Consider the following 57,671-nt stretch of genomic DNA (forward strand, 5'->3'; position numbering starts at 1 on the left):
GCCAGTGCTCCCGACTCCCAGCGTCGAATCTGCTCCGACCCCATGGTCGTGTCCCCTCCCTCGGCGCCGTTTCGTACGGGTGGTTCGGTCGCTCTCGGCGGCGGTGAGTGTGCTGTGGCGCGGTGTGCTGCGGTGCGGTGCGGTGGGATGTGGTGCGGTGGGATGTGGTGCGGTGGGATGTGGTGCGGTGCGGTGGGATGTGGTGCGGTGGGATGCGATGTGGTGCGGTGCGGTCTTTGCTGTTGCGGGTCGGTTGGCGCCGATTTGATCTGGGGTGCAGTCGCGTTCGTACGGCTGTCTTATGTCGCGTGCGATTGCCATGTGCGCGTTCCTTACCCAGCACATCACATTACGCACGGACTCCGTCACTGTTCGTTTCGAATTGAGCCAAAGCGGAAGCAGGGGATCCGCGTGGGGGTGGAACGTGCGGCGGAACGTGGGGCGGGCTGGGAGAAGCCCCGAACGGAGACGGTCGAACGAAGACGACCGAGGAGACGGCCGGTGGCGCCCCGGTCAGCCGAGCCGTACGGGCTTCTCCGGGCGTATCCCGACCTCGGCCAGCCACGCGTTGAGCGGGGCAGGGTCACCGTCCTCTATGAGACGGAGCACCCGGGGGGTCAGGTCGGCCGCGCGTTCGCCCCTGACCAGGAGGGACGGGCCGTCGAGCCAGTCGAGACCGGGCACGGCGCCGGCGGTGTCCATCGCGGCGCAGCAGACCATCGCCGTGACGTGGTCGGCGAGCAGTTCACGAGGGGTGCGCGGGGGCTGGAGGGGGAAGAGGGGGAGAGCGCCGTCGTCCCACAGGGCGTCCGGGGCCGGAGCGGGCGCCGTCGAGTGGGGCGGGGTGCCGGTCGCCTCCTCCCGGGCCAGCTCCGCGGTGATGCCGGCGGCGAGGGCGGCGCTGCGGGGGTCGCTCGGTGGGGGGTCCTCCGGGTCGTCGAAGTCTCCGAGGTCTCCAAGATCTCCGAGTGGTTCGAGATCTTCGAGGCTGTCGAGGTTCTCGGGGTGTTCGAGGTCCCTGAGGTGTGCGAGGTCCCTGCGGTGGTCAGGGTCCCTGAGGTTTTCGAGGTCCCTGAGGTCGTCCAGGTTCTCAGGGGTGCGGGGGTCTGCCGCGGTTCCGAGGTCGGCCGGAGCTGGAACCGGGGCGGGATCGGTGGCAGTTGTCGTGCCCGCGGGGCTGCTGTCGGACTCCGGGGTCCCGGCCGTGAGGGCGTCGTCGTGGTCCGGGCTCCCGGGCGGGTCCGTCAGGTGGTTCAGGACCCGGGCCAGGGTCGGTCCTTGGTCCGTGTCGCGGGTGGTGCGGCGTACACCGAGGGCGTCGAGGACGCGGTGGAGGCGGGCGGCGTCGGTGCGCCACTTGCGGTCCACGACCTCGTCCGGGTACTCCTGCCAGGCCACCGGTGACCAGTCGGGGCCGGATTCCGCCGGGCCGCCGTGGAAGAGGCGGGCCGCCAGGAGCGAGGTGGCCTCGTCCACCACCCCGGGCTCCTCCAGGAGGTCGCAGGCGGGGCGCTCACCGAGGCGGGAGGCGAAACCCTCGGCCAGGCGGTCCCGCCGGGACAGCTCGGTGAGGGCGGCCACGACGCCGGCGTCCAGACGGGACGGCCAGCGGCCCATCCGCCAGGCGGGCAGCGCGACCCGGGTGAGCAGGCGGTCCCAGCCGGCGTAGGCCAGCCCGACCTGTTCCTGGGCGACGATCCGCAGTCCGTAATCCACAGCCTGTGCACGCTCGGCCGCCGCCGCGGCGACCCCGCGCTCCATCTCGGCCGCGTGCTCGCGACAACTGCGCAGCAGCAGGCGGGCCAGTCGGCCGGCGGCCGCGTAGGCCGTGCGGATCACGGGGCGGCGGCCCGGCGCCGAGGCCACGGCGACCGCCGCGTCCAGGGCCCGCACGAAGCGCCGGGCGGCCGCTATGTCGGGGTGCGCGGAGGGTCCCGTACCGGCGACGACCGGGGCGAGGACCGCGCGCAGTTCGCCTACACGCATCCACCACAGGAAGGGGGAGCCGATGACGAGGACGGGACTGGCCGTCGTACGGCGGTGGCCGTGGCGTCCGACGGGGCCTGCCGTCTCCTCGCGGACGGGGGCCTCGGCCGCGGGGCCGTGGGCCGGATGGGTGCGGTCCTCCAGCCAGCTGTCGCAGTCCGGGGTGAGCGCTATGGCGGAGGGGGCGGGGACGTCGAGGCGGTCGGCGAGGTCGCGCACCAGCCGGTAGAGATCGGGGGCCGCCCGCTCGGCGATCTGGACCGTCGGGCTGATGGCGGGGCGGGAGCGGGCGAGGAGCAGCGCGAAGCCGCCGGCGCACAGCAGTACGAGGACCGCGACCGCGCTCACCGCCCAGCGGGCGCCGTCCCACCCCGCGCCGACGAGATGGCCGGAGGAGCCGCCCGCCAGCAGGACCACGGCCACGGCCGCGGGCAGCACGGCCACGGCCAGTGCCCGGCTGCGGATCCGCAGCACGGCCAGCGCGCGGTGCCGCGCGCTCTGTGTCCCTGTCTCCGCACCGATGCCTGTCACGTCCTGACCTCACCCCCTCCCGTCCTGGCATTGCCGGCTGTCCTGGTGTTGCTCACTCCACCCACTGTGGCACCCGCCACTGACATCGCAATGCCGGTGGGCCAAGTGCCGGAATGCTTGCGCCGCACCCTAGTTGGGGCCCCGGCCCCCGTCAGCCGGATAGGCCATCGGTCACTCGATGGAATGGCTCTGGGGAAAGGTGTATGACGCAGGGCAAGGATCAGGCCCCGGATCCGAGAGGAATCCGGGGCCTGCGGAGCGCCTGGTCAGGCTGCCGATGAGGGGATGGGGAAGGGGTCCGGGCTAGGCGTCCGCCGCCGCCTTCGCCGCGATGTCCGTGCGGTGCTGGGAGCCGTCCAGGTGGACGCGGGTGACGGCGCGGTACGCGCGTTCGCGGGCCTCGGTCAGATCCCCGCCCGTCGCGGTGACGGACAGCACCCGGCCGCCCGCGCTGACGACGGAGTCGCCGTCCCGCTTGGTGCCCGCGTGCAGGACGAAAGCGTGCGGGGCGTCCTGCTCGGCCACCGCGTCCAGCCCGGTGACCGGGTCGCCCGTCCGCGGGGTGCCCGGGTAGTTGTGCGAGGCGATGACGACGGTGACGGCCGCGTCGTCGCTCCAGCGCAGCGGTTCGAGGTTCGCGAGGTTGCCCGTGGCGGCGGCCATCAGGACACCGGCGAGGGGGGTCTTGAGGCGGGCGAGGACCACCTGGGTCTCCGGATCGCCGAACCGGGCGTTGAACTCGATGACCCGCACACCCCGGCCGGTGATCGCCAGTCCGGCGTAGAGAAGGCCGGAGAAGGGGGTGCCCCGACGGCGCATCTCGTCGACGGTCGGCTGGAGGACGCTCTGCAGGACGTCGTCCACGAGCTTCGGGTCGGCCCACGGCAGCGGGGAGTAGGCGCCCATGCCGCCGGTGTTCGGGCCCTCGTCGTTGTCGAGCGCGCGCTTGAAGTCCTGGGCCGGCTGGAGCGGGACGACCGTCTCGCCGTCCGTCACGGCGAACAGGGAGACCTCGGGGCCGTCCAGGTACTCCTCCACGACGACGCGGTCGCAGGCGAGGGCGTGCGCCTTCGCGGTGTCGAGGTCGGCGGTGACGACGACGCCCTTGCCGGCGGCGAGACCGTCGTCCTTGACGACGTAGGGCGGGCCGAAAGCGTCCAGTGCCGTGTCGACCTCCGCCTCCGTCGTGCAGACGTACGAGCGCGCGGTCGGGACGCCGGCCGCGGCCATGACGTCCTTGGCGAAGGCTTTGGAGCCCTCCAGCTGCGCGGCCTCGCCGGACGGGCCGAACACGGCGATGCCCGCTTCGCGCACCGCGTCCGCGACCCCCGCGACCAGCGGGGCCTCCGGGCCCACGATCACGAGGTCGACGCCGAGCCGGGCCGCGAGCGCGGACACGGCGGCGCCGTCCAGGGCGTCGACGGGGTGCAGTTCCGCCACCTCGGCGATGCCGGCGTTGCCGGGGGCGCAGTGCAGCGCGGTGACGGCGGGGTCGAGGGACAGGGAGCGGCACAGGGCGTGTTCGCGGGCGCCGGTACCGATGACGAGGACCTTCACGGGGTCAGCCTAACGGGAGCGGATGGGCGGGCTTGTGCGGGATGCCGAAGGAGGACGGGGTGAGGGGTTGTGCGTTTCTCCGAGAGCGGGCCCTCGGGGCGAGTTTGTCCGAGAGCGGACCTCGGAGCGAGAATCTCCAAGAGCGGACCTCGGAGCGAGATTCCCCGAGAGCGGACCTCGGAGCGAGACGGCGGAGGCACGCCGCGGAGGTTCCCGAACCGGGGTCGCGCCGCCGAGGTTCCCGAACCGGGGACCGTCACGGAAGCTCCCGAACCCGGGACGCGCCGCCGAGGCTCCCCGAACCGAGGACCGTCACGGAGCTCCCCGAACCGGGGACGCGCCTCAGTCGTTCGAGAACTCCTCCATCACCGTCGCCCCCAGCTCCCGCACGATCAGGTCCTGGCCGGAGAGGGCCGACTCGTCGAGGTCGGGGTCGTCGTCCTCGGGGATGTCGTCCTCGATGGAGACGGGGGGTGGCTCGGGGGCGGCGGGCCGCACCGGGGTCCGGGCGGCCGCCGTGGCCGACGTCACACCCGGCTCGGCGGGCGCTGCCGGGGCGGGCTGCGCCGACGCGGGGCGCTGGGCGGTGGCCGTACCGCCGCCGGTGCCACCCGGTGCGCCGGCACCGTAGCCCCCGCTCGCGGCGCCGCCACCGCCGTGACCCGTGGCACCGCCGCCGCCGAAGCCGCCGGCCGGACCACCGCCGCCGTACCCGCCTCCGCCACCGCTACCGGGCGGCGGGGGCGCCGCTCCGCCGCCCGAGGGGTCGACCAGGGCCTCGATCTTCCAGTGGACGTTGAACTGCTCGGCCAGCGCCTGCCGCAGCACGTCCTCGCTGCCGGTGCTCGCGAAGTTGTCGCGGGCACCGACGTTGACGAAGCCGAGCTGCAGGGTCGTGCCGTCGAAGCCGAGGATCTGGGCGTTCTGGCTGAGGAGGATCCAGGTGAAGCGGCGGCGGTTCTTCACCGCTTCGAGGATGTTCGGCCACAGGGTGCGGGGGTCGAGGCCGCCGCCCGGGGGCGGGGAGGCCGACGGGACCGCGGCGGGCGTGGCCGTGGAGGGGGGTTCGGGCGCCGGGGTCTGTGCGGCCGGGGCGGAGGCCGGGGGCGTCGAAGGGCGCCCGCCGCCACCGGGGGGTGCGGCGGTGGGCCAGCCGCCGGGTCGCCGGCCCGCGGGAGCGGAACCTGCCGGGGTCGCGGTGGGCCAGGCGCCGGGCGCGACAGCGGCCGGAGCGGGGGCCTGGGCCTCCGTCGGAGCGGGAGCCGCGGGCGGCGGCTGGACGGACTCCGCGCCGGGGGGCGTGGCGGGCTGTGCGTCGCCGCGCTGGTCGCCCGGCCCAGCCTGTCCCACGGGAACGGCGGGTACCGCCGCCTCCGGCGCACCACCGCCGCCCGAGCCGCGCACCGCGGCCCGGGCCGCCGCGACCCCGCCGCCGGGCGGTGGAGCCGAGGCCGCGCCGGTGTGGGCTCCACCGTGTGTGTCAGGTCCCGGTACGTACCCCATGGCGGGCGCTCCGGCTCCTGCCGAGAAGTGCGCGCCCCGCTCCAGGCGATCGAGGCGCGCCAGCGTGGACCGCTCGTCGCCGTAGGCGGCGGGCAGCAGCACGCGCGCGCAGATCAACTCCAGCTGGAGGCGCGGGGAGGCAGCGCCGCGCATCTCGGTGAGGCCCTCGTTGACGAGGTCGGCGGCACGGCTGAGCTCGGCGGGGCCGAAGGTGCCGGCCTGGGCCTGCATCCGCTCCAGCACGTCGGCGGGGGCGTCGATGAGCCCCTTCTCCAGAGCGTCCGGAACCGCCGCGATGATCACCAGGTCCCGCAGCCGCTCCAGCAGGTCCGCGACGAAGCGCCGCGGGTCGTTCCCGCCCTCGATCACGCGGTCCACGACCTCGAAGGCCGCGGCGCCGTCCCCGGTGGCGAACGCCTCGACGACGGAGTCGAGCAGCGACCCGTCCGTGTAGCCGAGCAGGGACGTGGCCATGGCGTACGTCACACCGTCCGCCCCGGCGCCCGCGAGCAGCTGGTCCATGACGGACATGGAGTCACGCACGGATCCGGCGCCGGCGCGCACGACGAGCGGCAGGACACCGTCCGCGACCGGGATGGCCTCCTGCTGGCACACCTCGCCGAGGTAGTCCCGCAGGGTCCCGGGCGGCACCAGCCGGAACGGGTAGTGATGCGTACGCGACCGGATCGTCCCGATGACCTTCTCGGGCTCCGTGGTCGCGAAGATGAACTTCAGATGCTCCGGAGGCTCCTCGACGACCTTGAGGAGCGCGTTGAAACCGGCCGGCGTGACCATGTGGGCCTCGTCGATGATGTAGATCTTGTAACGACTGCTCGCCGGTCCGAAGAAAGCCTTCTCCCGCAGCTCACGGGCGTCGTCCACACCACCGTGGGAAGCGGCGTCGATCTCGATGACGTCGATGGAACCGGGTCCGTTGCGCGCCAGGTCCTGGCACGACTGGCACTGCCCGCACGGGGTCGGCGTCGGGCCCTGCTCGCAGTTCAGGCAGCGGGCCAGGATCCGGGCGCTGGTGGTCTTGCCGCATCCCCGGGGGCCGCTGAACAGGTACGCGTGATTGACCCGGTTGTTCCGCAGCGCCTGCTGCAGCGGGTCGGTCACATGCTCCTGCCCGATGACCTCGGCGAACGACTCCGGGCGATAGCGGCGGTACAGCGCGAGAGACGACACGCATACGAGGTTATAGGCGCCCGCCGACAACGGGCTCCGCCCTGGAATCCCGGGGATCTCCGGCATCGCGCGGGCCCCGGACACGCAAGCGCCCCCCACGCACCCGCCAGAGCCGACCTACCCTTGCTGCCTTCCGGCCCTGGGGGAGTTCAGTCAGATAGCGCCGCGTGAGGGGCTTCGCACAGCCTACCTGATGCTGAGGTGCGGGAACGAGTTCGCGAGCACTCCTCTCGGTCATGTAATGTTCCTGACGGAGGATTCGCCTAGAGGCCTAGGGCGCACGCTTGGAAAGCGTGTTGGGGGCAACCCCTCACGAGTTCGAATCTCGTATCCTCCGCCAGTGCCTCACCGGGCACGATGTCGAAGGGCCCCACCGTTCGCGGTGGGGCCCTTCGACGTGCGTGGTCTCAGTTTTGGTCTCAGTTACGCAGGGCGGACAGCCGTGGACTTTCACGGACGGGCTTCGGCTCTATGCCGACGATCAGGGGCCCTGATCGTCGGCCCCGTCGAGACCAAGATCCTCCTGGGCGACCGACCTGAGGCTCGGCGACAACCTTCGAGCCTCACCGACCCGAGCCGGCCAACCGGCCAGCAGAGAGGTCAACCTCAGCCTCATTGACAGAGGGCCCAAATAGGATGCCCAGCGGAGACTCCGCGGCTTCCAGACCGCCCCCAGACACGAGCAAGGACACCCCCGACTGATGGCAGTGACCCAGCAGGAGATCGAGAACCGCTTGTGGGACGCCGCAGACGAGCTGCGCGTGGCGATGCCCGAGGCGCAGTACTCCTCGGTCGTCTTCCCGCTGATGTTCTGGAAGTACCTGTCGGACACCTGGGAACACCAGCACCAGGAGTTCCTGGCCGACAACGAGGACGTGGAGGACCTTTCTCCCGAGGAAGCCCGAGAGATCGAGTACCGCGACTACCAGTCGTTCGAGATCCCGCTCATCCACCCTGGCACCGTCAAGGAGCGTCGCGCCTCCTGGTCGTCCATCCTCGCCACCGTCACCCAGCCCGGCCTGGGTCAGCGGGTCCGCACCTCCCTGCAGGCCATCGAGACGGCCAACCCTGACAAGTTCTCCCGCCTGTTCGGCAACATGACGTGGGCCTCCGAAGAAGTGCTGTCGAGGGAGGTACTGGCAGCGGTGATGCAGGCGATGGACCGTACCCCGAAGATGCACGAGGGCAACATGTCCCACGACGTGCTCGGCGGCGCGTACGAGTACCTACTCAAACGCTTCTCCGACGGGTCGGGTACCCGCGCCGGCCAGTTCTTCACCCCCCGCGAGGTCGTCGAGCTGATCGTCGAAGTCCTGGAGCCCAAGAGCTTCGAGTCGGTGTATGACCCGACCTGCGGGTCAGGCGGCATGCTCATCGCCTCCGCGAACCTTCTGAAAGCCCGCGGTGGGCGTGGCTACACGCTCAGTCTGAACGGGCAGGAGGCCGTAGCGGAGACCGCGGGCGTGGCCCGCATGAACCTCTTCATGCACAACCTCACCCAGTTCAAGGTCGAGGTCGGAGACACCCTGAAGGATCCGCGCTTCACCAAGGCGGACGGCACGATCAAGCAGTTCGATGTGATCCTCGCCAACCCGCCGTACAGCCTGAAGTGGAAGCCCTGGGTTAAGGACCCGCGTGCCATCGGCGGGGTCGCCCCGCAGTCGACGGCAGACTGGGCGTTCGTCCAGCACATGATTGCCAGCATGGGCGCGGAGAGGGGACGCGCCGGCGTCGTCTTGCCCCACGGCGTCCTCTTCCGCGGCGGCCAGGAAGCAGCCATCCGCCAGCGTGTCCTGGACGACGATCTACTCGAAGCAGTCATCGGACTGCCTGCCAACCTCTTCTACAACACCGACATCCCCACGGCGATCTTGGTGTTCCGTGCGCCCGGCACGAAAACCCCAGAACGACAGGGCGGCGTGCTGTTCATCGACGCCTCCAAGCGGTTCGCCAAGGCTAAGAATCGCAACATCCTGACGGCCGCCGACATCGCCGATGTCGTGACCGCCTACCACTCGAAGTTCGACGCCGATGGCAACCAGGTGGACCCTGACGGAGGAAGCGGACTCGCCGCGCGATTCGTCCCCGTTACGGAGGTCACGGCAAACGGGTACGACCTCAACATCGGCCGTTACATCAAGCAGGCCGCTGCCGAGCAGGAAGACCTGGGCACCCTCATCGACGCTTACACCTCCGCCAGAGCCGAGCGACAGAAAGCCGAACAGCGCATGCTCACTGTCCTCGCCGCTGCTGGAATCGAGGGATTCCATGGGTGAATGGCGGCACGTTCCTGCAGGGAGGGTCGCGCGACAGCGGCGGGAGATCGTTCGCCTGGAGCCGAGCGCCGAGTACCGCACGATGGGGGTCCGGTGGTATGGCAAGGGTGCATACGACCGAGGTGTGGCAACGACGGAGACAGTCAAGGCCAAGTCTCTCTACCGGGTGCGGGAAGGAGACTTCACCTTCAATCGGATCGACACTCAGAAGGGTGCATTCGATGTCGTGCCTGCTGAGCTTGACGGCGCCTTGGCGACGAACGAGTTCCCCCTCTACGAAGTAGACGAAGAGGAAGTGGTAGCCCGTTTCCTCCTCCTCAACTTCCAACGGCCAGAAGTCCTGCGACAGATCGGCGCTATGCGTGCTGGCTCCGAGGGGCGCGCTCGCTGGAAGGAAGCTGACTTCGAGGCGTGGACGGTCCCCGTGCCACCGCTACATGTCCAGCTGCGGATCACCGAAGTCGTCGATTCGATGGGTGCCCAGATCACCGCGCTAGACGCCGAGGGGGAGGCACTGGCGGCGGTTCTGCGTCGTCGACGAGCCGACCTCATCGCCGACAATTCGATCGAAGCCGTGAGGGCCGAACAAGTCTTTGACTTCTCCACCGGCGTGCGCCGGACACCCGACAGGGGCGTCGGCCCGTACATGACGCCCTACCTACGTTCCGCGAACGTCGGCTACGGGACGCTCGACCTCTCTGACGTGCTCGAGATGAACTATGAGCCGGCGGAGCGCGAAAAGTTCGCACTCCGCTACGGCGATGTCGTGGTGTCCGAGGGCAGCGCGAGTGTGAATGCGGTCGGGATGCCCGCGATGTGGAAAGACGAGCTGCCAGCCCCCGTCTGCACCCAGATGACCTTGCTCCGGCTCCGAGCGTTGGAAGGAGCATGTATCCCCGAATTCGCCTTCCACTGGAGTATGTGGGCCTACGAGTCCAGAGCCTTCCTCGACATCGCTGGTGGCACCAACATCAAGCACATCAGCGCCAAACGGGCGAAGGGCATGGCTGTGCGCCTACCCTCAATGGATCGCCAACACGAGATGGTGGCGGAACTCGGCGCGATGGAGTCGGCATTGAAGGCGGTCCGCGCTGAAGCCGCTCGTCTCCGTGAAGCCCGGATAGGTCTGCTGTCAGGGCTGCTGGACCAGAGCATCACCATCGACGTTTAAGTCCGACCTGGGGGGTCTGAGGCGTGGCGAAAGGTATTCGGGAGCGCGAGTTCCAGAACCAGATGATCCAGTGGTCCTTGCCGATGGGTTGGGATTACACCGCGGGGCGGGCTCTGCCGCGGGAAACCACCCAAACGGTGCTCGTTTCGCACCTGCGTGAGGCCATCGTAAAGCTGAACCCCGGCGTGATCGATGAGTTTGACCTGGACGCGGTGGTCAATGAAGTCGTGGCCACGGTCACCGCCGTCGAAGGCGGACTCGTCCGGGCCAACGAGCAGGTGCTGCGGCTGTTGCGAGGCCGGAAGGAGTTCCGAGACAACAACGGCGTTTGGCACACACTGAAGTTGGTCGACTTCGAGGCACTGAACGCCAACACGATGGTCGTCTCAGATGAGGTGACCATCAGCGTGCCAGGCAAGACCTCCCGCCGGTTCGACCTCGTCTACTGGATCAACGGGCTACCTCTGGTCGTAGTCGAGGTGAAGTCACCCACCGCGAAGTCCGCGTGGGCGGAAGCGGCCCGCGAGATCAACAACGTTTATGCCACGGAGTACCCGTGGTTCTTCACGCCCAACGTCTTCGCCGTCGCCGCCGACGGACTGAAGCTGCGGTTCGGTGCCGCCAGCGCGCCCACCAACCTGTGGCAGCCGTTCCGGTCCACCGAAGACGACGAGAACCTGTCCGGTAGTGCCGACATACAGCGCTCCGTCGAGTTGTTGATGAACCCAGCCACGGTCCTGGACATGCTCGCCAACTTCGTCCTCTTCGACACTACCGGGGGAGGAACCGACAAAAAGTACCTCCCCCGCTACCCGCAGATGGAAGCTGCGCACCTGATCCACGAGCGCGTATTGCAGGGCGGCTCGAAGGGACTGGTCTGGCATCACCAGGGCTCCGGGAAGACTCTGCTCATGGTGTTCGCTGCCGCGCTGCTACTGGCCGACACTCGCATCGAGTCACCCACGATCATCCTGCTCTCGGACCGGACTCACCTCGTCCGACACACCTCAGGGGTCTTCACCTCAGCGATGGGGGACGCGTACTTCCACAAGCCTTCGAACAGCCAGAAGCTGCGGGCCCTGCTAGCCGATGACGTGCGTGGTGTCATCTCCACGACCGTCCACAAGTTCGCCGAGGCTGGCAAGAACCTGTCGGTACGGAGCAACATCATCGTGCTCGTCGACGAGGCTCACCGCACCCAGTCCTCCGATGAAAAGTCGTTGGCCGGGCAGATGCGCGCAGCGTTGCCCAACGCGAGGTTCTTCGGCATGACCGGCACCCCTGTCAGGAACCTCGCCACCGACACATTCGACCTCTTCGGCGAGGAGGGCGACCCCGGGCGAGTGCTACACCGGTATTCGGTATCTCGCTCTCTGCTGGACGAGGCGACCGTCCCGGTCATACTGCATCCGCACCCGGTCTCCTTCGACATGGACGACCGGGCGTTGCAGGCCGAGTTCGACGAGTTCGCTGACGACTTCGACCTTGATGACCCCGACCGTGAAGCCCTGTCCCGCAAATTCGGACGCCTGACCTCGGTGTTCGCCAACCCTGACCGTATCCATACGGTCTGCCAGCACATCGTGGACCACTACCTGGCCGGCGCCTACCGCAATGGCCTCAAGGCGCAGGTCGTCGCATACAACCGTGAGCTGGCCGTGGCGTACACGGACAAGATCAACGAGCTGCTTTCCGGCTTCGAGGCATCCCAGGTACTCAGCGAGGTCGGGAAGCATCAGCGGATTAAGGCCGAGGTGAACATCTCCGTCTCGGACTCCAAGGCGACAGACGTTGACATGAAGCCATACCAGCTCTCGGAGACCGAGGAAGAGGAGCAGAAGCGTCGATTCCTCAGCCCAGACGACCCGATGTGCTTCCTGGTGGTGACAGCGAAGCTGATGACTGGCTTCGACGCTCCCAACGAAGGTGTCCTCTACCTGGACAAGCCACTGAAGGCCCACAACCTGTTCCAGACGATCACCCGTCCGAACCGCACGTGGGTGTCACCCACCGGTTTTGTGAAGACCTCCGGTGTGGTCGTGGACTACATCGGCCTGGCCGAAGAGGTCCAGCGGGCAGTCGTCGACCCCACCGCAGCTGGTCCCCGCAAGGGAGGCGGGTTCATCACCGACTTGTCCGAGCTGGTCAAGGAGTTCCGTAAAGCCTTCGCCCGTATCGAGGACCTTCTCGCGGACGTGGAAGGTGTGGATCTGACGGTCCACGGTTACCAGTCCGTCCGAGCCATCAACGTCTTCCTGGATGCCAACCCCGACGCTGCCGAGGTCTTCAGCAAGGACTACCGACTTCTGGCCCGCCTGTACCCGTTCATCAACACTGACAAGCGGGTTGCCAAATACAGCGACGGCTTCGGGCTGTTCGGGTCCGTTTACACGACCCTGTTCAAGAAGTCCTCTGATGAGGAGAAGAGAGAGCGACTGGCTGAGCTGGGGCCGATGGTCGTGGAGATCATCAACGCCCACGTCCACTCCTTCAAGGTGGTTGCCTCTCAGGAGGAAACCCTCGTTCTGGATGCCCAGGGCATCACGATCCTCAAGGAGTTGCTGGCACTCGTCCGCCCCAAGGCCGACGAGAGTGGCGGCGAGGATGCATCTCCGCCATCAGCGGCAGAGATCCTGGACCACATCAAGGCAGCCCTCGACAAGGGTGTCGACCCGGATTCCGCGAAGTACACCGCCCTCGCGGAGCGGATCAAACAGCTGCGGGACCGGATCATCCAGAATGCCCAGGACGCGCTGGACTTCCTGTCTGAAGCACTTCGGGTGGCCCGCGCCATCGTCCACGCCGAGAAGCACCCCGACGAAGCCGTCGTCGTGCTGGACGACGACCACATCGGTGTCCTGTCGCGGATAATCCACGACCACGCTCCCGAGGGTCTCACCATCACGGAGAGGAACCTGGCCGAGGAGATCGACCAGGTAGTCAGGCGCACCCTCGCTCGAGCATGGGACAACGCCGAGGCCCGCAACAGAGGCGCCCGACGCGCCACCGCTGCGGTCTTCCGGCGCTACGCGCTGAAGCCGGTAGGGGAACCGTACGACTCCACCGTCGCCTACATCGAGGCCCACTACCTCGTCGACTGACGAACGCGCGGAGACCCGGCACCCCGCAGTGGGTGTCGGGGGTCTCGTCGCGTTGCGTGGGCCTACCGCTCTCCCTAGCGTCCTCTGGGGGGCGCGCCAGCGTGGTTCGCTCTGGTGGGCGGAATTCCAGGGCACTACCAGTCGTCGGTGTCGCCGTACTTTCCTGGGTTCTGAGCGCGGTCCACAGCCTGTGCACACGCCTCGGCGAAGGCCGCCTCGACGGCCGTCTGGTCCGTGCCTCGCACCTGGGCCTCGACCTCCTGGCCCGTACCGGGTCGCCGGGCCGTGCGCCAGGCCGAGGCGCGGTCTGTGTAGCGGTCGGTCTCGAAATCCCAGGCGGGCACCGACCACTGCTCTGGGACCCCGGTCGCTGTGCGCTCCCCGCCGGGAAGGAACAAGGCTCGGGCGTGAAAGACCACGGCCCGATTGGGCACGCTGCCGCGGATGGCGCTCGCGCCGCCGGGGCCCTGGTGTTCCCAGCGCCAGCGGTCCCATTCCTCGACCACGGCGGTGTGGTCGGGCCAGTCCTCGCTCCAGCGTGCGACGACCTCGTCGGCGTGCTCGCGATGGAGGAAGGGCACGCGCCGATCGCCGAGGCGGGCGACGTGGACCATCAGCTCTGCGGGGATGGGGCTCTGGTCGGCCTCCGGCGCAGCGCTTCCCGCGGTCTCGTCCGTGCCCCACAGGAGGCCGCCGACCTTGGCGGCCGTGTCCTTGAGGACGCGGCTGGTCAGGTGCTGGTAGCGGCGGCGCATCCGGGCGGACTTGCCGGGCTCCCAGCCCATGATGGCGTCGACGACCGCGTCGGAGACGCCGAGGATGAGCAGGACCGTCGCCGCAGTGTGGCGGGCGTCATGGAGGCGGGCGTCGCGGACGCCAGCGGCTTTCAGGAGCTCCTTCCATTTGTGGTAGTCGGTGTTCGGGTTCAGGGGCTCGCCGGTGGGCGAGGTGAAGACGTACCCCTTCTCCGTCCAGAGGTCGCGGGCCACAGTTCGCTCACGGGCCTGTTCCTCCTTGTGTCGGCGCAGGAGCTGGAGCAGCTCTTCGGGGGCGCCGATGGGCCGCTGGCCGGCGCGGGACTTGGCGTTCTTCGTCTCGCGGCGGGTGTTGATCTTCTGGGGGCAGTAGCCGGGTTTGCGTCCGCAGCGGTCTCCGCAGCCGTGCTTGTAGCGGGGCCGCAGCCGGCCACGGCGCACGCGGATGACGCCGAGGTCGAAGTCGACGTCGTCCCACTGCATGCCGAGGACCTCGCCTTGGCGCAGGCCGAGGGCGAGCGCGATGACCCAGCGGGCGGTGTTGCGGTGCTTGGCAGCTTCGGCAAGCAGGTGCTGGACCTCCTCGACCGTGTACGGCTCGACCTCTTCCTCTTCGACCTTGGGGGCCTTGGCGATGGAGGCCGGGTTCGTGGTGAGGTGCTGGCGGCGCACGGCCTCGTTCATCGCCGTTCGGATCGTGCGGTGAGCCTGGTGGGCGGTACCTGCGGCGCTGCCGTTCTCCTGCATCTTCTTGTAGAAGCGTTCCAGGTGCTCGGGCTCCAGCTTCTCCAGGCGATGGGCGCCCAGTCCGGGGATGAGGTGGTGGTAGACGGCGACGCGGTAGCCGTCGATCGTGTTCTCCGAGACGTGCGCGGCAGCGATGTTCTCGACCCAGTGGGTGAGCCACGTCTTCACGGTCCACGACTGGCCGGCCTTCCGGACTGCGCCCTGGTCGCGCTGGCGCTCCAGGTCGCGGACGACCTTGGTGACCTCGGCTCGGGTCTTGCGGCCGACGTGGCGACGGTCCGGGGTGCCGTCGTCCTTGACGCCGACGGTGACGCGGCCGTGCCAGCGCCCGTCCTTGCCGAGGTAGATGGACGAGGCGCCGTTGGGCTGGCGGGGCTTCGGTGCGGAGGCTCGCGTCATGCGGCGGCTCCGAAGTCAGTCGCCGACAGACGGCGGGCCAGGAATTCGTTCACCGCCTCCGCTGGGATGCGGCGCAAGCTGCCGATCTTGACGGAGGCAATCTCGCCCGAGGAGACGTACTCGTACAGTTTGGTGCGGCCGATGCCGATCCGGCGGGCGGCCTCGGTGACGGTGAGGGCGACCAGGGTCGTGTCGCCGACGGGGCGGCGCTCGGCCATCAGGCTGCGCAGGGCGTCTTCGGGGATGTCCAGGAGCTGGGCTATCTGGGAAATGGGCAGGGCGGGCTGCGGCATGGGGGTACTCCTCCCGCCGGCATCTCGGCATGGCGGGAGCGGCAACTCCCGTCGGCCTGGCCGGTGGTGTCGTTCAGGGATGGATGGGTCAGTGGATGATCGTCGGCAACGGAGGTCGCCGTGCGTGAGGTTCTCGGCGTTCGTAGCGCCGTGGGAAGGACAGCGACCGGCTATTCGCCAGCGGGTGGCTGCTCCTGGTTTCGCAGGTGCGCCCGAGAGGGGTGCAGGTTTCTCTGCAGGGCCCGTTCTTCGAGCCGGACAAGTTCGTCGACCTGTCCTCTCTGCTCGGGTCCCTTGTCCCCGTAGGCGTTGAGCTCCATGTCGATCTCGTGCAGGTGCATCTGATTCCGGTCGATCGCCGCTCGCAGTTGGCGGTACTCGCGCGTCATCTGGACGTACTCACTGACGAGCTGGCGAATGCGTGGGGTGGCCAGTTCTCCTGGTGGTCCGGTCAGATCCTGCATGGTCAGGTCGAAGACCTTGCAGAAGCCGAGCGCCTCGTCGAGGTTGACCCTGCGACGGGGCTTGCCGCTCTCGATGCGCCAGATCGCCGACTGGTTGATCGGGTGGCCGGCAGCGGCCATCTCCTCGGCGAGCTTCACCGTGCTCCAACCGCGGACCTCGCGTTCCAGCTTGATGCGTGTGGCGACATGATCCTCCGGCACCGGACGACCGGGGCCGGCGCGCTCCGCGCTTTCCTCACTGCTCACTCGCACCTCCATTCATCGCGACAACGGGTCCACGGGGATCACTGTCCACAACTAAACCTCGTTGCAGATTGAAATGCAAGGCGTTGCGCTACCGAAAATCTCGGCTATGGTCGTAGTCCGCCGTACAGCGGTGGACGAATCCGCACACGCAAGCGGCCCCGGTGCTACGAACACCGGGGCCGAAGTAGAGGCTCCACCGCACAACCATCCATCCCTGAACGATCGAAACCGGAGGCCGGGGTTGCCGCCCCGTAATGGCCTGCCGGGTGAGGAGCTCCGTGACCCAGGGTACGACCCTGCCATCCCAGACGCCATCCCGCTTCGACGAGGACCCCACCTCAACGGAGCCTCCGTTCAACCTGGACGCCGAGCGCGCGGTCCTTGGCGCCTGCATGCACAAAGCCGATGTCATCAACGCGGTCCGGCCAGTCCTGGGGGACGACGCCTTCTACCGGCCCGCGCACGAGACCATCTGGCGCGCGCTCCTCACCCAGCACCGCGAGGACAAGCCGACCGACCCGATCATCCTTACCGAGCTGCTTCAGCAGCAAGGCGACCTGCAACGGGTCGGCGGTCCCGCCTATGTGTTCCAGCTCGCCGGCGCGCCCTACGGCACGGGCAGCGCCGAGCACCACGCGGAGATCGTCCGCGCGAAGGCCGACCTGCGCCGCTTGATGACCTCCGCCATACGCACTCTCCAGCGGGCCCAGGAACCCGGCGCGGATCCCGAGGCGATCCGAAGCGAGGTCGAAGCCGCAGTACGCGCCGAACGCGAGCGCGCACTCGCCTCAGGGCAAGGACGGCTGTCCCGCTTCGCCACCGACGGATGGTCATTCGTCAAAGAGAGCGGCGCGGACGCCGAGCCCCTCTGGGGAACGCGCGAGAAGACCGTCTGGGCACCGGGCGAGAGCCTGATGATCGTCGGCGCACCGGGCGTCGGCAAGACCACCCTTGCCCACCAGGTGATCTTCGCCCGCCTCGGCCTCCAGGAGACCGTCCTGGAGATGCCCGTCGCCCCCAGCAGGCGCGTGCTCTACCTGGCAATGGACCGTCCCAAGCAGATCGCCAAGGCCATGGCCCGCCGCGTCTTCCCCACCGACGAGAAGATCCTGCGCGAGCGGCTCGTGGTCTGGGAAGGTCCGCTGCCCGCCACCCTCGACAAGGAGCCCGACCTCCTCGCCGACCTCGCCGCCGCCCACCAGGCCGACACCATCGTGATCGACAGCCTCAAGGACGCGGTCAGCACGATGGTCGACGACAGCCTCGCGGTCGCCTTCCACAGCGCCCGCATGCGCGCCCTGCGAGGCGGCGTGGAGATCATGGAGCTGCACCACCAGCGCAAGGCCACCGCCGACGCGCCGCGCGGCCAGCGCCCCAGCCTGGACCAGGTCTACGGCTCCACCTGGTTCACCGCCGGCGCGGGGAGCGTCCTGTTCGTCACCGGCCGGGCAGGCGACCCCGCAGTCACCCTGCACCACCTCAAAACCTCCACCGGCGAGGTCGGCCCCCTGGATGTCACGCACGACCACGTGCGCGGCACCACCACCGTCGACCCCACCAAGGACCCAGCCGTCCTGCTGTGCAACGCCCCCAACGGGCTCACCGCACGCGACCTGGCGACCATCCTCATCGGCGGAGGCGACCCCGAACGAGCCGACATCGAGAAGGCGCGACGCCACCTCAGCCGCCTCGTCGACAACGGCTTGGCAGCCAAGGCCGACGGTGCCGCTGGAGGAGCCGGGGGCGGCCAGCAGGCCCGCTACTACGCCTCCGCCCGCCACCTCACCGCCGTCGGCTGACCCCCGCCGACCCCCGCAGAGCGTTCACGCGACCGTACACGCGGCCCTCGCGTCCGCACACCGCCGTGAACCGCTCACAGCGCACACGCTCACCGTAAAACCGCTGGTAGAGCGATCACACAAGCGTCCACGCCGTACACGCACCCAAGCGATCACGCGCGGGGCCCCCTTTAGAAGGGGGCCCGCGTGTACGCCCCCTCCGTGAACCCTCGTGATCGCCTCCACAGCCTCTCCCGGAGTAGACCCGTACATGCAGCCCGCAATATCCGAACGGCTCGCCACCACTTCGCTTCCGTACGCCGACGGTCGGCTCCTGCCCGTGGCCGTCTTTGCCGTCGCGGTCGGCGCGCTGCTTGTGGGCTTGAGGGCCCGCCGCAGCCGACGCCCCACCCGTGATCGAAAGCGGCGCCTCTCGGCCGCAGTCGTCACAGCCACCGTGGCGGCGCTCGTGTGCACCGCCTACAGCGCGGACACCAGCTGGCGGTTCGCCACCCACTACCTCGACATGCGCAACACCGCCGAGCGCACCGCCATGTTCGCCGCAGCCGAGCTCGCCCTGTTCTCGATGGCACTGATGGCCCGCCAGAACCTGCATGGGCCACGGCACGCGGCCGGCCTGCCCGGGGTCCTGGTCTGGGTGATCACCGCCATGCAGACCATTCCCGCCTACGCCGAGTCCGGACCGGTCGGCGGCACCGTGCGCGCCTTCACCGGCCCCGTGATGGCCGCCGTGCTGTGGCATCTGGCCATGGGCATCGAGCTGCGCCAGCGGGCCCCCGACGCCGCCTCCCGCGCACTCGCCGCGGTCCTCACGCGACAGGCTCGCGAACGGCTACTCGCCCGCCTGGGAATCGTCGAGCAGGACCAGGGAGCCGCCCAGATCATCCACGACCGGGCCACGCACCGGGCCGTCGCCCTGGCCGCCCGCCTCGCCGAGATGACACCCGAGCAGCGCACCGAACGGGCGGGCAGGCGCACCGTGCGCCGCCTGTCCAAGGCCCTCGCCCGCTCCGGCATCGACGCCGACCCGCGCCGCAACGAGCAACTGCTGCGCCAGCTCGCCACCCGCCGCCAAGCAGCCGCCCTGGCCACCATCGACCTGCCCGAGCGCTGGACCACGCCCGCCGGGCAACCCGTCAGCCCGCCCGCAGCACAGCCCGACCACTCCCGGGCTGACACTGCTGGGCATGCAGAAGCAGCCGGGCTGGCGAAAGACGGATCCCGCCCGCACCCATCAGATCTGGGTGACGAAGCACCCCACTCAGGCAGCCGGCCGCAACCCGCCGGCCCGGATCTCACCGCCCGCTCCGGCCCGGAAGCGTCAGCCCGTCCGGAACGGGCAGCCCGCCCGCAGACGGCTCCTCCGCCGCCCATGGGCAGCGGCTCGCATACCCCACTGGCTACTCGCCCTACTCCAATGCCGAAGCGGAAGGGCCGTAAACCCCGCGCAACCGACGGCATCCTCCGCGACTACGCTCACCGGCTCCTAGACGAGCACGGCAGCCTGTCCCGCGACCTACTGGAGCAGGCCGTACGCGACGCTGGCTACACCGTCGCCAGCGACACCGCCGGCGCCATCGTCCGCGCGCTCAAGACCGACCCGAGCACCTCACGCAACGGCTGACGACCATCTCGCCCATCCTCCCGCCCTTCCCGGAGAACTCGTTCGTGACGTACGACCCCCACCACACCGATCACCATTCCGGCGTGCTGCCCTCGTCGGCGAATCCGCCTACACTGCTCGGGCGTTTGCGGAGGGCGTTCGGACGGACGGCCCCTGGCGGAGCCAGTAGTACCCCGAGTCCGACTCAAAGCCGGTCCTCGGGGATCTCCGCCCCAGGGGTGGCGGAGACGGCCCAGCGCCAGGGGGCGCAGGACCAGGAGGCCGGGACCGAGGGCGGCCCCGACTCGGACGGGCTGCACGCCGTACAGCAGCAGATTCTCCACCCCGCGCCCTCCGACGAGCAGACGGCCGGCGAGCGAGCGGTGCAGAGTTTCCAGCCGGCGATCCGTCGCTTCACCGGCACCAAGCGGACCGTCCGTGTCGGCCCGCTGCGCTTCACCGGCGACGAGCACGCCGACCTCCACGAGGCTGCCGCCGAGCACGGCTACAAGGGGGAATCCGGCTTCGCCGCGGACATCGTCCTCGCCTTCGTATCCGGTCGGTTCACGGCGAACCTGCCGCTGTCCGAGGACCGCCGCCGCACCCACATGTTCCGCGCCCAGGTGCTGCGCGAGCTCAACCGCATCGGCGGCAACGTCAACCAGATCGCCCGCGCCCTCAACAGCGACCTCACCCCGCCTGACATCCGCCACCGACTCAACGAGCTCCTCCGCCTGCTGGAGCTGATCGCCGAGGCCCTGCGCGAACCGGCAGACTCCAGGAAGGACCAGGCCGCGTGATCGCCGCCATCAAACGGGCTGGGGCCAACACCCGCGGTCTACTCGCCTACCTCTACGGCCCCGGCCAGCACGACGAGCACAACGACCCGCACATCGTCGCCGGCTTCGCCATGCTCGGCATGCCCGACCCCGGCCGCGACCAGGACGCCACCCTGACTCAGCTCGCCCACCACCTCGACGAGCCCGTTCATCTCCGGAACAGCGAGTTCGGAAGGAAAATCACCGACCACGTCTGGCACTGCCCTGTTCGCGCCGCACCCGAGGACCGCCACCTCTCCGACGCCGAATGGGCCGACATCGCCCAGCGCATCGTCGAAGCAGCCGGCATCGCCCCGCCCGGAGACGACCTGGCCTGCCGCTGGATCGCCGTACGCCACGCAGACGACCACATCCACATCCTCGCCACAACCGTCCGCGAAGACGGCCGCCGCCCCAAGCTCCACGACAGCGGCATCCGCGTCGGCGACGCCTGCCGCCAGATAGAGAAGGACTACGGCCTGCGCCAGCTGAAGAAGGGCGACCGCACCGCCGAACGCCGCCCCACCCAGGCCGAGATGCACAAGGCCGAACGCCTCGGCTGGGAGCAGACCAGCCGCGCATGGCTCCAGGACCGCATCCGCGCGGCCATCCCCCACGCCAGCAGCGCCGAGGAACTCCTTGCCTACCTCGAAGCCGACGGCATCGCGGTCAAACCCCGCCGCGGACCGTCCGGTGACCTACTCGGCTACGCCGTCGGTCGCCCCGGCGACCTCAACAAGGACGGCGAACAGGTCTTCCACCCCGGCGGAAAGATCGCCCCCGACCTCACCCTCCCCAAACTCAAGGACCGCCTCGAAACCACCGCTCCAGAGGAACACCCCACCGCCCGCCGCAACCGCCCCACCACCCCCTGGCACCAGGCCACCGACGCCCTCGACACCCTCCACACCGGCATGGCCGACGACTCCCACGCCCAGGCCCACATCACCGCGCTCGGAGAACTCATCGAAGCCACCGCTCAGAAAGCCCCCGCCCACCTAGCCGAACTACGAACAGCATCGAAGGCATTCGCCCGCGCCCAGCGCTCCCAGATCCGCGCCGACAACCAGGCCGCCCACACCCTGCGCAAAGCCGCCCGCGACATCGCCCACACCGCCACCGGCCCCGACGCCAGCGCCCTGGCCGCCCTGCTCACCGCCCTCGTCTGGGCCACGATCGTTGCTGCCCGCTGGCACGAGGCGAAGGGCCACGCCCACCAGGTCGAAGCCGCCCGCCAGACCCTTCACCACCTGAAGACCGCCGCCGATGACGCCCTCGCTCCCGTCGTCGACAGCCTCGCCGCCCGTCAGCCGAGCGACCAGGCGCGCCAGCCCCTCGCCTACGACGTCCGTGCCGCCATCCCCGACCACGCCGACCGCATCCTGACCGATTCCGCCTGGCCGGCCCTCGCTACCGTCCTGGCCGATGCCGAGGCCGGTGGCCACAAACCCCACCAGCTCCTCAAGGAGGCCGCCGCCCAGCGCGAACTCACCACCGCCCGCCAACCCGCCCATGTGCTGATCACCCGCATCCAGCACACCAGCCGCAACCCCGCCCCCAACCCCCGAGCCGAAGCCGCCCGCCTCCGCTCCACCATGGGAACGCACCCATTCAGTTGGCCGGGGCAGCCCCCGCGCGGCCCGTCGCACGCCGCTCCGGCTGAACTACACCAGCGAGGCCGCCGCTGACCACACCTCAGCCGGCGATCAACGCCGGTTCCTGGATGGTCCGTTCGTCGGCCGCCCCACCGTCACTCGCCCATGGCCGACTGGAGAGGTGCAAGAAAAACGCGGCACGCCGAAGCGCTTGCGCAAGAATCTCTACATCAACTAAAGTCCGCGTCGTAATCGAATGCTCCAATGCGTAGTTCGACCTGAGGAGTCGCCCGCATGAGTGAGTCCCCTTCGCCCTGGGCGACTGATGTATTCGGTAAGCAGGCGTCGGCAGTTCGCATGTTCCTGGGCCAGGCCCTGCGGAACATGCAGGCCAACGCCCAAGCAGCGCAGGAACAGACCGACTCGCGCACCAACCACACGTACGGAACCGCCCGGTGGCAGAACCAGTTCGAGCGCGTCCAGGACGAGCTGAAAGACCTGCCTGGAGCCATCCCCGTGCGGCCATTCGGGTTCCCGTTCGAGCTCATGCTCGTCGGCCGCGGCCTGATCTACCCCTTCCTCTACTCGAAAACCAAGGCGGCCGTACGCACGGCACGCATCCCCAGCGAGTCCCAGCTGGTGAAGGAGCTCTTCACCTTCGCCCCTGAACCGAAGCACGTACAAGACGAGTTCGATCTCGGCTTCGGCGGGACCATCCTTACCGCAGAGCCGCGCGGCGGCCTGGCAGCCATTCCCCAGGGAACCCGACTGATCCTGGTGCCGTTTGCCTGCAACGCTTCCGAACTGCTGGAGGCACACTGGGGCATCGCAGCACTCGGAGAGAACCGGCACCTGGAATGGGCAACCGATCCCGAACCTCTCGCCTTGCCCCAGACCGTCACCTCACACGGGACACGGCTGGCCAGTGTCCCCGAGCAGACTGCAACGTCCGCGCGGAAGCACACCAGCTTCGCCGAAGGAAGCGAGCCCACCCTTACGCTGTCCTCGCGTGCAGCCTCCGAACGGCTGCGGGACATCCCGCCGCAGACCGAAGCGCAACCCGTCGAGGACCAGACCAGCGAAGAAGATGCGACCCACTAAGCAAGACACCATCCCAGGCTTGGAAGAGCGGGGCACGACGCCCCGTGCCATCTCCGACGGCTTCGATCCCGCCCGGCTGACGCAAGCGCGTCGGCTGGCGGAGATGACGAAGAAGGACGTGGCAACAAGCCTCGGGGTGACTCCCGCCGCCGTGGGTCAGTACGAGACGGGGGTATCACGGCCACGCCCTGACCTGATCCCCCGGCTCGCGGAGACCCTCGGAGTGCCCGCGACGTTCTTCCTGCTCGGACGTCCGACCAACCGGCTCGACGCCTCGATGGCCCACTTCCGGAGCCTGCGCAGTACCCCGAAGTCCCAGCGGGAGCGAGCACTGGCCTTCGCCGAACAGGTCTGGGAACTCACGTACGCCCTGGAGCAGCGAATCCAGTTGCCGCTCGTGGACCTACCCGGGTTCGCCGGCGGAGAAGTCCACCCAGGGGAGGAGCTGCCCACCGATCCAGCCGCCGCCGCGCGTGAGCTCCGGCAACGCTGGGGGTTGGGAGACGGACCCGTAACCCATCTGGTGAGGCGCATGGAAGCCCACGGCATTGTCGTGGTGACGCCCCCTGTAAGCGACCCCTCAGCCTCCACCGTGGACGCGTTCTCGACCCGCGCAGCCCGCCCGCTAGTCATCCTCACCGCCAACCGCGCCGACGACGTCTACCGACATCGGTTCACGGCAGCTCACGAACTGGGCCACCTTGTACTCCATGGCGATGCCACGGGCGACAGCAGGCAAGAGAAGGAAGCTGACGCCTTCGCTGCGGAGTTCCTGACCCCCCAGGCCAGCATCCTGCCGTTGCTGCCCAAGCGGATGGATTTTGCACGGCTCGCCGAACTCAGGCAGATCTGGGGCGTCTCCATCCACTCCCTCGTCTACCGATGCCGTGAACTGGGGCTGACCTCCGACGCCACCATCAGCCGGACGTACCAGCGCCTCCGGGCCTTGGAAGGCCAGCCCGGATTCGAGGCCGAGTCCGTGTCCAACTTTCCCGGTGAGCAGCCCTCGCTCCTGCGGCAAGCCTTCGAGCTGGCTTCCCGGGAAGCGGACTTGTCGGTGGTCCAGCTCGCGCACGAACTGGCCTGGACGGCCAAGCGTGTACGTGAACTCCTTGGAGTCCATGAGCAGCGTCCCGTGCTCCGCCTGGTTCAGTAACTGCGCCGTTGCGGCGGGGCGGCGCTAGTCCCACCGTGGAACGCACTACAGCAAGGAGGCCGGGACACCACTACGGTAATCGACCCTCTTACTTGCGACCTTTGGCGACAGGGTTGTCAGGCGAGCGTCCCGTCCAAATACTGCTGCACCGGCTCGAACAGCCCGTACGGCACATACTCCGGGATCTCGCCGTGGGCAACCCAGGCCAGTTCGGCCAGCTCCTCGGCGTCCGCAACGTACGCGGTTCCGCCCAGCACCTCGCAGGCCGTGTACGACATCAGCCGGCCCGTCTTCGGGTGGACCCGCTCGCCGAGCAGCCTCACAGCGGCCACGGTCAGCCCAGTCTCCTCCTGGGTCTCCCGCACAGCGGCGTCCTCAAGGACCTCGCCCGGCTCGACCTCACCGGCCGGGAACTGCCAGGAGAGCTGTCCCTCGCTGACGCGGCGGCGCACCATCAGCACACGCCCCTCATGGACGACGATGGCTGCGGCAATGGGCCGCTGGCCTCCTTCCCTCATCTGCGTACCTCTTCCTCGATGGCACAAGCAATATGCGGCCACGGAGCACGTAGGGAACTGAAGAGTGACCAGTAGCCGTGCGCCTCGCGAACTATGGCGCTGACACCTAGGCGTACCGCTTCGGGGTCGATCGTGCCTATAACCCGCCGGGCGACACCTCCGGCCCCGCGCGGTGCGGGGTTGATCCCGCTGCCCAAGAGGAGCGTGGCCGTGCGGATGGCGTCCAGCGTGGTGGGCGGTGCCGCGCTGGCGAAGTCTCCGTAGACCAGATCACGCCAGCGCTGCTGGGTGCGTGCCCAGGCGAGACGTTCCAGTCCGGTTCCCAGATCTACGGCCATGTGGGTCGGGTCATCGGCATTCCACAGCAGGACGATGTCGCCGAGGTCGAGCCCGAGGTGGCGGAAGTGCAGTGTGATGCCCGCGACCTCGCGCCGGCGCCAGGGTGTCAAGGTCCCATGGATGCTCAGGTGGCGTGCGTGGAAACCGAGTTGGGAGAGGACGGAAAACCAGCCGTCGAGAATCGCGCTGTACTCGTCGAGCCCTCCGACCGGTTGGACACGGGAGATGTTGACGAAGGAAGTCAGGAAGCCGTCGCAGAGGTCACCGGAGGTATCGCGTTCACCGGTGAAGCGGACGACCGGCTGGGGGAGGAAGCCCCGTCGGTACGTCTGAGGTCTTCCGTCCTTGAGGAGCGGGTCGAGGGCCTGGATCGCCGAGATGGTCAGCTCCGTGTCGCGCCCCCAGCGGATCGGGAGACAGTCATCGCGTGGAGCGCCGACGTGAGCGAAGGCGGTCTCCACACTGCGGAGGAGCTCCCTCCACGAGGGTGGCCGGCGCGGCGGGTGGTAGGGGGTGTCTCGCCGCAGGTGTCGGATGGCGATGCAGGGGCCGTCGATGGTGAACTCCCACTGAGAGTGGGATAACGCCCCACGGAGCACGGAGGGTATCCGCGAGGCCAGCGCGTCTCCGGTCGTACGAGCTGTGCCGGTCAGCACGACCTTGACGCCATCGCCAGGAAGTGCCGGGCGGGGTCGAAGCGGTGCTGGCCGGTCTCCTGGACCTGCTGGTGGTCGAGGGTCTCCGCCTGCTCAATGGCGAGCGTGAGCCGCTGGGCCGCGGTCTCGTCGTCCTCGTCCGGGTCGGCCACGGCGATGGCGCCCGTCTGCTCGCAGAGGGCCGCCTCGGCACAGGTACCCGTACGCCAGGTGAGCGCGGCCATGGGGGTGCCGGCACGGAGGGACTCGCCGAAGACGGCGGCGCCGGCTTCCACGTACGGCCGGGCGTACGTGTAGACGAAGACGGACGCCTCGGCGATGGCAGCGGTCTTGGCGGGGCCGCCGAGCTCGCCGGCCCACTTCACGTGGTCGGCGGTGAGGATGCGCTCGTGGCGACGGACGTACGTCTCGTCGAAGACGGGGCCGACGATCTGGATGCGCCGACCGAGGATCTGCGCTGCGCGGGCGGCGATGTGTGGCGCCTTGTCCTCGTCGATCCGGCCGAGCCAGACGAGGTCACGTCCGGCGGTCGCCAACGGTTCCTCCTCATCGAGGCCGAGGTGTACGGCCAGCTCGGGGACCGGCCGGTGGTCCGCATACCGCTCGATCATCTCGGGCGAGTAGCAGTACAGCCGAGAGCGTCTGCCGTCGAAGGCGGTGGGCGTGTGCTGGAAGACCGGGGAGTGCTGGAAGGTGGCGACGTCGCAGTCCAGCACGTTCCAGGTGCGGGTCCAGGCGGGCAACGAGGGGTACTCGTGCCCGACGATCAGGAGGTCGTACTTGGTGTCGCGGATGTCGCGCTCGGCAAGCGATCCAGGGGGGATGTCCTCCAGGCGGACCGGCTTGCGGACCCAGTCGTTCTCCAGGTCCGTGAGCCAGCCCGGCCCGAGGAGGTGTACGTCGGCGCCTGCGGCCCGGGCGCCTACGGCGACCGCCCACAGCCATCGTTCGATCCCGCCGTAGCCAGCGGGAGGAAAGGCGTAGCTACCAGGGAAATCGCAGACGCCGACGAGCACGTTATGCCTCCGGTGTTCCGTCCGCCTTGATCCGGCGGAAGCCGAGGTACGGGAAGAGGGATTCGGGCAGGACGAGCGAGCCGTCCTCCTGCTGACACTGCTCGAGGAGCGCGGCCAGCGTGCGTCCGACGGGCAGGCCGGAGCCGTTGAGGGTGGCGACGAGCTTGGGCTTGCCGTCCTCGCCTCGGGTCCGGATGTTGGCGCGGCGGGCCTGGAAGGTGCCGAAGTTGGAGACCGAGGAGATTTCGCGGTACGTGTTCTGGCTCGGGATCCAGACCTCGATGTCGTACGTGAGCTGGGCGGAGAAGCCGGTGTCACCGGCGGGCAGCTTGATGACCCGGTAGGCGAGGCCGAGTTCCTTCAGGCACGCCTCGGCGTGCCCGACCATCGTCTCCAGCTCGGCGTCCGCCGTCTCCGGGTCGACGATCTTGACCATCTCGACCTTGGCGAACTGGTGCTGGCGGATCAGGCCGCGGGTATCTCGGCCGTATGAGCCGGCCTCGGAGCGGAAGCACGGGGTGTGGGCGGTCATGGCCAGCGGCAGCTCGGCCGGCGGGATGATCTCGTCGGCGTAGAGGTTGGTCAGCGGGACCTCAGCCGTGGGGATCAGGAAGAGCTCGCGGTCGGCGACGCCGGTCTTGAACAGGTCCTCCTCGAACTTCGGGAGCTGGCCGGTACCGGTCATCGTCTTGCGGGTGACCAGGTAGGGGACGGCATACTCGGTGTACCCGTGGCGACGGGTATGGAGGTCGAGGAAGAGCGTGGTCAGCGCCCGCTCCAGGGCGGCACCGGCACCGCGGGAGACCGCGAAGCGCGACCCGGACAGCTTCGTCGCCCTGCCGAAGTCGAGGATGCCAGTGGCCTCGCCGAGATCGACGTGGTCCTTCGGCTCGAAGGTGAACGCGGGGGGCGTACCGACGCGTCGCACCTCGATGGCGAACTCCTCGGAGTCGCCGTCCGGGGCGGAGTCGTCCGGCAGGTTCGGGATGCTCAGAAGCAGGTCACGGAGCTGAGCCTCGATCCCCTCCTGCCCAGCCTCAATGTCGCGGATCTGGTCCTTCAACTCGCGGGCGCGCTCCTTCAGCTTGCCGATGTCCCCGCCCTGCTTCGCGGTCTGCTGGACCTCGCTCGCCACCCGCTTGGACTCCGCCCGCAGCTCGTCGGCAGAGCGGATGTTCTGGTTGCGCCGGGACTGGAGGGACTCCAGCTCGGGCAGGTCCAGGGAGTAGCCGCGACGAGCGAGCCGACGAACAGCTTCGGCACCCATTTCGATCAGGGCGCGGGCGTCATGCATGGGGAAGATCCTTTTTATCCAGCGAATGGGACGGGGATACCGAATCGACGGTAGCAACCGCCTACCCCTCGCTGATCCGGAATGTGGCCGTGCCACCGGCGGCGGTGATCTTTTCGCACACGCCCGAATCAAGATCGTCCAGGAGGGCGGTGATCAGAACGGGCAGCTCATCGTCGGAAATGGCGATCGGTTCGACGTACGGGGCCTCGGGAAGGAACAGCGGCATGGGCTCCCCCTCGGCGCGCTCGCGGTACCAAAGGAGGACGGAGAGCATCAGGCCATGGCCGACGAGCACCCTGGGACCGGGGTGCTCGCAGGCGGAGAGCACCCCCGTGAGCATGCGCCGGATGCCCTCGCGCTGAGACTCGGACGCGTCGGGCGGACGCTTATCGGCTCCGTGGGCGTCGAGCCAGACGGCGTAGTCGAGGAAAGGACCGCCCTCGAATTGCCCGTAGTCGAGTTCGTTGAGCCGCGCGTCGATGACGAGCCCGGTGGACGGAACACCCATCAGCAGCGAGGTGGTCTGGCGAGCCCGGGGGAATTGGCTGGTCAGCCAGGTGGCCACGGAGTGCAGTGGGAGCGTGGTCCAGGCGGGACTCAGGGACTGCCGGCCTTCCTCGTCGAGGTGGATGTGCTTCCCCGGGTCACCGTTGACGAGGTAGCGCTTGCTGTAGTTCGTCTGTCCATGGCGAAGGATGTACGTCGTCATCGGTCCCGCCCCGTCCCGAGCGTCGCGGTTCGGAATGCCATCAGAGAGGACAGCACCGCCGCGATCTTCGGCCTCGCGGGGTCGTCGATCTCCATGTAGTAGAGAAGCCCGTCGAGCGCGAGCGCCCTGCACCAGGGGGTGATCTCCTGTACGGGGATGCGGGAGATCCGGGCGGCCGTGGCGAGCCGGTCGGCCGTTCCTGCTTCGAGGTTGTAGTAGACGCTCCAGAAGGCCCAGTCGAAGACTGCGTCACCCTCCACAGGGTGGGGATCGATCAGCCGAGGGCGCTGCTCCACATCGAAGATCACGTTCTCCTCATACAGGTCGGCGTGCAGGACCGTCGTCCGGGTGGGGACTTCGCGCAGGCCGGCGAGCTCGTGGCATACCTGCCTCGCGATTCCTCCGTGGGAGCCGAGGTCGAGGACGCGCATCCTTCGGTGGACGCGCGGTAGGACGACCTCGTGAAGGAAGTCGTCCAGGCTGGGCACGCCCGGTCCGGGCGTACGCCGGCCGAGCGTGTGAAGCCTGTGGATCGCGGCGGCCACCGCCTGCGTCTCGCGTGCGGGACGGACATCGCCCCCGGGCTGCCCGCCGACAAGCTCAAGGGCAGCCACCGACAGGTCATCCCCGGCGTGGACAACGTTCGCGGTCGGGCCGTCGGCCCACACCCGCAAGGCGGCCGTCTCGTGGCGGTAGCGGGTGGGATCCACCCATGCCTTCAGCACCAAGCGGCTCCGATCAGGGGCCACGGCGAGCGCGACCGCCGAGGCGTGTCCCGCGTCGTGGTAGCTCCTCAGCGAGAGGTTCCACCGCCTGGCCGCCTCGGTCAGGCGGCCAGGGGCAGTGTCCAGCCACTCCTCGACCGAAGGGCCGTAGTGGGCGAGCAACCGCTCCCGACACCCCGACGGCACATCTCCGAGCATGCGCCTGGCCATCAGCTCAGCACGATCCCGTCGGAGACCAGCTCGTCCGTGAGGGCGGGGAATCCCTCCAGGGTCTCGGCGACGATGGCCTGGACCTTGTCGGCCTCGACGTCCGGAGAGGAGAGCCGGATCAGGATGCGCCATGGCTGGTCGAGACGCTTGCCGGTGGTGCTGACCAGGTGGACCTCGGCGTGGCCGTCGGTGGCCTCGTGCAGCCGCTGGGCCAGGCGCTGGGCGGCGATGTTGTAGAGCTTGCCGACGTGGTAGACGGGATTCTTGCCATTGGCGCCCTCCAGGTTCATCGGCCGCAGGGGCGTGATCAGCCCGTTGACGCGGTTGCCGCGACCGACGACGCCCTCGTCTCCGGACTCGATCGAGCTGCCGGTGTAAGTGAGGTACAGCTCGTCCTTCTCCGGGACGTCGCGGGCGTTGAGCCGGAAGCGGGCCTCAGCGCCGGGAAGCCTGAGGTCGGCGAGCCGGTAGCACTCGGCGAGGACGCTCTCGGTGTTGCGGACGTACTCGGCGCGGCTGACGACATGGCGCGACTTCTGGGGCACGCACAGGACGACATCGGCCTGGTCGCCGTCCCAGTAACCCATGAGCTTGACGTCGGAGCCGCACCAGGCGTGGGAAAGCGTGAACTCGCTCTCGCCAGACAAGTGGTTCACCAACTCGCGGACGAACGACTCGAAGGCGTTCTCCGGAGCCCACCCGGTCCCGAGCGAGGTGTCGTTCGACAGCCGGACACGCCGCTCGCGCAGGTCGTCGATGGAACGGGGGTTGAACCAGCGGGTGCGGTCCGGGACCTCGTCGCCGGTGAGGACGGCGCCGGGGCTGGAGTTGCTGGTGATGTTGAACTTGATGTCGAGGTGGTCCGAGACCTCGCGAAGCCTCTCGGCGAAGAACGCGCGGACCTCGGCCTCGACGATCTCCTCGACGGGGATCCTCTCGCCCCCGCACATGGGCGCGGCCCGCCCGTTGACCAGGACGCGCACCGGGGCCGTGATCCGGCCGGCTCCGTATCGGACCTCGCTGGCCCCGCCCAGGAGGGCGAGCTTGTCGAAGTTGTGGTGCAGCACGGCGCCGAAGCGCTGAACGGTGTAGTGGCTGTACGCCCGGGACAGCCGCTCGGCAAGGTGATCGGCCAGGGTGTCCGGGTGGCCGAGGCCCTTCCGCTCCACGATGGTCGTCGCGTCGGGCTTGACCATGCCGGTGTCGATGACGAGGTGGCTGTGGTTGATGGTCGTGCTCGTACGAGGCATCACGAACTCCCGTTCACGGGGGACAGGGCAGAGACGAGCGCTACTGGTCTTGCGGAGATGCCAACTATCCGGGCCCCGTAGGTCCTATTCGAGGGCTCTGACAGGTCATCAAGAGGACTTCCATAGGGCTTTGTTGGCTTCTCACGGATGATTTCGCGCCGTAACAGGGACGCCGCATGTCACTCTCAGAAGAGAGTTCGCCCCGGAGGAGATTCATGTCCCGTCCCGCAGGCAACACCCGACTCAAGTCCGCTCGCCTGGCTGCCGGATACAACTCGCAACAGGCCCTGGCCGACGCCATCACCAAGACAGCACCCAAGCTGGGCATCAGGGGGCTCGCCGTCGGCGTCCGCCAGATCCGGCGCTGGGAGTCCGCCACACCGCCCTGGCCACAGCCTGACGTCCACCGAGTCCTGACCCACCTCCTGGGCCAGAGCATGGAGGACTTGGGTTTCACCCCGCCCTGGGGGACCGAGAGCCGCGCTGCCGGCTCGACGGTCCGCAGCACCCCGCGCACCCCCCTGACGGGTGCGCGGCTAGCCAGCGTCCCCGCGCAGGCAGGCGTCACCAGGCAGCCGGTCACAGTGGGCAAGGACTTCGAGGCCGTCACTCGTTCCCATCGGCACCTCTACTGGTCCGTGGCGCCGGCCGTACTTCACCCCGCAGTCCTGGAACACGCTCGTCTGGGATGCGCTCTCCTGCCCGAGACGGCGAACCCTGCTCGCCAGACCCTCGCCGGCGCACTCGCCGAGTCCTATCTCCTGGCAGGCCGCATCGAGTTCTTCGATCTACACCAGCCCGAGCAGTCCTCGGAAACCCTCTTGCGTGCCCTGCAGGCGGCAGGGGAAGCGGACGACCCTCTTCTCGGATCGGCCATCCTCGCGCACATGGCCTTTGCCCCCGGCTGGGCCGATGACCGTGAAACGGCGATCGAGCGCATGGTGGCGGCCCGCACCTATGCTCGACGCGGAGACGCCTCCGCGGAGCTCTGGGCTTGGCTGGACGCAGTCGAGGCGGAATGCGAGACCCGATGCGGCGACCCTCGTGCGGCGCTCCGCCTGATCCACCACGCCGAGGACGCCCTTGCCTCGGGCTCGGAGCACCCCACTCCCGACTGGCTGGACTGGTTCAGCCAGGTGCGCCTGTCCGCGTTCAAGGGGAACACGCAACTAAAGGCCGGCCACCTGCCGCAAGCCCGCCAGACCCTCCAGGAGGTTCTCGACGACCTGCCGCCTGAGTCGGACAAGCAGCGCACGGTCGTCCTCGGCGATCTCGCCGCGGTCGAAGCTGCGGACAGCAACCCGGACGCGGCGTGCCGGAACGCCGTCCAAGCCCTCGACCAGCTCGCCATCACCTGGTACGCCACGGGCATGGAGCGCATCCGCGAGGTCCGGCGCACGCTCGCCCCTTGGCAGAACGAGCAGTGCGTCCGAGACCTCGACGATCGTCTCTACGACTGGGGTACGACTGTCAGCGCTCTCCAGCGTTGAACTTGGCAATCTTCTCGGGCAGCTCCGCGAGCGAGTCGATGCGCATCGTGGTGATCGAGTCCGCATCGGGATCACGCTGCTGAATCGTGCCCCACGGCCCACGCCGAATCAGCGCAGTCAGAAGCCCAGCCTGCACGGCCGGGCGGATGTCGTTGTCGAGCCGGTCGCCGACGTACAGGATCTCGCCCGGCTCGGCAGGCGTCGCCTCGATGACGTGGTCGAAGAACTTCACGTCCGGCTTCGACGCCCCCCAGTCGTCACTGGTGGCGATCAGGTCGGAGGGGAGGTCCAGCCCGCGGAGCAGGCCGCCCGCACGCACGGTCTGGTTCCCGGCGATGCCCACCCACAGGCCGGCCTCTCGCAGCGCGGCCAGCGTGGGGCGCACATCGGAGTAGAGGTCGTCCTCGCCGAACCATTCCGGCTTCCCGGCCGCCGCGCGCTTCTCGCGCTCCTCGGTCAGATCGAACCCCGGCCGGAACTCCTGGAACGTCTCGCGGTAGTCGCGCCCCTGCGCGATGACCGCCCCGAACATCGCCGCGAAGGTATGCCGCGGCACCTCCAGCCAGTCCGCCCAGGTCCCGTACTCCCGGGTCTCGTCGACAAGACACTCACCCACGTCGAACACCACCGCACGAATCATGCTCCGCAGGTTACTGACTTCGGCTTGCCAGGCGGGGCAGTGTAGGCCCGGTAACGGTGATCGACGCACCCACCGAGACGTCAACAGCTGGGGTCTCTGTCGCCCTTTCCGGTGCTTACAGGGTTGATCGACTCCGGCGAGCCGACTGTGCCGCAACACTCTCGGCGTGGCCGACACAACATCGCAGGCACTGGTCGGCGCTGACCCGTCTCTGAAGAATGAGCCCGGGCCAACGCGAAGGGCAGCTGACACCGTCCGGATGCAGTTCGCTCTCGTACGCTGGGTGCTCGCGCCTCGAACAACATTGCAGGCCCGCCGCCTGGTAGCCAAGTTCGGGCCGGGGATGGATGCCCAGACTGCCTGGGTGATGGCGCAGCTGGCTCGGCACCCGGACGAGCTCCCGTACGCGATGTGGCACCTGAACGGTGAGGAGAAGACAGCTGATTGCTCAGGCAACTGAGCAGGGTCCAGCACCTCACAGGCGCTCGCTTCGCCACGGAAGTAAGGGCTTCTCGGCTACCGGCCGTTGAGTTCGGTGCGACACACCGCGCAGTACATGGCCGCATAGCTTCCGTGCCGACGCATCAACTGACTGCATCCTGCACACAGCCCCAACTCCCACGTAGGGCATCCCAGCGCAGCCGAGGCTGCAGCCCGCTCGACGGACGAGATCAGCGTCGGCTTCACGGGCCGCCGTAACGGCATTCCCGGCAGGGTGACACCGCCAGTCGGTTGCCCGAGATCGCGGATGGGCCGCGCATCGCTGACGAACCAGCCTTCTTCCCCAGCACGACACGTCCGGTCGATCTCCTGGTCGGCGAAGGTGATCTGGTCGTCCTCCTCCAGTTCCGGCGCGACAGGAAGCGGCACCTTCTCCCCGACCAACTCCCGCCACAGCCCGCAGTCGCCCGCCGGTACCCACATGTGTCGGCCAGCCCGGCCGCTGCCGCGATTGGGCACATAGACGGGGATACTCTCCCCTGTCGCGCTGGAGAGAACGAGATCCTCGATATGGACTGGCTTCTTCTCCGGCTGACACAGCGCGGGCAGGAACCACTCTGCATGAATCCCGTCGCAGTGGCCTGCTCCCTCGGGCAGAGGGCAGTGGCGATCACTGCTGGGCACGCACTTCCAGACCTGGAGGTAGCGGTACCCACCGCGGATCACCATCTCCTTCCCGTCGGTTATGTCCTTCCACGGCATGTCGTCCACACGGGCCCACGGTGCCCGGTCGATCAACGAAGCGGCACGGTCCTTCGCCACCCACAGGGGCGTGATTTCGTGCTGTACGGCGTTGTGAGACCTGCGGTGGACGCTGCTGGGACTGATGTGGTGGTACTGAATCTCCCAACCGATACGGATGCCGCCGGGGCCGGTAACGAGGGCATCAGAGACGGTCCGCCTGTTCCCTGCAGGGACTTCGGCTTTGGCGTTCAGACCGTATCGCGAAGCAGTCTCGACGATCCGCTCCTTCGTTGCCTTGTGCTGCGCGCTCTCTGCCGGCGTCGCCTTGTGGGTGATCGGCAGGTGTGCGGCTACCAGGGGAAGGCGCCCGCCGACGCGAGCACGCCGGATGAACATCCACGGCGACTTTCCGCCTGCTTCTGACGCGCATTCCTTTCCCTGGTGGTGTGCAAGGCATTCCAGCAGTTGGGGATTTCGATCAGTAACGCTGGTCATGATCTCTTGGAGCAGACCAGGATAGCCGTCGACCCCGAGGTCGGGCTTCGTCAGATTGATCTCAATGCCGTACTCGGTGTGCCACACGCCATTGGCCATCCGTCCAGCATAGAAACACCCACTGGCACTCCGACAGACCGCGTCATGGCCGCGCGAGTCCGTGATCGACGGCGATCACGGTCCGCCAGTGGCAGGCGGGATCGGACCGGCCGCTCACCAGAGTGACGTCGAAGGCGGCTTGGACTGATCCATCGCTGTCACCAGCATCTCGCCTTACACAGCGCCACTCGAACGACAGTTCCCCTCTGGAGTCCCCTCGGTGTCCATCGTGATCGGCGAAAACCCGCCCATGCGCAGCGCAAGTACGTCACCATCCCGACATGAACCGGGGAGGAACGTGTGGGTAAGCGCGAACGCCGTCGCAAGCGGGAACGAGCCAAGAAGCACCAACCGCAACAGCAGACAGCTGCTCCGCAGCCAATCATTCGAGAGTACCCGGAGGGCGCCCCCCGTATCCGCGTCGTGATCAATCGGGATGCTCCCGAAGATGCCCAGCGAATCAGTGCCCTCTACTGGGAGATCAAGGGCGACGGCACCTGGGCCCGAACCGTCAGCAGCATCGGAGTGGCGAGCAACATCGGAGCGGTGGCAACGGCGCACTCTCACGCCATCCTGCTGAGCTCCCTATGCGCAAACTGCTCCGAACCGATCAACGTCGCCAATCGGTCCTGGGCCAACAGGGTGGGCGGCAAGTACCTCGATGCCGAAGCCCCCACCTACCTCTGCGGCGACTGCTCGGCGATCCAGAAGCGTGAGAAAGCCGAACGGCAGCAGCTCGCCGTTGAGCAGAAGCGCGCCGAGCAGGCGCGCGAGAAGCAGAAGGCCGAAGAATTCAAACACCTGGTTAGCGAGGCTATCGAGGAAGAGGAGGCGAAGACCGAGGCCATCAGTCGCCTCCCGGATGACAGCCCTCGAGCCATGGCCCTCTATGTGGCGTTGGTCAGCTACGCCACCCGAAACCCCGGCAAGCAGCTCCCGAGCATCACGGGTATCGGCCCGCTGGGTTGGACCGGCGACACCGCACAGGACAGAGACCTCCTGCTGGCCCTCTACTACTCGAATCTGCTCGCCATCTCCCGGGAAACCCCGTTCCAAGCCTTCGGTCTCTCCAAAGACGGTGACGACATCGCGTTCGGCGCCAAGGACGTCGTGTGGAGGCTTATCGGCGACCGATCAGCCGCTCAGGAGCGCGTCAAGGAGATCACGAACAGGTTCAAGACTCAGCCGGGCCCACAGGGCGCCGCCGCACGCGAAGCCTTCACCTCGTTGACGGACGAGATGGAAATCGCCAACGTCGCCTCGTACCTCAACGGCCTACTCACCAAGAAGTACGACTACCCAGAAGTCCCAGAGGCGCGGCGAGAAGAGCTCACGGACGTCATCCGCAAGGGTTTCGGGCATGGGTATACCTCGGGGCAGATGATCTGTTTCGCGTGGCGGGCCGCCGACTCCGCCGCGGCCTGGAAGGAGCGCAACCAGCGGATGGGGCCCCCGGAAGCCGCTTCCGCCTCGGTGACTTCCCTGAACGGGAAGATCGACAAAGCTATCGAACTCCACCACGCCATTCCGGAGTACGAAGTCCCCCGCTGGCACGAGGCGCCCCTCGCGCTCAGCAGCTTCCGGCGTCTGTCCGCAGATATTCGTTGGGTGTACAACCGCGAAGTCATCGAAGCGTGCCCCCACTGCGACCACCATGGTCTGCAGGAAACCGTTCATCCCGAGACCGGGGCAACAGCCATGCGTCGCTGCATCCATCCCGTTGAGACCCCGGACCAACTTCAGGACGAAGAGCCGAACTGGTGGGACGACGCGCCCGATCCCGCCGACGTCTGAGCCCGGCACTCGCCGGCTGCCCCCAGGCCGCGCTCGCGTGGGGCTGCGCAGGGGCTGTGTCCCCTGGTATCTCGACGCTCGTGATCGAGATCTGGGGACGGGGCGGGCGGGCGGGCGGGGCGATGAACTCGTGGAATCCTGCCCGAGAGCCCGTCGTAGATGCGACCGTCACGCAACCCTCGGCCGTGGCTGATCAGGGTCATGTCCCCTGCCGTGAACACCGTTGCGTTACATGGTCTAAACGTAACGGTGTTACACATGGCGGGACGCCATCGGCACCGGGCCCAAACCGACTGATCTCGATCAACTCGCCGTCATCTGTCGGTGCCCCTGAGTAAAGTCCCGGAAGGGCATCTAGGGAGGCGCCACATGTCGTTCGACAGCGATCAGTACGTATACATCATGGAGCGGCTCAAAGAGGCCGAGCTGGGGGATCTGGCGAGCCAACTGGACCAGGAAGTCCGACAGGGGCGGGCTGTCCCGGAGGAAGAGCTCAAGCAGGAGCAGCAGAGCCAGTACGAGGCACGTGCCAGCCGGCTGGCGGAGACGAAACTTCAACGCCTCGGGGAGTCCGACGTAGCGGCGATCCCGTACACGGGCGACGAGAGCATCGAACTCATCCGTAGCGCCCTCCTGACACTCGCTGAGACCATGTACGCGTCACGCAAAGCCTCACTAGACACAGCTGTGGCTCACGAGATGCACCCGACCATCGAGTTCGGCGACCCGGACCTGGAAATACACTCCTACATCGACCTTGCGCAGGAAACAGCGCAGGCGCGTGTCGCGCTGGAACTGGTAAGGGAGTTGTTGTCCGAGGGGATCGACACGCGCGCGGAGGCCATCCGATGAGCAGGGGAAGCCTGATCCAGGCCATCGAGAAGGCGATCGGTGTCCTGCAGCCCGTGTACCGCAACAGCGCAGACGAATCCGACCTCTACGAGGCGTCGCTTCTGACACTGTGCCTCGAAGCCGCGAGCGCGGCCGGCGGGACCACAATGCTCACGCAGGACGGCACGACTCCAGCCACCGCGCTGCGCTTTCGCAGGCACCCGGGAAACCTGTGGTCGGGCACCTTCACTTACATCCTGGTCAGCTTCCCCGGCACTCAGAAGCAGCTGGAGATCCACCTGGGCGTGTACGTCGCCGCCGGCACCTCGAAGGTCGCACACGAATGCGACGTCGCCGTCATCGATCACCGGGAAGCCGAGCGGAGCCGACAGGCCGGGGTACACCCACGGAGCGCCAAGCTCGTCGCGGCGATCGAAGCGAAGCACTACAGTTCCTCGCCTCCCCTTGGCATCGGCAGGGGGTTCCTCGGGCTGGCCCAGGAAATGGGCGCGAAGAAGTGCTCACTCGTCTTCCCTTCGCAGAGTTCCACCAATCTGGGAGCCCTGATCGCTGGGCGCCCAAGCGAGTCGTACCCCGAGCTGCTACCGGGCACCGATGCAGCCAACCGGCTGCGCTCACAGCTTGACCAGGCCATCCGCAACTGGAAGAACAAGCGCTGACCCAAGAGGCACGTCCCGAATCACACGCTGACCAGCCAGAGCGCCGTGCTCCGTGGTCTCAGTTCTGGTCTCATTCACCCACGTCCGGCTCGGTTCAGCGCCCTGTCCAAGACCCAGTCCGCTCCAGGTCAGGACGCTCCCGACCTTCCCCGAACCCCCGGACGAACATTTGGAAAGCGTGTTGGGGGCAACCCCTCACGAGTTCGAATCTCGTATCCTCCGCCAGTGCCTCACCGGGCACGATGTCGAAGGGCCCCACCGTTCACGGTGGGGCCCTTCGACGTTGCCGGTCTCAGTTTCCGTCTCAGTTTCCGTCTCAGTTTCCGTTTGAGTTTCCGTTTGAGTCGGTTTCCCGGTCTGCGCCGGGCAGTCCCGGAGCGCTTCCCCGACCTGCTGAGCGACCCCGCACAGTGTGGCCCCCGTCACATGCATGCGGCGGGCTCGCATCCGCGCCGCTCCCCCGGGCTCCCCACGCATGATCGAGTCGATCACGACGTCGAGGACGCCGAGGATCAGGAGGACGGTCGCGGCGGTGTGCCGGGCGTCGTGCAGCCGGCCGTCCCGTACGCCCGCATCCCGCGGCAGACGCTTCCAGACGTGGAAGTCGGTGTCGGGGCTCGACGGCCCGCCGGTCGGCGAGGCGAAGACGTATCCCATGCCCTCCCAGTCGACCCCGGCCGCACCAAGCACCTGCTCCTGCGCTTCCTGGTGCCGGCGGAGAACCTTGCCGGGTCGAGCGGGGAGCCACGGGGAACACCGGGACACGGGCCATCGGTGTCGAGGGCTTCCTGTCTGCGTGTCGCCTCCGGCTCGGCATGCCCCTAACTGGTCGGCACGGCTGCGACCGGGCGGACCGCGGTGAAGTTCTCGAACTCGTAGCGGGTGGCTGAGAGCAACAGCAGCCACTCGTCGCAACCCTGCCACGGAGAGAGGTCGCCGCCGCCTCCACGCACCACCCGCGGTCCGTCCCCGGTGCGGGGGCGTGCGTCCGCGGGCGCGTCCGTGAAATGGGGGATCCACACGTCGGCGCAGATTTCGTTCGCCGACCCCATCGCCGCCAGCCCGAAGGCGTTCTCAGCAGCGGCAGTGCGCTCATCGTCGGCGAAGTCGTCGAGTACCTGGTCCTCGTCCGGCCTCCCGTCCCCCTGGAAGGTCAGGGTGGTCGTAGCGGCCCGGGCCGCGTACTCCCACTCCGCCTCGCTGGGCAGCCGGAAGGGCAACGCCCCCAGCAGGTCGTCCAAGTCGTCCTCGAGCCGGGCCGTGCTCGAGTCCGATTCGGTGAAGCTGTCCTCGTACTCCGGAAGCCAGTGCCGTACTTGCGCCACCGTCAGCGGATGCCGGGCGATCAGGAACGGCTCGACACGCACTTCCCGCACCGGCCGGGCCTGGACGGCGCCGGCGAAGAACGCTGCGAGGTCGTCATCGGCGCCGTCGGCCCGCTCGATGGCACGTACCGCGTCCAGTTCCGCGTCGGACAGGCCCATCCGGAACGCCCCGCCGGGAACGGCTCGGAAGACCACTCCGGAGGGTATGTGCCGCCAAGACGGTCGGCCTGCCACGATCTCTTGAGCCCACATGGTGCCGGACGCTAGCAGGGGGCACGATGTCGAAGGGCCCCACCGTGAACGGTGGGGCCCTTCGGCGTTGTCTCAGGCCTCGTTGTCCTCGTGTCTGGCCGCAGTGGTCATCCCCGGCTTTTCACGATCACCGGTTCGGCCTCTGGACGGGCTCAATTGGTGAAGATGAGGTACTTCCAGGCGCCGTACGTCGTGGAGTTGACGGCGTCGCCGGAGGAGCCGTTGATGTACGCCGAGCGTATCCGGGCGCGGATGCCGGACTCACCCGGTGCCCCCAGGTTCACGGCCGATCGGCCGTTCGTGGCCAGGGCGAAGTACTCGGACGCCGAGTCGTACCAGGAACCCTGGTAGTACACCTGGACGTCGAGGCGCTGCTTGCGGCCGGGGTGGTAGTTCATCGTCGTGGTGAACACCGGGGCGGTGTTCTTGCGGTAGTAGTGGTACGTCGTGGAGCCGATCTTGCCCGTCTTGTAGTGCTTGGAGAGCGCGGTGGAGATCTTCGCGTGGGCGTACGCCGTCGACTTCACGGTTCTGGGGGCGTAGCGGGCGTCACCGGTGAAGACCGCGGTGACAGTGGTGTCACGGGTCATGTCGACGGCCACCGACACGTTGCCCTTGGAGTTGGGCATCTCAGCAAGGCGAGCGGCCCCCGCGTCGGAGAGCGTGCTCTCCGCGCACGCCGTGAAAGCGCTCGCCAGGGGGCGCCCTGGACACGGGGCACCCCTCTGGCGTTCACCGCATGCCGCGTGGCGCGGCATCGCGGTCGCCCTCGTCAGGCCTGCGGCTCCCGGCGGAGGCGCGGGCCCGGAGGTCGCTGTTCCGGACCGTCAGGACAGCGCCTTGTAGACGCCCCAGCCGCTGCCGATCTTCACGCGTGCGCCGAAGCCGCCCTTGCCGTTGCCCGCCCAGCGGTACAGGTTGCCCGCGGTGTCGCGGGCGACGAGGTCGTTGCGCCCGTCCTGCGTCAGGTCGCCGACACCGACCAGGGCGTTGTAGGCGTTGAAGCCCGAGGCGATCTTCACGCGCCCTCCGAAGCCGCCCTTGCCGTTGCCGTACCAGCGCGAGAGGTTCCCTGCCTTGTCCCGGCCGAGAAGGTCTCCCGTACCGTCGCCGTTGAGGTCGCCCATGCCCACCAGCGCCGTATAACCGGACAGCCCGGTGCCGACGCGCACCCGGGCCTTGAACGTGCCCTTGCCGGTGCCGGCGTGGAACCACAGGGCTCCGGACCGGTCACGGGTCAGCAGGTCGGACCGGCCGTCACGGTTGAGGTCCCCGGACGACGTCAGCAGGTTGTACGTGTCCCAGCCCTTGCCGATGAGAGTGGACTTGTTGGTTCCCCGGGCGAAGTACACCTGCCCGAAGCCCCAGTACGCCCGCAGTTCGCCGGTGGAGTTGCGGACCAGCATGTCCGCGAACCCGTCGCCGTTGAGGTCGCCGGCCGGCACCAGGGTGGAGGAGGTCGGCCAGTTCGCGGTGTAGCTGCGGTTGTAGAAGTGCCCCTTGGGATGCCCCTCCCATGAGTCGGTCCGGCCGTCCTTCCGGACCGCCACCATGTCCGGGAACCCGTCACAGTCGTAGACGTGGGTCGGCAAGGCGCCGCACAACACGTCCAGGCCGCCGCTTCCCACCGGCACCGCCACGGTTCCACCGTTGAACCTCGCGGTCAGCTGCCAGGTGTAGAGACCGCTCGTGGCGGGAGCACCGTTCGACTCCCGGCCGTTCCACGAGGCCGAGATGCCCTTGAGGCCGCGTTCGGCCCCACCGCGCACCACGGCCACCCGGCGCCCGGTCGTCTTCTGGACGATGCCCAGTTCCCAGGAGTCCACGGGGCGGCTCAGCAGCAGCGAGGCCGTCCAGGTCGAGTGGTACGACGAAGTGGTCCTCGGCGCGACGCTCCCGGTGGTGTACGCCTCCCCTGTCACCGGAGCGGAGTCCGGTACCCCGTCCGCGCTCACATGCACGCGGCGATCGGCGTCCACGTAGGCGATGTGGCCGCTGTACTTGTCCACCGTCCACGTGATCCTGCGGTCGTCCGCGAGCGTTCCGGCCGGGAGGGCGGCTATGGAGCGCTCCGCGAGCGGGGTGCCGGTGTGGAAGTCCGTCAGTTCGAGCTCGCCCGCGTCGCGGTCGTGCCGGACCACGTAGCCGTCACCGAGCATGGCGGGGCCCGACGGCACAGCGAAGCCGCGGTTGTTCGTCAGGTCGTACACACCGGCCGGCTTGTCGGCACCGCAGGACCAGTAGAGCCAACGCGCTGTCGCCTGCAGTTCGGTGGGCACGCAGGCGGCACCGGTCCGCACGGTGCGGACGGGTTTGCCGGGGGTGGCCGCGTCGTCGGTCAGCCGCTCCGCGGTCAGCGTGCCGGGACTGCCGGCGGTCGCGCTCCACAGGGTGGAATACCAGAGCGCCGCGGCCTGCACCGGGCGGCTGCGTACCACCTTCTTGTGGCCAGGTTCGATCAGGTACTGGGTTCTCGGAGACCCGCCGTCCACCACCACGTACGAGGAGGACGCGTCCCTGACCTCGCCGCCGCTGCCGGGCAACGGCATCTTCACGTGCGACGTGTAGGCGTCCACGCGGGTCTCCAGGTACGTCCGCCCTCCTGTCTCGGACAGGAAGGACAGGCCGTACCAGTTGCCCTCCACGATCCGCACGCAGTCCTCACCCGCGGCACAGCGCACGGCGGAAGAGGGCATGCCCGCGGGCAGGGGCTTGGCCGCTCCCGCGACGGGGACCGGCCCGGTGCCGACGTCCCGCTGGTGGAGGGAGAGCTTGCCCTCCACGCTGTCCACCCGGTTGAGGGTGCCCCGGTACAGGTTCAGTCCCACGACCTTGGCGATCACCGGGGGCAACGGCTGGACCACCTCGCGCGCCGGCGACCCGTCGGAGCCGGCGGCGAAGCGGTGCACCGCCCAGTCGCCGGTGCCGGAGCCGCCGACGAGCAGGGCGCTCCCGTCCGCCGTCTGCGGTGGGGAGTCCGACACGAGCGCGATGTGGTCGAGTGCCGTACTCGGCTCCCCGCCGTCGAGCGGGCGGGACGTCAGCCGCCGGCCGAGCGTGGTCCCCGAGGTGGCGTCCGGGCCCGAGGTCAGGAGGGTGCCGCCGACGAGGGCCACGGGAACCGCGTCGTCGGGGAGCGGGAACTCCTGCGCCCCGGAGGAGACGTCACCGCGGGGCAGCCAGCGCAGCCCGGTGAGACCGTGCTTCCACCAGGCGACGCGGTCGTCGCTCAGCAGGATGCGCAGGCCCTCGCCGCTCATCGTCTCGGGGAGGGGCGTGATCTCGGCGGTCCCGGGGTCCAGCAGACCGTAGCGGTACGCGCCGTCCTGCCGGAAGGAGATCACCGCGCCGCGGTCGTCCGTGGCGCCCCGCTGCAGGGAGAGGCTGCTCAGCCGCGCGCCCGCGGGCAGGCCGGTGATGTGCAGCGGTTGCCCGGGAGCGGTGCCGGTGTCGAGGAGCACACCGGCGGAGCTGGTGGTGCTGGTCGCGGACTCCAGGGCCAGCACCTTGCCCGCGACGGTCCCCCGGAACGTGTGACCGGCTGGGAGCTGTGCCTCCCTGCGCTCACCGGTGCGCGGATCGAGCAGGGTGTACCAGGCGGTGCCCCGGGCCGGGCTCGGTGAGACGGCGAGCAGGTCCCCGCCGGCACCGACGGGGCGTACGAGCGCGTCGGCCGGCAGGGTCTGCAGGCCGGGCACCTGCGTCGAGGTGCCGCTCGCGAAGTCGGTCCAGGTGTAGCCGTCCCGGCCCTCCTGCTGGTGCAGGAAACCGGTGCTGCCCACCGCCAGTGGGGTGTCCACACGGGGTGTGGCCCGGTCGGCGGGCGGGATCACGACCTCCTGGGACGCGACCGCCCCGGCCGCCATGGGGACGGCCCACGCGGGCGGCGCGTCCAGGGCGAGCGGGACGGCGGTACCCGCCACCGCCAGAATCGTGCCGGCCGCACCGACCGCGAGGCCCACGCCACCTCTGCGGCGGCGGCCTCCGTGCAGTGCGTCAGTCGACGTCCGGGTCGATGCCCCCACGTCTCCCCCTCATTGATGTGATGATCTGCCGCCGCGCGGCACCCCGCCGTGGCCGGACGCGCTGCCGCGTCACCCCCGGTGGCCGCGGTGGATCTTGCCGGCCGCCTGTGCGGTAGACGCTAGCCGATCGACGAAGTCCCGGTCCGCAGTGCCGGGATCACGATCGGACAACCCGGCGAGCCCCGGCGGGGCGCCCGGGGAGCGGCGTGCGAAGGCGCGGCCGGAGCAGCCTGACCGCGTACCTCACATGACGGCGTTCCAGGGCCGGGTGGGCCTTCCCGGGAGCGAGCCGGCCTCTCCTCTCCTGCGCCCGTGCCTCACCGGGCACGTCGGTGAAGGGCCCCACCGTTCGCGGTGGGGCCCTTAACCATTCGAGCCCGGGGAGCAGCCCCTCACGGGATCGGCTCCCGTGTCCGGTCCTGCCTCGCACACCGCGGTCGAGACGGCGAGCCGCGGACTCCCCCACGGGGTGAAACTGCCCACACGGCACGTGCGGATCATGGGGACACGCCACTCTTGAACCCGTGCCGGGACTCCGGCCCGCCGTGCAACCCCCTGGCCTGAAGAGGTGCGTCCCACATGAAGTCCCGATCGGCACTGGCGACATGGCTGGGCAGCCTCGACGCCTCTCGTCTCGCACGCGTGCTGGGGACACGGAGGGACGCCATGTCCCCTCCGGAGCCCCGCTCGCTGGGGGAGCTGGCGGACCGTCTGGAACGCCCGGGATCGGTGGCCCGGGTCCTGCCACGGCTCACACTGCCGCAGCTCCAGATGGCCGAGGCACTGGCGGCCCTCGAAGCACCCGCATCGCGAGATGCCCTGGCGGAGCTGCTGGGGGCGGCGGACGACGTATCCACCCGCGCGCTGAACGCCGAGCTGGAGGTCCTGGCCGATCACGCTCTGGTCTGGCCGGACGGCGCGGGGAAGCTCCGCATGGCCCGAACCCTGCGGCAGGCGTGGGACGCGCCCCTGGGGCTGGACGCTCCGCTCGAGCAGTTGCTCGCGGGCGTGACCTCCGAGGAGCTGCGGGGCATGCTGACGGCCCTGGGAGTGAAGGCCCCCGGCACCAAGGCGCAGCGCCTGACCGCGCTGGTGGGACATCACGGTGACCCGGAACAGGTTGTCTCGGTGATCGCGAGAGCCCCTGCGGCGGCCCGCAGGCTCCTGGAGCGCCGAGGCGAGGGCGTGCCGGCGCAGCCGCCGTTCCTCCTGTTCGCGGCTCGCGGACCCGGCCTCGAACCGGGTGAGCGATGGGCCGTGGACCGGGGTTTCCTGATCCAGGACCGTCACCGCTACGGCCCGGCCCGTATGCCTGCCGAGGTGGCGCGCGCACTGCGCGGGCCCGGCTGGCACGCCCCGTTCGACCCCGTCCCGCCTTCCGTGCGGGCGGTGTCCGTCCCCCCGAGGGAGGTGGACCACGAGGCGTCAGCGGCGGCCACGGCGTTCGCGGCCCATGCCGCCTCGGTCCTGTCCGCCTGCTCGGTGACCACACCGACCCGGCTGAAGTCCGGCGGGATCGGCGCGCGTGAACTGGCCCGCGTCGGCAAGGCCGCGCAGGCCGAGGACGCCGTCGTACGTCTCGCGCTCGAGACCGCGTACGCCGCCGGGCTCTTGAACCAGGACGGCGATCGTGTGGCGCCCACCGAGGCTTACGACGCCTGGGCGCAGCAGGAACCCCCGGAGCAGTTCGCCGTACTCCTCCAGGCATGGCGGGACCTGCCGCTCACCCCCACCCAGGCGCGCGACGAGGACGACAAGGCGCTTCCCGCTCTCGCGGGAGCTCCGCCCTGCGACGGCTGCGTGCAGGCCCGCCTCGGGCTGCCGGCCGCGGCCGAACGGCTTCCGGGACGGCAGGGCGCGACGGTCGCCACGGATCTGGGGCCCCTGATCGCCTGGCACCGCCCGCTCGCCCACGCGTCGCCCCAGGACGGAACACCGTTCGCCACCCTGATCCGTGAAGCCGAGATCCTCGGCGTGCTCGCACGCGGCACGCTGTCCGCCCTCGGCATCCACCTGTTCACCGGCGACGCGGAAGCGCTGGACATCGAGTGCCGGCGGCTGCTGCCCTCAGCCACCTCGACGGCCCGGATCGGCGCCGACCTCACCGCCGTCGTCACCGGCACACCGTCGGCGCGGCTGGCCTCTCTGCTGGACTCTCTCGCCGACCGGGAGACCAGCGGCACGGCGTCCGTATGGCGGTTCAGCGCCGCCGGCATCCGCCGTGCCATGGACGCCGGCCACACCCCTGCCGGCATCACCGCCGACCTGGCCGCCGTGGCCGCGGGGGCCCTGCCGCAGCCGCTGTCGTATCTGATCAACGACACCGCACGCGGCCACGGGCGCGTACGCATCGCCCCCGCCTCCTGCGTCCTGCACAGCGACGAACCCGCGCTCCTGGCGGAGATCGCCGCCCACCGCAAGCTGGCGAAGCTCGGGCTACGGCGACTCGCGCCGACGGTGCTGGTCGGTCGCGGCCCGCTCGACACGACACTCGCCGCGCTCCGGGCGGAGGGCTACGCCCCCGTCGCCGAGTCCGCCGAGGGCACGGTACGGATCGAGAAAGCCCGGCCTCGACGGGCCCCCGCTCCGGTGCCGGCTCCGCGCCGCGCCGGCGCGCGGGCCGGCGGGACGGCCGTCGCGGGCAGGGCGAGGACGGCCGCCGCGGTCGACCCGGACAGGGTGGCGGCCCAGTTGCTGAAGGCCCCGCCGACACTCCCCGAACCAGCGCCGTTCGACGGAGGCGTGCCCTACGCCACGGACACCGAGGAGATCGTCGCGGGATGGGCGAAGCGGCTGCCGTACGGCGACGTCCGTCAGCTCGCCCATGCGATCGACACCGGTGAACCCGTCACCGTCGAGTACGTCGCCACCTCGGGCAACCGGACCGTGCGCACCCTCAGCCGCCTCACGCTCGACCCGCCCTACCTCGAAGCCTGGTGCCATCTGAGGGACGACGAGCGCGTCTTCACCCTCTCCCGCATCCACGGTGTCATGCCGGTGTGACCGGCCACCGGGGCCGGGCGGCTGTGGTCCCGGTCGCAGTCCGGGCCTCCGGGGTTCCCCGAGGGGACGCCCGGGGGCGCATACTGGGGGCAATGACAAAGCCCGATGCACCGAAGCGTCATCTGCCTACCAGCCCCTTCAAGGCCCCGGTCACTCGCGCTCCCGAGATCTTCGCCGTGGGCGACCAGGTCACACACGACATGTACGGCCTCGGCCGCGTGATCGGCATCGAGGACGGAATCGCGGCACTCGTCGATTTCGGCTCGGCGCAGATGCGCATCCTGAGCCCTTACAACAAGATGACCAAGCTGTAGGACCGCTGTGCCCGGTCACGGCACACCGGGGCCCCTCAGGGACCCGCAACGAAGGAGAGACCTCTCATCGATTCGACCTCGCTGTTCTCCGCCGTGGAAGGGCAACCCCGCGGCGGAGCCGCGGCATCCCCGACCCCGGCGACGAACCCCTTCCAGGCCCCGGACTTCGGGGACGACGAGAACTTCCCGCTCGAAGGTGACGGTGACCCCGGCGGCCGGCCGTGGGCCGTCGCCGGTACCGCCTAGGAACCGGTCGGGAGGTCGAGCCGGCGAAACACCCGTCGAGAACCGTCGGGAGCGGGGCCGTGGCTGTGCGCCACCGGCGACGGGGGTCACCGCCCCGACGACCCCCGTGTCACCGCCCCGACGGCCCTCCCGTCACCGTGCGCCTGAGAGCAGGCGGCGTGTGGTCGTGACACCCCATTCGTCCAGCGACAGCAGGCGGTCGCTGGAGGCCATCAGGCCGCCGGTCGCCTCCACGTGCGCCGCCCAGCGTTCGCGGGTCTCGACGGCCGGGCGGGCCATCAGGCAGTCGGGGTCGTTGATCCAGAGCCGGCCGTGCTGCCACTGGCGTCCGACGCCGGTGAACTCGGCGGGATCCTGCCCGGGCTGGCTGTAGTCGTCGGCTTCCGGACGACGGTGGGGTCCCGTGTCGGGGCTGACCCGCATCGCGTCGAACAGGCCGATCGACGGGAGCATCGGGGCACCGCACCCCAGCAGATAGGCGTCCGCGCCGATCGCCTCGCGGATCAGCTCGATGCCCGAGCGGTACGCCGTCAGCGCGTCCACGTCCGCGTGCCGTACCCCGTCCAGCGCACCCGCGTAGAGGAAGTCGACCTTGAAGTAGTCGTAGCCCTCGGCGCTCAGAGTGCGGAAGACCTCCGTCAGGTACGCCGCCGCCTCGAGGTGCGTGGTGTCCAGGACGTTCAGGTCGTGGCCCCAGTTGCGACCGGCGTGCAGGGGGGCGCCGTCGGGGGACCGTACGAGCCAGTCCGGGTGCTCGCCGGCCAGGACGCTCGCCGGGTGCACCAGGAAAGGGGCCGTCCAGATGCCCGCGCGCCGGCCGCCCGCGCGGATCGCGGCCGCCATGCCCTCGCGGGAGCGGAAGCGGCCGGACAGGGTGAGCCAGTCGCCGAGGGCGCTCTGGTAGCCGTCGTCGATCTGGACGACGTCGACGGGCAGGTCGAGGGTGTCCATCGCACGGAGGTTCTCGTGGATGTCGTCCTCGGTGACGGCGGTGAAGTACTCGTACCAGGAGCACCAGACGGTGGGCGCGGTGCGCGGGGCGGCGAGGCCGAGCGCGTCGGCCCAGTCCGCCAGCACTGACGGGATGTCCGTACCCGTCCACTCCTTCACCCGGCCGTCCGCGCTCACCTCCGCTGTGGCGTCCGTCACCTTCAGCCGGATCGAGGGGACCTCGCGGACCGGGTCGGCCGCCGCCCACAGGCGTACCGGGGTGCCGTCACCCGGGTCCAGGGCGAGCAGCCCCTCGCCCTGGAAGGTCCCCGCGGGGGCGGTGACGCCGGGCCGGTAGCAGACGGTGGCCCAGTTGGCGTCGGTCGGGCGATAGGGCCGGCCGGTGAGGGCGTAGGTGCCGCTGGGGCTCCAGGACTGCCAGCCCTCCTCGTGGACGCGGGCTCGGGAGACGTCCACGGGCACGGAGGCCAGCGGCGTGAAGGAGTGGGACACGGTGGTTCTCTCTCGAAAAGGCGGACGTCAGCCCTTGTTGGCGCCGAGCGTGAGGCCGCTGACGAACTGCCGCTGGAGCAGGAAGTAGACGATCAGCGTCGGGATGGCGGTGAGCAGGGCGCCTGCGGCGACCAGGTTGGGGTCGGTGAAGAACTGGCCGGAGAGGTTGTTCAGCGCCGAGGTGATCGGCATGTTCTCGCCGGTGGAGATCAGGACCAGGGCCCAGAAGAAGTCGTTGTAGATCCAGATGGAGAGCAGGGTCGCCAGGGCCGCCATCGCGGGGCGGCACAGCGGCAGGGTGATCTGCCAGTACAGGCGCCACACCGAGGCGCCGTCGACCAGCGCGGCCTCGGTCAGTTCGTGCGGGAGCGAGCGCATGTAGTTGCTCAGCACGAACGCGCAGAACCCGGACTGGAAGGCCACGTGGATGAGGACCAGGCCGAGGGCGGAGTCGTACAGCTTGCCGCTCATGGTGATGCCGGGCAGGTCCACCAGGAGGTAGAGCCGGTACAGCGGGGTGATGATCACCTGCTGGGGCAGCAGGTTGCCGGCCGTGAAGACCAGCAGGAGCGCGAGGTTGACCCGGAAGTCGAAGCGGCTGACGTAGAAGGCCACCATCGACGACAGGAACAGGGTGACCAGGACGGCCGGGACGGCGATCAGCAGCGTGTTCACGAAGTAGTGCGTCATGTCCGACTGCGTGAACGCGTTCGTGAAGTTGTCGAGGCTCAGGGTGTCCGGGAGGGACACGTACCCCTTCTCGCTGGTCTCGGCGTACGGGCGCAGCGCCGCGTAGACCGCCCACAGCAGCGGGGCGAGCCAGGCCAGCGCCATGCTGGCGAGGACGAGGTGCAGCAGGACGCGGCCGGGGCGGATCGGGGCGCGGTTCTTCGGGACGACTGTCGTGGCGCTCATGCCCGCCGCTCCTTCCGGAAGGTGCTGACCAGGTACGGGACGATCACGACGAGCGAGATCAGCAGCAGCACGACCGCGATCGCCGATCCGTAGCCGATACGGCTGGACTCACCGATGATGTTGCTGGTCACCAGGATGGACAGCAGCTCGGTGCCCTCGGCGCCGCCGTTGAAGACGTAGACGAGGTCGAAGGCCCGCAGCGCCTCGATGATGGTGACGACCAGGACGATCGTGTTGGTCGGGCGCAGCGCCGGGAAGACGACGTTCTTGAACGTCTGCGCCTCGCCCGCCCCGTCGATCGCCGCGGCCTCGCGCAGCGTCGGGTCGACGCCCTTGAGGCCGGCCAGGTAGAGGATCATCATGTAGCCGGTGTGCCGCCAGGACGCGGCGACGAGGACCGCCCAGAGGTTGAGGTCCGGGTCGCCGATCCAGTCGATGTACCTGCCGGGCTCGTTGGCCCCGATGACGCTGTTGATCAGGCCGGTGTCGGGGTTGTAGACGAGCTGCCAGACAAAGCCGATGACGGCCATGGACAGCACCACCGGCAGGAAGAACGCCGTCTGGTAGAAGCGGCTGAACCGGATCTTCTTGTCCAGCTGCACGGCCAGGAACAGGCCGAGCGGCGTCGGGATCACGATCAGCACCACGAACCAGACGACGTTGTGCTGGACGGCCGGCCAGAACTGCGGGTTCTGCTCGAACAGCTCCTTGAAGTTCTGGAGCCCGACCCAGTGGATCGAGTCGAAGCCGATGCCGTCCCAGGTGGTGAAGGCGAGCGCGATCGAGGCGAGCGCGGTCACCCACACCAGGGCGATGTGCAGGACCGTCGGCAGGGTCGCCATCAGGCCCAGCGTGAGCCGGTCGCGACGGGTGAGCAGGCGGCGGTGCCCGGTGGGCACCTTCCGCCGCTCGACCGGGGCAGCGCCCGGAGGCGGCACATCGGCCGCCTCCGGGTTCTCCTTGGTGAGTTCTTCCGTGGTCATGAGGACGCGAAGATCGTCTTCTTCTGGCGCTCGATGGACGAGAGCAGGCCGTCCACGCCCTTGGGGTCGCGGATGAACTTCTGCAGCGCGGGCTGCATCACGGTGGAGGTGAAGTCCGGCCGGCTGTCGCGGTCCATGAACTGCGTCAGGTTCTTCGCACCGCTGATCATGTCGTACGACTTCTTCTGGAGCGGGGTGTACGAGGAGGTGTCGGCCTTCGTCGAGGCGGCGACGCTGCTGGGGTCGGACGCGAGGTAGGTCTCCTCGGCCTCCGGGGAGCCCAGGTACTCCATGAGCAGGAGGGAACCGTCCTTGTTCTTCGGGCTCTTGCTCATCATGAAGCCGTCGGTCGGCGCCTCGACGGTCTCCTGTCCGAAGGCCGGGTCGATCTCCGGGAAGGCGAAGAAGTCGAGGTCCTCGAGGTCAGCCTCGTTCGTGAACTGCTGGGCGACGAAGGTGCCCAGGAGGTACATGCCGGCCTTCTTCGCCACCAGCGTCTGGGCGGCGTCCTGCCAGGTGCGGCCGATGGCGCCTTCCTGGTGGTAGGGGAGGATCTCGGCCCACAGGTCGAAGGCGGCACGGACCTTGGCGTCCGTCCAGGAGGCCTTGCCCGCCATCAGGTCGACGTGGAAGTCGTAGCCGTTCTTGCGGAAGTTGATCTGGTCGAAGGTGCCGAGGGCGGGCCAGGCGTCCTTGTCCCCGAAGGCGATCGGGACGAGGCCGTCCTTCTGCATCCGCTTGCACAGCGCGATGAAGTCGTCCCAGGTGGTGGGGACTTCGTAGCCCTTCTCCGCGAAGACGCTCTTCCGGTAGAAGATCGCCCAGGGGTAGGTGTAGAGCGGCACGAAGTAGTACTTGCCGTCCTCGCCCTTGCTGAGCGCCTTCATCGCCTCGGGGAAGTTGCCGCCGATCTTCTCCCACACCTCGTCGACCGGGGTGGCGAGGCCCTTGGCGGCGAAGAACTGCATCCGGTAGCCGGCGAACCAGGTGAACACGTCGTCCGGCGTGCCCTGGAGGTAGGAGTTGATCTGCTCCTGGAAGGTGTTGGAGTCCTTGGTGTTCACAGCGACGGTGAGCCCGGACTGCTTCTTGAACGCCGCGTACATGTCGGCGTAGGCCTTCTTCGGCACGGGGTCGGACGCCTTCGAACCCACCGTGACCGTCTTCGGGTCGGCGGCCGTACCGCTGCCGCCGCAGGCGCTCAGCAGGGGTATTCCGGCGCCGAGGGCGGCCGCGCCGCCGACGCCGCGCAGAAGGGTGCGGCGGCTCGGGCCGGGGAGGGTGAGGCCGGAGGGGGTTGTGCGCATGACGGCTCCTGGGGGGACAGGGTCCGGTCCGAGCATTGGTCGAAACCAATCAGAAACCAACCTGACCGAACACGAAGGTGGCGCAATAACAGCCGCACATCCGGGCATACGTCAAGGGCTGACGTCGTTGTTTGTGGAAACGTGACCGTGACATCGCGGGTCAACACCCCTGCCTGCCAGGGCTTTTCACAGAATCCAACATGACGGCCGCCCAACACCCCGGGAAGTGAAAGGCAGATGGACTCGGCGCGGCGCTCCGCGCGCGGGAAGCGAGCCCGGGACCGCCCGCACGCGAGGAAGGCCCCGGGGCAGTCCGCGCACGAAGAGGGACCGGGGCCCTCCGTATACGGAAAGGGCCCCGGAGCCGCCCGCATGCGCAGAGGACCCGAGGCCGTCGCCACACGGAAAAGCCCCGAGGTCGTCGGCACACGAAAAGCCCCGAGGCTGTCGCCACACGGAAAAGCCCCGGGGCCGGCTGGACGCCGGCCCCGGGGCGCGCGGTGACGCGGAAGGTCTCAGGTCGCCCGCCAGTACCCCAGCGCGTGCACCCGCTCCTTCGGCACCGACAGGTCCTTGCGGACGTACGACGCCAGGGTGCGGGTCGTCGCGGTGTCGCAGGCGATCCAGACGTACGGGTTCTCGGTGGCCGCCAGCAGCGCGGGCAGCGTGGCCCGCACGTCCTCGACCAGGCCGGGGCGGGGCAGCCGGCGTATCTCGTGCCGGTCGGCGTCCGCGCGGCACGGCAGACCGTCCAGCTCGCCCTCGAACCAGATCGTCGCCGGTGCCGGACCGAGGGCGTCGAGGAGGGAGTTGAGCGCGGGCAGCGAGGCAGGGTCGCCCATCGCGAAGACATGCGAGGGCTCGGGCCGGGGATGCTGGAAGCCCGTTCCCTGGATCGTCGCCTCGATGGTGTCGCCTTCCTTCGCCACCCGCGCCCAGTCACTGGCGCACCCCTCGTGGAGTGCGAATTCGAGGCTGAAGGTCTTCGCCTCGGGGTCCGCGTCGACCAGCGTGTACGCCCGCTGGTGCGGCTTGCCCGCGTTGTCGAACCACAGCCGGACCCACATCGTGGGGTGAACGCCGCCCGCCGCGAGCAGGCCCCCGTCGGTGAAGTGCACCCGCCGGTACTCCGGCGTGACGTCCTCGGCGCCGGTGACGGTGAGGACGAAGTCCTTCGCGCCCATCAGCTTCAGGACCGCGCCCTGCCAACCGTGCCCCTGCCCCATGCCGCTCCTTCACGCCTCGCGTACCATTCCGCCACGACCTACTTAGGGAAGCCTAACCTAAAAAGCTGAAGGAATGACAGGGTGATGTCCAGGTGACCATCGAGATCTACCGCGACGCCTGGGGCATCCCCCATCTGCGCGCCACCGACGCCCGTGAACTCGCCCGCGCCCAGGGGCGGGTCACCGCCCACGACCGTGCCTGGCAGCTGGAGGTGGAACGCCACCGCGCCCAGGGCACCTCCGCCTCCTTCCTCGGTCCGGCCGCCGTGCCCTGGGACGTCCTCGCGAGGCGGGCGCGGCTGGCGGACACGGCTGAACGTTCCTTCGAGGCCATTGACGCCGACACGGCCGACTGGGTCCGGGCCTACGTCGAAGGCGTCAACGAGGGCCTCGCGGAAGGCGCCCGCCGTACCCCCGAGTTCGCCGACGCGGGCCTCGCCCCCGGCCGCTGGGAGCCCTGGACCCCGCTCGCCGTCTGGATCTCCACCCACCTCCTGTTCGCGGGCTTCCCGGCGAAGCTCTGGCGCGAGGAGGTGATCCGGCATCTGGGACCCGAGGCGGTGGCGCTGTTCGCGACGGACGGCCCCGGCACCTCCGGCAGCAACGGCTGGCTGGCCGCCGGGGAGCGGACCGTCACCGGTCAGGCGGTGATCGCCGGAGACCCGCACCGCTTCATCGAGGAGCCCGGCGTGTACCAGCAGATACGCCTGAGCTGCCCGGAGTTCGACGTCGTCGGCCTCGCCGTGCCCGGCATCCCCGGCACGGCCCACTTCGGCCACACCGGCACGGTCGCCTGGGCCATCACCAACGCCATGGCCGACTACCAGGACCTCTACCGGGAACGGCTGCGCCGCACGGGCGCGGGCGTGGAGGCACTCGGCCCGGACGGACGGTGGGAACGGGCCCACCGGGAGACCGATTTCATCGAGGTGCGCGGTGCGGAGCCGGTGCCCGTCGAGGTGATCGAGACCGGGCGGGGACCGGTGATCGCCGGCGGGCCCGAGGGCCTGGAGGACGGCACGCTCCTCGCGGACGACCCCGAGCCCCCGCTCGCCCTCAGCCTCCGTCACCCGCCCCGCGTCCTCGCCGAAGCCGGCTTCGCCGCCCTGCTCCCGCTGCTGCGGGCCCGCACGGTCGCCGACGTCGACCAGGCCTTCGACACCTGGGTGGAGCCGGTCAACGTCGTGCAGGCCGCCGACACCGAGGGCGGCACCCTGCACCGGGTGGCGGGCCGGGTGCCGGTGCGCTCCGAGGCCAACAAGGTCCGGATCGTGCCCGCCTGGGAGCCCGGACACGAGTGGCGCGGCTGGCACGAGACTCCGCACGCCGGCCTGACCGACGGCATCGCGGTGATGGCCAACCAGCGTGGCCCGTCCGCCCCGCTCGGCGTCGAGTTCGCGCCGCCGCACCGCGCCGACCGGATCACCGCGCTGCTGGGCGAGAAGGAGAAGTGGTCGGCGGCGGACATGCCCGCCCTCCACATGGACACCCACCTCGCCTCCGCCGCGCCCCTCCTCTCCCGCCTCGCCGCCCTCGAGGGGCTGGCCCCGCGGGCCGCCGCCCTGCGCGCGCGGTTGCTGAGCTGGGACCGCCGCATGGACGCCACCAGCGAGCCCGCCGCCGTCTTCGCGGCCGTCCGCGGCGCCGTCGTCCGCCGCCTCGCCGCCCACCCGGCCTTCGCCGCCCTCACCGAGCCGCCCGCCTATCCGGAGGCCCTCCTCCCCTGGCTGGGGCTCACCGCGCGGACCGCGTTCGCCCTGGAGAACCTGCTGACGGCCGAGGAGCTGTACGGCATCGACCGCCCGGCGATCGTCCGAGCGGCCCTGGAGGAGGTCGCGGGCTCGGAGAAGGTCACGGGCCTGGAGGAGGTGGCCGCCCTGGAGGAAGCTGCCTCGGAGAAGGTCACGGGCTCGGAAGGGGTCACGGGCCTGGAGGAGGTCGCGGCTTTTAAGGGAGTCACGGGCCTGGAGGAGGTCGCGGCCCCGGAAGAGGCTCCCACCCCGGAAGAGGCTGCCGACTCGCAGGGCGTGGCCGCCCCGGAGGGGTTGTCGGCCGGCCCGGCGCGCCGTACGTGGGGGGACACCCACCGCCTCGCCCCGTGGCGGGCGCTGCCCGGCACCCCGTACGCGACCGAGACGTACGCCGAACCGGCCCTGTCCGGCGACCACGACTGCGTGCTGTGCACCTCCGCCGTCCCGGGCCTGACCGACCTCGCCGTGCGCGGCCCGGCCGCCCGCTACGTGTGGGACCTGGCCCGGCGCGAGGACAGCCTGTGGGTGGTGCCGCTGGGCGCGTCCGGCGTGCCCGGCTCGGCGCACCACCGCGACCAACTCCCCCGGTGGGCCAGGGGAGACCTCGTCCCGGTCGTCACCGACTGGGCCCGCCTCACCAAGGAGACCGACGATGACTGACCCGTACGCCGACCGCGCCGCCGTCCACGAGCAGGTGGTCGACGGCTTCGGCACCGTACGCGTGCTGCCCCTCGACGCGAAGGGCGACGCCGAGGTGCTCCACGGCTGGGTGAGCCAGGAACGCGCCGCCTTCTGGGGCATGAACGGGCTCACGCGGGACGAGGTGGCCGGCGTCTACGCCCACATGGACACCCTCGACACCCATCACGCCTACCTGCTGGTGAAGGACGGCGAACCGGCCGCCCTGTTCCAGACCTACGAGCCGGAGGCGGACCGGGTCGGCGAGTGCTACGACATCCGTCCCGGGGACATCGGCATCCATCTGCTGATCGCACCGGCCGGACCCGGCGGATCCCTCGACGGCTGGACGGCGTCGCTGGTGCGGGTCGCGGCCTCGTACGTGTGGCTCGTCCTGGGCCGGGAGCGCGTCGTGGTCGACCCGGACGTGCGCAACGAGAAGGCGGTCGAACGCTTTCTGAGGCTGGGGTTCGTGGCCGGTGAGACGGTCGTGCTGCCGGAGGTGGACCTTCCCGACGTGTACCTGCCGGAGAAGCACGCCCAACTGGCCTTCCTCCACCGGCCGGCGGCCCGCCCGGCGTGATGCCGGAAGAGTTCGTCGCGTTCCCCCGCGCCCGGCTCCGCGCCGGGGGGTCCCCGTCGGCATGGCGCCGGTCCCCGCGAGGGGGCGCGTACGGACTGCGGATGAGCAGATCGGGCCGCACGTCCGTACGTATCCGAGGAGCAGTTCCGACGACGGAGTGGCGATGGGAATGCGCGACGGCGGGGCACGGCACGGCGGCGACGGCAGCGACAGCGGCGACAGCCCTGCCGGCCCCTTCCCACCAGCCCGCTTCCTACGGCGACTTCGGCGTCCGCTGCTGCTGGCCGCCGTACTGGCGCTGCTCCTCCTCGGCGGCGCGGCCCCCGCGTCGGCGCACGCCGCCCTGGGCCGCACCGACCCCGGCGACGGAGCCGTCCTCGACTCCGCCCCCCGCCACCTCACGCTGACCTTCACCGAGTCCGTCGGGCTCCTCGTCGACTCGGTCCGGGTGATCGACCCGGAGAACCGCCCCGTCGACACGGGCGACGCCACCCACCCCGGCGGCCGCGCCGACACCGTCAGGGTCGGCCTCCCGGCCGGCCTGGCGGACGGCACCTACACCGTGGCCTGGCGGGTGGTCTCGGCGGACAGCCACCCCGTCTCGGGCGCGTTCCTCTTCTCGGTCGGGGAGCCCTCGGCGACGAAGGCCGCGGTGACCGGCCCGACCGAGGACCCGGCGACCGCCTCGCTCTACAACATCGCCCGCTACGCGGCGTACGGCGGCCTGGCCCTCCTCATCGGCGTCGCCGTCTTCCTGTCCGTCGTCCTCGGCGGCCCGACCGCCGCCCTGAGCCGCTTCCTCCCCGCCGCCTGGCTCACGCTCGTGGTCTCCACGGCCGCGCTGCTGCTCCTGCGCGGCCCCTACGAACGCGGCACGGGTCTCACGGACGCCGTCGACCCGGCCGTCCTGAGCACCACCCTGACCACCAAGCCGGGCCTCGCGCTGCTGGCCCGGCTCGCGCTGCTGGCGGCGGCCTTCGTCCTGGTACGCCGTTCCTCCCGCCGGACCACCCACCCCGCGCCCGGCATCGCGCTCTGCCTCGCCCTGGCCGTCACCTGGGCCGCGGCCGAACACGCCTCCGCGGGCATCCAGGTACCGGTGGCGATGACGTCGTCCGTGCTGCACCTGCTGGCCATGGCGGTCTGGCTGGGCGGCCTGACGGCCCTGCTGACCGTCCTGTACCGCGCCCCGCACGACCTCACGTCCGCCGCCGTCGCCCGCTTCTCGAAGCTGGCCTTCGCCTCGGTGGCCGTCCTCACCGTCACCGGCGTCTACCAGTCCTGGCGGGGCCTGGGCTCCTGGGACGCCCTCACCGGTACGACGTACGGCCGCGTCCTGCTGGCCAAGGTCTCCGCGGTGGCCCTGCTGCTGGCGGCGGCGGGCCTCTCCCGCCGGTGGA

General features: G+C 69.4%; 41 protein-coding genes, 1 tRNA gene, 1 other RNA gene and 1 pseudogene (2 of these 44 cut by a window edge). 19 read left to right on the top strand and 25 right to left on the bottom strand.

Features of this window, described 5'->3' with window-relative positions; all coding sequences use genetic code 11:
• The 5 genes from ACWCPM_RS03315 to ffs all read right to left on the bottom strand — a co-directional run.
• Positions 1 to 44 carry the 5' end (the start) of a N,N-dimethylformamidase beta subunit family domain-containing protein gene (locus tag ACWCPM_RS03315; RefSeq protein ID WP_450974431.1) on the bottom strand. 1,456 nt of this gene lie to the left of the window's left edge, so only the first 44 of its 1,500 coding nucleotides appear in the window; the start codon lies at positions 42 to 44; its stop codon lies beyond the left edge, outside the window.
• 469 nt (positions 45 to 513) lie between these two features.
• Entirely contained in the window at positions 514 to 2,517 is a 2,004-nt protein-coding gene (locus ACWCPM_RS03320; protein WP_450974432.1) for a hypothetical protein, read from the bottom strand.
• Between the two features lie 303 nt (positions 2,518 to 2,820).
• Positions 2,821 to 4,074, bottom strand: a complete 1,254-nt coding sequence (gene purD, locus ACWCPM_RS03325; protein WP_450974433.1) for a phosphoribosylamine--glycine ligase — start codon at positions 4,072 to 4,074, stop codon at positions 2,821 to 2,823.
• Positions 4,075 to 4,416: 342 nt separating this feature from the next.
• Positions 4,417 to 6,765, bottom strand: a complete 2,349-nt coding sequence (locus tag ACWCPM_RS03330; protein ID WP_450974434.1) for a DNA polymerase III subunit gamma and tau — start codon at positions 6,763 to 6,765, stop codon at positions 4,417 to 4,419.
• An 84-nt stretch (positions 6,766 to 6,849) separates the two neighbouring features.
• Positions 6,850 to 6,944: signal recognition particle sRNA small type (gene ffs / locus ACWCPM_RS03335), an RNA gene on the bottom strand.
• Between the two features lie 73 nt (positions 6,945 to 7,017).
• Here ffs and ACWCPM_RS03340 point away from each other — a divergent pair.
• From ACWCPM_RS03340 to ACWCPM_RS03355, 4 genes are all read left to right on the top strand, one after another.
• Positions 7,018 to 7,105 (top strand) — tRNA-Ser (locus ACWCPM_RS03340).
• Positions 7,106 to 7,466: 361 nt separating this feature from the next.
• Positions 7,467 to 9,041: an N-6 DNA methylase gene (locus tag ACWCPM_RS03345; RefSeq protein ID WP_450974435.1), complete on the top strand. Its 1,575-nt coding sequence runs from the start codon at positions 7,467 to 7,469 to the stop codon at positions 9,039 to 9,041.
• Positions 9,034 to 10,212 carry a hypothetical protein gene (locus ACWCPM_RS03350; protein WP_450974436.1) on the top strand — a complete coding sequence of 393 codons (1,179 nt, stop codon included), beginning with the start codon at positions 9,034 to 9,036 and terminating at the stop codon, positions 10,210 to 10,212. The genes ACWCPM_RS03345 and ACWCPM_RS03350 overlap by 8 nt, the downstream gene beginning before the upstream one ends.
• A 23-nt stretch (positions 10,213 to 10,235) precedes the next feature.
• The gene (locus tag ACWCPM_RS03355; RefSeq protein WP_450974437.1) at positions 10,236 to 13,313 is read left to right on the top strand and encodes a type I restriction endonuclease subunit R; all 3,078 of its coding nucleotides are present in this window, start codon (positions 10,236 to 10,238) and stop codon (positions 13,311 to 13,313) included.
• A gap of 134 nt (positions 13,314 to 13,447) precedes the next feature.
• Here the strand turns inward: ACWCPM_RS03355 and ACWCPM_RS03360 are convergent, their stop codons facing one another.
• The 3 genes from ACWCPM_RS03360 to ACWCPM_RS03370 all read right to left on the bottom strand — a co-directional run bounded on the left by ACWCPM_RS03360 (position 13,448) and on the right by ACWCPM_RS03370 (position 16,217).
• Entirely contained in the window at positions 13,448 to 15,214 is a 1,767-nt protein-coding gene (locus tag ACWCPM_RS03360; protein ID WP_450974438.1) for a tyrosine-type recombinase/integrase, read from the bottom strand.
• Positions 15,211 to 15,507, bottom strand: coding sequence for a helix-turn-helix domain-containing protein (locus ACWCPM_RS03365; protein ID WP_450974439.1), 297 nt, complete (start codon positions 15,505 to 15,507; stop codon positions 15,211 to 15,213). The genes ACWCPM_RS03360 and ACWCPM_RS03365 overlap by 4 nt, the downstream gene beginning before the upstream one ends.
• 170 nt (positions 15,508 to 15,677) lie before the next feature.
• On the bottom strand, positions 15,678 to 16,217 hold the full coding sequence (locus ACWCPM_RS03370) for a helix-turn-helix transcriptional regulator (RefSeq protein ID WP_450974440.1): 540 nt from the start codon (positions 16,215 to 16,217) through the stop codon (positions 15,678 to 15,680).
• Between the two features lie 278 nt (positions 16,218 to 16,495).
• Here ACWCPM_RS03370 and ACWCPM_RS03375 point away from each other — a divergent pair, with 278 nt between their 5' ends.
• The 6 genes from ACWCPM_RS03375 (at position 16,496) to ACWCPM_RS03400 (ending at position 24,289) form a co-directional block, all read left to right on the top strand.
• Complete coding sequence (locus tag ACWCPM_RS03375; RefSeq protein WP_450974441.1) at positions 16,496 to 18,016, top strand: DnaB-like helicase N-terminal domain-containing protein; 1,521 nt, start codon at positions 16,496 to 16,498, stop codon at positions 18,014 to 18,016.
• A 250-nt stretch (positions 18,017 to 18,266) separates the two neighbouring features.
• Entirely contained in the window at positions 18,267 to 19,640 is a 1,374-nt protein-coding gene (locus ACWCPM_RS03380) for a hypothetical protein (RefSeq protein ID WP_450974442.1), read from the top strand.
• A gap of 218 nt (positions 19,641 to 19,858) precedes the next feature.
• Positions 19,859 to 20,419: a plasmid mobilization relaxosome protein MobC gene (mobC, locus tag ACWCPM_RS03385; RefSeq protein ID WP_450974443.1), complete on the top strand. Its 561-nt coding sequence runs from the start codon at positions 19,859 to 19,861 to the stop codon at positions 20,417 to 20,419.
• The gene (locus tag ACWCPM_RS03390) at positions 20,416 to 22,125 is read left to right on the top strand and encodes a relaxase/mobilization nuclease domain-containing protein (protein ID WP_450974444.1); all 1,710 of its coding nucleotides are present in this window, start codon (positions 20,416 to 20,418) and stop codon (positions 22,123 to 22,125) included. Before mobC ends, ACWCPM_RS03390 begins: the two co-directional genes overlap by 4 nt.
• A gap of 201 nt (positions 22,126 to 22,326) precedes the next feature.
• The gene (locus ACWCPM_RS03395; protein WP_450974445.1) at positions 22,327 to 23,133 is read left to right on the top strand and encodes a hypothetical protein; all 807 of its coding nucleotides are present in this window, start codon (positions 22,327 to 22,329) and stop codon (positions 23,131 to 23,133) included.
• Positions 23,134 to 23,152: 19 nt separating this feature from the next.
• Positions 23,153 to 24,289, top strand: coding sequence for a helix-turn-helix domain-containing protein (locus ACWCPM_RS03400; protein WP_450974446.1), 1,137 nt, complete (start codon positions 23,153 to 23,155; stop codon positions 24,287 to 24,289).
• Between the two features lie 116 nt (positions 24,290 to 24,405).
• Here the strand turns inward: ACWCPM_RS03400 and ACWCPM_RS03405 are convergent, their stop codons facing one another.
• From ACWCPM_RS03405 to ACWCPM_RS03435, 7 genes are all read right to left on the bottom strand, one after another.
• Positions 24,406 to 24,807: an NUDIX hydrolase gene (locus ACWCPM_RS03405; protein ID WP_450974447.1), complete on the bottom strand. Its 402-nt coding sequence runs from the start codon at positions 24,805 to 24,807 to the stop codon at positions 24,406 to 24,408.
• On the bottom strand, positions 24,804 to 25,607 hold the full coding sequence (locus ACWCPM_RS03410; RefSeq protein ID WP_450974448.1) for a hypothetical protein: 804 nt from the start codon (positions 25,605 to 25,607) through the stop codon (positions 24,804 to 24,806). Before ACWCPM_RS03410 ends, ACWCPM_RS03405 begins: the two co-directional genes overlap by 4 nt.
• Before the next feature lie 188 nt (positions 25,608 to 25,795).
• Positions 25,796 to 26,818 (bottom strand): glycosyltransferase, encoded by a 1,023-nt coding sequence (locus tag ACWCPM_RS03415; protein WP_450974449.1) that lies wholly within the window; start codon positions 26,816 to 26,818, stop codon positions 25,796 to 25,798.
• Between the two features lies 1 nt (position 26,819).
• Complete coding sequence (gene serS / locus ACWCPM_RS03420) at positions 26,820 to 28,112, bottom strand: serine--tRNA ligase (protein WP_450974450.1); 1,293 nt, start codon at positions 28,110 to 28,112, stop codon at positions 26,820 to 26,822.
• A 61-nt stretch (positions 28,113 to 28,173) separates the two neighbouring features.
• Positions 28,174 to 28,821 carry a histidine phosphatase family protein gene (locus ACWCPM_RS03425; protein ID WP_450974451.1) on the bottom strand — a complete coding sequence of 216 codons (648 nt, stop codon included), beginning with the start codon at positions 28,819 to 28,821 and terminating at the stop codon, positions 28,174 to 28,176.
• Positions 28,818 to 29,756, bottom strand: coding sequence for an aminoglycoside phosphotransferase family protein (locus ACWCPM_RS03430; RefSeq protein ID WP_450974452.1), 939 nt, complete (start codon positions 29,754 to 29,756; stop codon positions 28,818 to 28,820). Before ACWCPM_RS03430 ends, ACWCPM_RS03425 begins: the two co-directional genes overlap by 4 nt.
• Positions 29,756 to 31,006 carry a methionine adenosyltransferase gene (locus ACWCPM_RS03435; RefSeq protein ID WP_450974453.1) on the bottom strand — a complete coding sequence of 417 codons (1,251 nt, stop codon included), beginning with the start codon at positions 31,004 to 31,006 and terminating at the stop codon, positions 29,756 to 29,758. The genes ACWCPM_RS03430 and ACWCPM_RS03435 overlap by 1 nt, the downstream gene beginning before the upstream one ends.
• Positions 31,007 to 31,221: 215 nt before the next feature.
• Between ACWCPM_RS03435 and ACWCPM_RS03440 the strand changes: the two genes are divergently transcribed.
• A complete protein-coding gene (locus ACWCPM_RS03440; protein ID WP_450974454.1) occupies positions 31,222 to 32,496 on the top strand; it encodes a transcriptional regulator in 1,275 nt (424 codons plus the stop codon).
• On the opposite strand, the gene ACWCPM_RS03445 is transcribed toward ACWCPM_RS03440, so the two are convergent.
• Both ACWCPM_RS03445 and ACWCPM_RS03450 read right to left on the bottom strand, forming a co-directional pair.
• On the bottom strand, positions 32,477 to 33,136 hold the full coding sequence (locus ACWCPM_RS03445; protein WP_450974455.1) for an HAD family hydrolase: 660 nt from the start codon (positions 33,134 to 33,136) through the stop codon (positions 32,477 to 32,479). The two genes, ACWCPM_RS03440 and ACWCPM_RS03445, sit on opposite strands and share 20 nt — an antisense overlap.
• A gap of 516 nt (positions 33,137 to 33,652) precedes the next feature.
• Entirely contained in the window at positions 33,653 to 34,915 is a 1,263-nt protein-coding gene (locus tag ACWCPM_RS03450; protein ID WP_450974456.1) for a competence protein CoiA family protein, read from the bottom strand.
• A 300-nt stretch (positions 34,916 to 35,215) separates the two neighbouring features.
• On the opposite strand from ACWCPM_RS03450, the gene ACWCPM_RS03455 reads away from it, so the two are divergent.
• From ACWCPM_RS03455 to ACWCPM_RS03465, 3 genes are all read left to right on the top strand, one after another.
• Positions 35,216 to 36,709 carry a hypothetical protein gene (locus ACWCPM_RS03455; protein ID WP_450974457.1) on the top strand — a complete coding sequence of 498 codons (1,494 nt, stop codon included), beginning with the start codon at positions 35,216 to 35,218 and terminating at the stop codon, positions 36,707 to 36,709.
• A 369-nt stretch (positions 36,710 to 37,078) separates the two neighbouring features.
• Positions 37,079 to 37,561, top strand: a complete 483-nt coding sequence (locus ACWCPM_RS03460) for a hypothetical protein (RefSeq protein ID WP_450974458.1) — start codon at positions 37,079 to 37,081, stop codon at positions 37,559 to 37,561.
• Positions 37,558 to 38,220, top strand: a complete 663-nt coding sequence (locus ACWCPM_RS03465; RefSeq protein WP_450974459.1) for a hypothetical protein — start codon at positions 37,558 to 37,560, stop codon at positions 38,218 to 38,220. Before ACWCPM_RS03460 ends, ACWCPM_RS03465 begins: the two co-directional genes overlap by 4 nt.
• 821 nt (positions 38,221 to 39,041) lie before the next feature.
• Here the strand turns inward: ACWCPM_RS03465 and ACWCPM_RS03470 are convergent.
• The 3 genes and pseudogenes from ACWCPM_RS03470 to ACWCPM_RS03480 form a co-directional block, all read right to left on the bottom strand.
• On the bottom strand, positions 39,042 to 39,740 hold the full coding sequence (locus ACWCPM_RS03470) for a formylglycine-generating enzyme family protein (RefSeq protein ID WP_450974460.1): 699 nt from the start codon (positions 39,738 to 39,740) through the stop codon (positions 39,042 to 39,044).
• Between the two features lie 209 nt (positions 39,741 to 39,949).
• Positions 39,950 to 40,420 (bottom strand): annotated as a pseudogene (locus ACWCPM_RS03475) (Ig-like domain repeat protein); the annotation flags it as partial.
• A 204-nt stretch (positions 40,421 to 40,624) separates the two neighbouring features.
• On the bottom strand, positions 40,625 to 43,759 hold the full coding sequence (locus ACWCPM_RS03480) for an FG-GAP repeat domain-containing protein (protein WP_450974461.1): 3,135 nt from the start codon (positions 43,757 to 43,759) through the stop codon (positions 40,625 to 40,627).
• A gap of 642 nt (positions 43,760 to 44,401) precedes the next feature.
• Here ACWCPM_RS03480 and ACWCPM_RS03485 point away from each other — a divergent pair.
• Together ACWCPM_RS03485 and ACWCPM_RS03490 are read left to right on the top strand one after the other, a co-directional pair.
• On the top strand, positions 44,402 to 46,825 hold the full coding sequence (locus tag ACWCPM_RS03485) for a helicase-associated domain-containing protein (protein WP_450974462.1): 2,424 nt from the start codon (positions 44,402 to 44,404) through the stop codon (positions 46,823 to 46,825).
• 92 nt (positions 46,826 to 46,917) lie between these two features.
• Positions 46,918 to 47,139, top strand: a complete 222-nt coding sequence (locus tag ACWCPM_RS03490; RefSeq protein WP_450974463.1) for a hypothetical protein — start codon at positions 46,918 to 46,920, stop codon at positions 47,137 to 47,139.
• 378 nt (positions 47,140 to 47,517) lie between these two features.
• Here the strand turns inward: ACWCPM_RS03490 and ACWCPM_RS03495 are convergent, their stop codons facing one another.
• The 5 genes from ACWCPM_RS03495 to ACWCPM_RS03515 all read right to left on the bottom strand — a co-directional run bounded on the left by ACWCPM_RS03495 (position 47,518) and on the right by ACWCPM_RS03515 (position 53,259).
• Complete coding sequence (locus tag ACWCPM_RS03495) at positions 47,518 to 48,828, bottom strand: glycoside hydrolase family 36 protein (protein WP_450974464.1); 1,311 nt, start codon at positions 48,826 to 48,828, stop codon at positions 47,518 to 47,520.
• Between the two features lie 27 nt (positions 48,829 to 48,855).
• A complete protein-coding gene (locus tag ACWCPM_RS03500) occupies positions 48,856 to 49,743 on the bottom strand; it encodes a carbohydrate ABC transporter permease (protein ID WP_450974465.1) in 888 nt (295 codons plus the stop codon).
• On the bottom strand, positions 49,740 to 50,726 hold the full coding sequence (locus tag ACWCPM_RS03505) for a carbohydrate ABC transporter permease (protein WP_450974466.1): 987 nt from the start codon (positions 50,724 to 50,726) through the stop codon (positions 49,740 to 49,742). The genes ACWCPM_RS03500 and ACWCPM_RS03505 overlap by 4 nt, the downstream gene beginning before the upstream one ends.
• Positions 50,723 to 52,033, bottom strand: a complete 1,311-nt coding sequence (locus ACWCPM_RS03510) for an ABC transporter substrate-binding protein (RefSeq protein ID WP_450974467.1) — start codon at positions 52,031 to 52,033, stop codon at positions 50,723 to 50,725. The genes ACWCPM_RS03505 and ACWCPM_RS03510 overlap by 4 nt, the downstream gene beginning before the upstream one ends.
• A 515-nt stretch (positions 52,034 to 52,548) precedes the next feature.
• Positions 52,549 to 53,259: a siderophore-interacting protein gene (locus tag ACWCPM_RS03515; protein ID WP_450974468.1), complete on the bottom strand. Its 711-nt coding sequence runs from the start codon at positions 53,257 to 53,259 to the stop codon at positions 52,549 to 52,551.
• A gap of 92 nt (positions 53,260 to 53,351) precedes the next feature.
• Here ACWCPM_RS03515 and ACWCPM_RS03520 point away from each other — a divergent pair, with 92 nt between their 5' ends.
• The 3 genes from ACWCPM_RS03520 to ACWCPM_RS03530 all read left to right on the top strand — a co-directional run.
• Positions 53,352 to 55,670, top strand: a complete 2,319-nt coding sequence (locus ACWCPM_RS03520) for a penicillin acylase family protein (protein WP_450974469.1) — start codon at positions 53,352 to 53,354, stop codon at positions 55,668 to 55,670.
• Positions 55,663 to 56,271 (top strand): GNAT family N-acetyltransferase, encoded by a 609-nt coding sequence (locus tag ACWCPM_RS03525; RefSeq protein ID WP_450974470.1) that lies wholly within the window; start codon positions 55,663 to 55,665, stop codon positions 56,269 to 56,271. The genes ACWCPM_RS03520 and ACWCPM_RS03525 overlap by 8 nt, the downstream gene beginning before the upstream one ends.
• Positions 56,272 to 56,434: 163 nt before the next feature.
• Positions 56,435 to 57,671, top strand: the 5' portion of a protein-coding gene (locus tag ACWCPM_RS03530; protein ID WP_450974471.1) for a copper resistance CopC/CopD family protein. The gene runs 716 nt beyond the window's last position; the window shows 1,237 of its 1,953 coding nt (coding positions 1–1,237); it begins with the start codon at positions 56,435 to 56,437; its stop codon lies beyond the right edge, outside the window.

This window comes from Streptomyces sp. NPDC002309 (assembly GCF_053593375.1).

Excerpts from the sequence above, each read along its gene's own strand:
- ACWCPM_RS03345 (WP_450974435.1), top strand. The coding sequence starts at position 7,467 with ATGGCAGTGACCCAGCAGGAGATCGAGAACCGCTTGTGGGACGCCGCA.
- ACWCPM_RS03350 (WP_450974436.1), top strand. The coding sequence starts at position 9,034 with ATGGGTGAATGGCGGCACGTTCCTGCAGGGAGGGTCGCGCGACAGCGG.
- ACWCPM_RS03360 (WP_450974438.1), bottom strand. The coding sequence starts at position 15,214 with ATGACGCGAGCCTCCGCACCGAAGCCCCGCCAGCCCAACGGCGCCTCG.
- ACWCPM_RS03365 (WP_450974439.1), bottom strand. The coding sequence starts at position 15,507 with ATGCCGCAGCCCGCCCTGCCCATTTCCCAGATAGCCCAGCTCCTGGAC.
- ACWCPM_RS03380 (WP_450974442.1), top strand. The coding sequence starts at position 18,267 with ATGCAGCCCGCAATATCCGAACGGCTCGCCACCACTTCGCTTCCGTAC.
- ACWCPM_RS03395 (WP_450974445.1), top strand. The coding sequence starts at position 22,327 with ATGAGTGAGTCCCCTTCGCCCTGGGCGACTGATGTATTCGGTAAGCAG.
- ACWCPM_RS03405 (WP_450974447.1), bottom strand. The coding sequence starts at position 24,807 with ATGAGGGAAGGAGGCCAGCGGCCCATTGCCGCAGCCATCGTCGTCCAT.
- serS (WP_450974450.1), bottom strand. The coding sequence starts at position 28,112 with ATGCATGACGCCCGCGCCCTGATCGAAATGGGTGCCGAAGCTGTTCGT.
- ACWCPM_RS03425 (WP_450974451.1), bottom strand. The coding sequence starts at position 28,821 with ATGACGACGTACATCCTTCGCCATGGACAGACGAACTACAGCAAGCGC.
- ACWCPM_RS03430 (WP_450974452.1), bottom strand. The coding sequence starts at position 29,756 with ATGGCCAGGCGCATGCTCGGAGATGTGCCGTCGGGGTGTCGGGAGCGG.
- ACWCPM_RS03435 (WP_450974453.1), bottom strand. The coding sequence starts at position 31,006 with ATGCCTCGTACGAGCACGACCATCAACCACAGCCACCTCGTCATCGAC.
- ACWCPM_RS03440 (WP_450974454.1), top strand. The coding sequence starts at position 31,222 with ATGTCCCGTCCCGCAGGCAACACCCGACTCAAGTCCGCTCGCCTGGCT.
- ACWCPM_RS03445 (WP_450974455.1), bottom strand. The coding sequence starts at position 33,136 with ATGATTCGTGCGGTGGTGTTCGACGTGGGTGAGTGTCTTGTCGACGAG.
- ACWCPM_RS03450 (WP_450974456.1), bottom strand. The coding sequence starts at position 34,915 with ATGGCCAATGGCGTGTGGCACACCGAGTACGGCATTGAGATCAATCTG.
- ACWCPM_RS03460 (WP_450974458.1), top strand. The coding sequence starts at position 37,079 with ATGTCGTTCGACAGCGATCAGTACGTATACATCATGGAGCGGCTCAAA.
- ACWCPM_RS03465 (WP_450974459.1), top strand. The coding sequence starts at position 37,558 with ATGAGCAGGGGAAGCCTGATCCAGGCCATCGAGAAGGCGATCGGTGTC.
- ACWCPM_RS03485 (WP_450974462.1), top strand. The coding sequence starts at position 44,402 with ATGAAGTCCCGATCGGCACTGGCGACATGGCTGGGCAGCCTCGACGCC.
- ACWCPM_RS03490 (WP_450974463.1), top strand. The coding sequence starts at position 46,918 with ATGACAAAGCCCGATGCACCGAAGCGTCATCTGCCTACCAGCCCCTTC.
- ACWCPM_RS03500 (WP_450974465.1), bottom strand. The coding sequence starts at position 49,743 with ATGAGCGCCACGACAGTCGTCCCGAAGAACCGCGCCCCGATCCGCCCC.
- ACWCPM_RS03505 (WP_450974466.1), bottom strand. The coding sequence starts at position 50,726 with ATGACCACGGAAGAACTCACCAAGGAGAACCCGGAGGCGGCCGATGTG.
- ACWCPM_RS03510 (WP_450974467.1), bottom strand. The coding sequence starts at position 52,033 with ATGCGCACAACCCCCTCCGGCCTCACCCTCCCCGGCCCGAGCCGCCGC.
- ACWCPM_RS03515 (WP_450974468.1), bottom strand. The coding sequence starts at position 53,259 with ATGGGGCAGGGGCACGGTTGGCAGGGCGCGGTCCTGAAGCTGATGGGC.
- ACWCPM_RS03525 (WP_450974470.1), top strand. The coding sequence starts at position 55,663 with ATGACTGACCCGTACGCCGACCGCGCCGCCGTCCACGAGCAGGTGGTC.